The sequence below is a fragment of the Bacillus suaedaesalsae genome (assembly GCF_016890225.1).
In the GTDB taxonomy this organism is placed as follows: domain Bacteria; phylum Bacillota; class Bacilli; order Bacillales; family SA4; genus Bacillus_BS; species Bacillus_BS suaedaesalsae.
Map to the genome: position 1 here is coordinate 1 of NZ_JAFELM010000018.1, position 57,671 is coordinate 57,671.

Consider the following 57,671-nt stretch of genomic DNA (forward strand, 5'->3'; position numbering starts at 1 on the left):
CTGCCCCCGCAACCAAATGGTCCCGTGGTGTAGCGGTTAACATGCCTGCCTGTCACGCAGGAGATCGCGGGTTCGATTCCCGTCGGGACCGCCATATTTTTTATACTTAAGGTTTTGAGAAAGCTAGAAATTCAAGTTAGTATATGAATCAACAAGACTGACGAAGGATTTTGAAGCTAATCGAAAGCCAAACAAATGGCTCGGTAGCTCAGTCGGTAGAGCAAAGGACTGAAAATCCTTGTGTCGGCGGTTCGATTCCGTCCCGAGCCACCATTTAGATTTTGAATGTGGCTTAGCTAAGTAGGAATGCTACGCAATAGCATACCAATGAAAGTCATCCTGAATTATCTCTCTGAGATTGGGACGACAAGTTTAGAACATTACTTTATTAGTAGCAGTGTTTTATATTTGCCGGCTTAGCTCAGTTGGTAGAGCAACTGACTTGTAATCAGTAGGTCGAGGGTTCAAATCCTTTAGCCGGCACCAGCATCTTTTTCGTAAGAAGAGTTATGTATTATATAATGGAGGGGTAGCGAAGTGGCTAAACGCGGCGGACTGTAAATCCGCTCCCTCAGGGTTCGGCGGTTCGAATCCGTCCCCCTCCACCATTATATTTTTTTATAGGGGTATAGTTTAAAGGTAGAACGAAGGTCTCCAAAACCTTTGGTGTGGGTTCGATTCCTGCTACCCCTGCCAATCTTATTTTTTATGGCGGTCGTGGCGAAGTGGTTAACGCATCGGATTGTGGTTCCGACATTCGGGGGTTCGATTCCCCTCGGTCGCCCCATTTTTTTATCAACTTTACCTTAGTGGTTGCATATAATAGCATTACCCATTGATTGATTGCGGAAGTAGTTCAGTGGTAGAACACCACCTTGCCAAGGTGGGGGTCGCGGGTTCGAATCCCGTCTTCCGCTCCAATGGCGGCATAGCCAAGTGGTAAGGCAGAGGTCTGCAAAACCTTTACCACCGGTTCGAATCCGGTTGCCGCCTCCATTAATTTGCCGGTGTGGCGGAATTGGCAGACGCGCACGACTCAAAATCGTGTTCCTCTGGAGTGTCGGTTCGACCCCGACCACCGGTACTGAAAGACAGGTTATCCTGTTTTTATTTTTAAAATACCTTCGACAAATATCTATCTTTTTTTCATGCGGGTGTAGTTTAGTGGTAAAACCTCAGCCTTCCAAGCTGATGTTGTGAGTTCGATTCTCATCACCCGCTCCATACATAACCTTATTTGCAACGCAGTGTTTCGTTTACTAATAAACGTGGCATTGCGTTTTTTAATTTATTTGTTACTTATACTGATCTAATAAGATAATGATAAACAATAATAAAAGGAAGTGCTATACAGGTGAAATCTAGTATATTTAGTTTTCTAGCGGAGTATTCTAGTACTTTAGAAGAATTAGCATTAAGAATAGAAGATCTATTATGGGATTCATCCTTCATTAGTTGAAGAAGCTACCGTTTCAATAGAAGTCCCAAACAAACTGGTTAAAAGTACTGCCTTAAGACGTTTCCCAAGGAAGGTAGAAGATGGTACACGTAAGTCTAATTTTGGGTATACGTATACCTTTCAGACAAAGAGTGAGTTAGAGGCACTGTTGTTGCGTATCGTTGATGAACTAGAAACGAGAAAGTTTAGTATAAAATAAATTATTGTAGTGATTTAATTAGTATAAATATCATTATTGCGACCCCGACCACCGGTATCGTATCGAGTAGTAACAAATGAAAAACACTCACAAATGTTGATATATTTACTTTGTGAGTGTTTTTGTTTTGCGAGAAGAGGCCTTGAAAGGTTGAGGAGCCTGATTGTCCTATGTGGATTTACACGTTTAAATAAAGTCTATTAAACTAATAACAATTTTAATAAAGTTACTCATTTCTTGTAACGAATTGCGTCGATTTCGGATATATAATGTGAAAGGAGGATAAGCCTTGGGAGATCTCCACGAAATTTATATCAAGTATGAGAAGGATGTCTTTAAGTTTTTAATGTGTTTATGTCATGATGCAGATTTGGCAGAGGAGTTAACACAAGAGACGTTCTATCAAGCTGTGAATTCGATTGATCGGTATAATGGCGAGTGCAAAATGTCAGTTTGGTTGTGCCAGATTGCAAAGCATTCCTATTATAAGTATATCGAGAAACATAAACGGAGGAACGAGCTAAGTCAGGATACTAGAACCTCTGTGTCTCCTGAGACTGAGTTCATTCATTCTGAGAATAAAATTGCACTATATCGAACAGTCCACTTGCTTGAGGAACCTTATAAAGAGGTGTTACTTCTAAGAATTCTAGGTGGCCTGAGTTTTAAAGAAATTGGAGATATCCATTTCAAAACGGAGAACTGGGCGAGGGTTACATTTTATCGGGCGAAAACAAAGTTACGAGAAAGGGGAATAACTAAAGATGAATAAAAAGTGTGACATTATACGAGATTTGCTTCCATCTTATATAGAAAAGGTTACTAGTGATGAGAGTAATAAGTTTGTAGAAGAACATATTGCGCAGTGTGAATCTTGTGAAATTTACTTGAATGATATGAAGGCTGAAATAGAGTTACCGGAAGATGTACATATTGAAGAGAGGTTAAATGAGAAGAAACCTTTTAAAAACTTATCGATTTTCTCTCAAGGGCAAAAGAAGTTTACGAAGCTAATATTATATATTGCGGTCGGATCTTTGTTGTTAGCTATCTATTTATTATCTACATCTATTCTAAAGTTTAATGAGTTTAAAGAAGATAAACGTTATATAGATGTGATTGAACTTGAAAAAGAGGCAATAATAAGTGATGCTTTCAATCATGTAGATAGTGGTGAAGCTGGATTAATTAAGGTTTTTGAAAAATACAAGAAACAACTAAACATGTTAGCAATTTTTCCTACGGCAGAGGTAGAGGATGAGCTAATTGATACGGAGAGAAATATGCCTACGACTATGTATCCTATTGACTATAATAAAGCAACAACTGTGATCGGAGCTAATGGTGTCATAAAAGATAAGTCAACTATCACTCCAAGTGGGTATGATTTAGGAACAGTCGTCATGGCAAACGATGAATGGGTTATTCAATTTGAATATAGAGGCACTTATGAGAATACAATCGAAAAATACCATCAGTTAAGGTATTATGGACCAAGAACGTGGAGCTTCTTTCAACTTCCAATCTTGTTCTTTACGATTTTTATCGTACTTGGTACAGTTTGGTTTTTCATGAATAAGCAAAACAGACAGCTTCAAGGTGTAATTTAGAGAAATGCGTTAATCTTGCAAATGAGATTAACGCATTATTTCTAATGAATAATAGGTACTGTTATTACAGGAGATGCAGGCAATGGGCAGTCTATTTTTTATGTACTCACTATTTTATGACTTGCTGTCCCACCATTCACTTGGGTAAACATTTTACTCATAGCTTGTAATAAGGCGATCATTTCTTCTTTAGAAGTCATAGAAGGTTGCAAATATGCAATTTGAATAGCTGAGGTTGTCTGTTCAGTTACAGCAGTCCTTCTTGAATCAACGAAAGGACTCCCAAACGGACCACTATTATCCAAACTAATTAACTTTTGATTTGCATCAATATTTCGGTTATTTAGTCCCTCATACTGTTCATTCTCTTGCCCAAGCTTTATCACAATGTCTCCGTTTATCTTTTCCTTATCATAAATGCCAATTGGGATCCCATATTGCAAAGAAAAGAAATTGTTTATATCAGCTGCAGAATGAATTGTAACAAGGAAATCTTTTTTGGCTATTCTTCTTACTAGTGCCTCATGAGAAGGACGGTATTTACTCGGATCCATACCGAGTTTCTTAAAAACGCTTCGCCATTCCTTTACTCCTTTATAATCACTCAGTGGACGTTCCTCTAAATCAAACGAAATCGATTCTTGATATAATTGAAATCTTCCTTTGATCATTTGAGGAGAAGAGGAAACAGTAATATCTTCATAAATTATGACACCAATTTTAAAATCAGGAACTTTACTGAGCACTGATGGATCAATCGTAACCTTCAATTGTAAATAACCTCCTTCTAGTGTGATGGCGGATTGTTATGATACTATCAATATATATTTAAGCAGACAAGTTAGCAAGAAAGGAGGAGTATTATGGATATCCAAGCTTTGCAAAAAGAGTTAATTGAATATAGTAAGGAAATCGGAATCGATAAGATCGGTTTTGCGAGTGCCTCTCCATTTGAGGAGTTAAAAGATCGATTGGTGAAACAACAGGAATTAGGCTACCAATCAGGATTTGAAGAGCCGGACATTGAGAAAAGAGTAAATCCTGGTCTAATACTTCCAAAAGCAAAATCGATTATTGCTATTGCGCTTGCATATCCTTCCAAGCTCAAGGATGCTCCTAGAAGTACGCGTACGGAGCGACGTGGTCTTTTTGCTAGAGCGTCTTGGGGGCAGGATTATCATGATGTACTTCGTGATCGTTTGAACAAGTTAGAAGCATTTTTAATCGAGCGAGTTCCAGCTGTAAAAGTAAAATCAATGGTTGATACAGGTGAATTATCAGATCGTGCAGTTGCAGAACGTGCTGGAATTGGTTGGAGCGGTAAAAACTGTTCCATCATTACGCCAGAGTTTGGTTCTTACGTTTATTTAGGTGAGATGATTACGAATATCCCGTTTGAACCGTCTACTCCAATAGAGGACCAATGTGGTTCATGTACGAAGTGTATTGATGCATGTCCAACTGGGGCAATTGTTCAAGGTGGACAGCTAGATTCGAATAAATGTATCGCCTTTTTAACACAAACAAAAGGCTTTTTAGCAGACGAGTACCGTGAGAAGATCGGAAACCGTTTATACGGCTGTGACACGTGTCAGCTCGTTTGTCCAAAAAATAAAGGAATGGATTTTCATCTTCATGAAGAAATGGAGCCGGACCCTGAACTTGTTAAACCTCTATTAAAACCATTATTAACGATTTCTAATAAAGAGTGGAAAGAAAAGTTTGGTCCCATGTCTGGTTCGTGGAGAGGAAAAAAACCAATTCAACGAAATGCTATATTGGCATTGGCTCACTACAAAGATGAATCAGCTTTACCGGAACTTCAAACTATCCTATTTAAAGACAGCCGTCCGGTAATTAGAGGAACAGCTGCATGGGCCATTGGAAAAATTGGCAAACAAGAAAGTGTACAAACATTACTCGTTGCTAAAGAGAAAGAAACAGATGGCGAAGTATTAAAAGAAATAGAAAAAGGGTTAAAGCTTCTAAATATGTAATTCGTTCATAATCCTTGAAGCGTCTCATACGTATTAAAATAGATGAATATGTATGGGAGGATGAGTATGAACATCAAGAAAATTCTAGAAAAACACGTTTCTGAACGAGTAAGTGCACACGTGGGTCAACGCATACAAAAGTCGAATCCAATTTTGGAGGAAACAAGAAAAAAGAATGCGCTAAACGATGCAAGAAATGCACAAATCATTAAAAGTAAGGCGATTACTCAGATTACAAATATAGAAGAACTTGGCGAAGAAATACATGTATATTACACAGTTCAAATGAATGACCTCGTAAAGCATGGTGAAAGAATTTATGTAGAGGAATGTGAAGAAACACGTAAAGCAACTATTCAAAACGCAAAGGTAATGAGTGATATCTTACTTTCACAAGTAGTGGATGAGGAAATTCCAGCAGAACTTCAACTGAGTCATGATGAAACGAGAGATGTTAGATTTGTTTATGATCGTAGAGCGGCCGTCCGTTACGCTGAACAATGGTGGAATGATTATAATCCAAAGTATAAAAAGTTTGAAAATGATTGTACAAATTTTATCTCTCAATGTCTGCGTGCGGGTGGGGCTCCAATGACAGGATACCCGAATAGAAGCAAGGGCTGGTGGATGCAAAATAACTCGTGGAGCTATAGCTGGTCTGTTGCTAATTCCCTTAGATTGTATCTTTCTAACTCAAAATCGGGACTTCGTACCGTTGAAAAAAGAAGTGCAAGTGAGTTAATACCAGGGGATGTTATTTGTTACGACTTTGAAGGCGATGGAAGATATAATCATAACACAATCGTTGTTGCAAAAGATGCAAATGGGATGCCGTTAGTCAATGCACATACAACGAATAGCCGAATGAGATATTGGTCTTATGAGGATTCAACTGCCTACACGCCAAACATTAAATATAAGTTTTTTCACATTGTGGATAGTTAAAAGGTCACATTTCACATGCTCATCCGAAAAATGTTATAATAGCCTCTAGTTAATGGTTAAATGAGGTGAAAAGAAATGGGATTACATGTCGTTATGTTTCAGCCGGAGATCCCTGCGAACACGGGTAATGTTGCACGAAGCTGTGCTGCAACGGATACAACGCTACATTTAATTCGTCCACTTGGTTTTTCTACAGATGATAAAATGTTAAAGCGTGCAGGTTTAGATTATTGGCAATACGTAACTGTGTTATATTATGATTCCTTGCAGGAGTTATTTGATAAATATCCAGAGGGAGAATTTTATTTCTTAACAAAGCATGGAAAGAAACCACATACGTCTTTTGATTATAGTGATTCAAGTAAGGATGTCTTTTTTGTATTTGGAAGAGAGACAAAAGGTCTTCCGATGGACGTTATTGAAGACAATATAGAGCGCTGCCTACGAATTCCGATGAACGACAATGTACGTTCACTGAACGTCTCGAATACTGCTGCGATCTTGATTTACGAAGCGTTAAGACAACAGAACTATCCAGGATTATCATAATAAACGAAAAAACGACCAAAAATGGTCGTTTTTATTTTTTGATTCCTGGTTTTGAATTGTATCCAGCACTGAAAATAGCTGTTAAAAATGCAAGGCTAACACCTAGAATTAAAATTAAACCCACTATAATAACCTCCTTTAGAGACTAGTATTCCCGAAAACATACATCTATTATAGCGAAGTTGACAAGTTAAGGGAATCGAAAGTGTGACAAAAAATAAACATTTATTTTTCATAAGGTTGTAATGAAGAATTATTAATGAACATTAAGGGAATGGTTGAGTAGTATTAGGATTAGACTGTGCATAAGGATGCTCTGCTAAAATCCGCGACGTCTTAGGCTTGCACCTCGAGTATAAATGCGGAAAAGACTGATGGGGACACATCTATGTTAGTAAGAACAGAAGGCTCATCTTCAACTTGTACCAGCTTCTTTAATTTATATCCTTAAGAATGATAATGGACGGCTCAGCATAGATTGTAATAATCTCAAGCTTCATCATCAACTTGAAGGAGGTCCTTATGGATATTTTAAGGAAAATAGAACAACATCGTGAAGAAGAAGAGAGTTTAAAATGGGAAGGTACCTTCGCTGATTATCTAGAAATTTTGAGAGGACGCCCACATGTGGCACAGTCTGCTCATTCGAGAGTTTATAATATGATCAAGGATGCAGGTATTGATGAAGTAGATGGTCGTAAAAAATATAACTTCTTTAGTAAGCAAATGTTTGGACTCGAAGAATCACTAGAGAGATTAGTGGAGGAATATTTTCACCCGTCTGCAAAGCGTTTAGATGTAAGAAAACGTATTTTATTGTTAATGGGTCCTGTTAGTGGCGGTAAATCAACACTTGTTGCAATGCTAAAACGTGGTTTAGAACAATATACAAGAACAGACCAGGGAGCTGTTTATGCTATCAAAGGCTGCCCCATGCACGAAGATCCTCTTCATATGATTCCACATCATTTACGTGATGATTTCTTTAAAGAATATGGTGTTAAAATTGAAGGTAACTTGTCTCCATTAAATTTAATGAGACTAGAACAAGAATATGGTGGACGAATTGAGGACGTAATAGTCGAAAGAATCTTCTTATCGGAAGACCGTCGAGTTGGAATTGGTACATTCAGTCCTTCTGATCCAAAATCACAAGATATTGCCGATTTAACAGGTAGTATCGACTTTTCGACAATTGCAGAGTATGGTTCTGAGTCTGATCCACGTGCGTATCGTTTTGATGGTGAGTTAAATAAAGCAAACCGTGGAATGATGGAATTTCAAGAGATGTTAAAATGTGACGAAAAATTCCTATGGCACTTATTATCTCTTACTCAAGAAGGAAATTTTAAAGCAGGTCGTTTTGCGTTGATTTCAGCAGATGAGCTAATTGTCGCTCACACGAACGAAGCGGAGTATCGTTCTTTTATTTCTAACAAGAAAAATGAAGCGCTACACTCAAGAATTATCGTCATGCCGGTTCCATATAACTTGAAGGTATCAGAAGAGGAAAGAATTTATGCCAAGATGATAAGTGAAAGTGATGTCTCAGATGTTCATATTGCCCCCCACACATTACGCGTGGCTGCAATGTTCACAATCTTAACAAGATTAAAAGAGCCGAAAAAGGGCGATGTAGATCTTGTGAAGAAAATGAGATTGTATGATGGTGAGTCTGTTGAAGGTTTTAATACTGTTGATGTGGAGGAAATGAAGAAGGAATATCCAGATGAAGGGATGAACGGAATTGACCCTCGTTATGTCATTAACCGAATATCATCTGCAATTATTCGAAAAGAAACACCTTCAATTAATGCGCTAGACGTTTTACGTTCTCTAAAGGACGGTTTAGCTCAGCACGCTTCCATCTCAGCTGAAGATCGCGAACGTTATATGAATTTTATATCTGTTGCTCGTCGTGAGTATGATGATATCGCGAAAAAAGAAGTGCAGAAGGCATTCGTGTATTCCTATGAAGAGTCTGCAAAAACACTTATGGATAACTATCTAGACAATGTTGAAGCATATTGTAATAAAAATAAGCTTCGTGATCCGTTAACAGGGGAAGAAATGAACCCAGATGATAAGTTAATGAGATCAATAGAAGAACAAATCGGAATTTCAGAGAATGCAAAGAAAGCATTTCGTGAAGAAATATTAATTCGAATATCAGCATATGCAAGAAAAGGTCAACGCTTCGACTACAACTCACACGAACGCTTACGTGAAGCGATACAAAAGAAGCTTTTTGCAGACCTAAAGGATGTCGTGAAAATTACAACTTCCTCTAAAACACCTGATGAAGTACAACTGAAGAAAATTAATGAAGTAGTAGCAAGATTGATTGAAGAGCATGGTTACAATTCTTCATCCGCAAACGAACTGTTACGATATGTTGGAAGTCTTTTGAATAGATAGAAAAAAGGAGTATGTCCTTTTGACATACTCCTTTTTGGATGTTTAATCACGGACGAGCCCGGGTAAAGAAAGACAAGAGGTGATAGTCATGAATTTAAATGAACAAAGCCGAAGAGATATGCCAGAAAACAGCTCGATGGTAAAAGACGAGCAGGATTTGATAAAACACTCAAAAATAATGGAAAATATGATTACCAATACAGAACTAGAAAAGGAAAAGCAGCACCCAGATCCAAAGCAGTATGGAGAAACCGATCCCTCAAAGTAGGGATTTTACTTCACTTTAACACTTTAAAGGGAGAAGGTTGAGGACGGGAAAAAACAGCAGCCTGGTATAAACGTTACACCTTAAACAAACGTTTGATTAATATCATGTAACACACATTACGAACTTGTGATGTTTCCTATTTCACCTTCTATTTTAGAAAGTTCATCATATAGTAAAGTTAAACTTTAAATGCACGAGAAACTTGTCTATTTTTAAAGTACAATGCATAATTGTCGCAATAATTTGTCAATTATACGTACCTTCTGCATAGTATAGAATAATCAACTTTTCTACACGTATCGCTATTATAATCAAGCAGGGAAGGAAAAGGTGAGAATAACTTTTAGGAGGGGAAACAGTGGAAATGAAAGATAGTAAAAACAACTTTGCGATTTCAAGAGAAGATTGGTCCCTCCACCGTAAAGGACATGATGATCAACAACGACATAAGGAAAAAGTACAAGAGGCGATCAAAAGCAATTTACCTGATCTAGTGACAGAAGAAAGTATTATTATGTCAAATGGTAGGGACGTTATTAAAATCCCAATTCGTTCTCTAGATGAGTATAAGATTCGCTATAACTATGATAAAAACAAACATGTTGGCCAAGGAAACGGCGATAGTAAAGTAGGAGATGTTGTTGCTAGGGATGGTTCGGGGAAACCTCAACAAGGTCCGGGAAAAGGGCAAGGAGCCGGTGACCAAGCAGGTGAAGATTACTATGAAGCTGAAGTGTCATTAATGGAACTTGAAGAGGCTCTATTCAATCAATTGGCACTTCCCAATTTAAAACGAAAAGAACAAGATGAAAACATTGTAGAGCACATTGAATTTAATGACATCCGAAAGATTGGACTCATGGGTAACATTGATAAAAAGAAAACAATGATGACAGCATTTAAACGAAATGCACTAAGTGGAGAAGCGAAGTTTCATCCGATTTATCCAGAAGATCTTAAGTTTAAAACATGGAATGAAGTAACAAGACCCGATTCAAAAGCAGTAGTTCTAGCTATGATGGACACAAGTGGTTCAATGGGAATATGGGAAAAGTATATGGCAAGAAGTTTCTTTTTCTGGATGACACGCTTCCTGCGAACAAAATATGAAACCGTTGAGATTGAATTTATTGCTCATCATACAGAAGCAAAAGTTGTATCGGAGCAGGACTTTTTCTCAAAAGGAGAAAGCGGGGGGACGATTTGTTCATCTGCTTATAAAAAATCACTGGAGTTAATTGATACAAAGTATAATCCTACTCGTTATAATATATATCCTTTTCATTTCTCAGATGGTGACAACTTAACTTCTGACAATGCACGTTGTGTAAAGCTTGTGGAGGAATTGATGAAGGTATCGAACATGTTTGGGTATGGGGAAGTAAATCAATACAACCGCCATTCAACGCTTATGTCCGCCTATAAGAATATCCAAGATGAAAAATTCCACCACTTTATCCTCAAGCAAAAATCTGATGTATTCCATGCGATGAAAAACTTCTTTAAAAAGGAAGAAGAAAGCAAGAAGTTTGCATAAAGGTCGGCTCTTGCTGACCTTTTTTTACATTCGTACTATATTCGCTTAATAAACGAATGTGTGTTATTTCAAAAATAAATATATACATGAATAATTCCGATTTACAAATACTAGAAAAAAAGGAGGTGCAACTTGTCAAATCCATTTGAAGCTGCTTGGAATACGTTAAAGGCATCTATTGATAAAACAAATGAGCCCAAGACACCATTACATATAATTGAAGTGGGTGACTGCTGGAAGTATGTTACATTAATCGAGGAATTTATCCGTTATGAAGAAATTGGATTAAATACAACAACCGATGATGAAGTGAGAGAGTTGTTAATTGATATTGTTAAAGTGTGTGAATCGCAATTACAAAAGTTAACTCAATTTATGAAGGAAGAAGGAATTCTGCTACCTGATGTAACTTCTTCCAAGCCAGAATCTGTACCAAATGAAATTCCTCTTGGTGTAAAATTAACCGATGATGAAATTACAAATGGAATCGCATTTAAATTAGTTACTGCAATGATTGCTTGTGCAAAAGGACAATCAGATGCAATTCGAACAGATATTGGCGTGATATGGTATGAATTTTATACCGAATGGGTATCATTCGGTCAAACTTTAAAAATCCTCATGAGAAAAAGAGGGTGGATTAAGGTACCACCATACTATTATCCGCCTGGTTCTCCAACTAAATAAAAAAGAGAGGAGATCCTCTCTTTTATTATTCTACTAATCCTAATCTTTTTAGACCGTTAAAAATACCCGAATGTTCAACGTCTGTTGTTTTGTGTTTAGCATACTGAAATAGTTCATGGTGTGCATTCCCCATCGCAAAGCCTTCTCCAACTGTAGAAAGCATTTCTTTATCATTCATTCCGTCTCCAAATGCAATTGTGCTTTCTTTCGGTATCCCTAACTTTTTAATTAATGCTTCAACTGCCATTCCCTTATTGACACGATCTCGTATCACATCAAGGCAGGTAGTTAAGCCACTGACATTCACGGTGGTGTAATGTATTTCTTCGAATTCTTCATAATATGTATAAGCATTTTCCTCTTTTGTAATGATTGTCAAACCTAACACGTCATTATTCAAGGAAGGATCAAAGAGGGTATTTTTACGTAAATCAAACGTGTTAATGAACGTTTTGACAATAGGTGGTTCCATTGATGTAAATGCATTCATCTTATTTGTATAAAAGACAAGAGTATGATCATTTTCTTCAGCAATTTGTAAAAACCTCTTCACATCGTAATCATTCATCGTTTCTTTCACAATGTCCTCATTTTTATATATTCCGTATGCCCCGTTATAGGCAATAAATGAAGTAATTGACAATTCCTTTGCTAACTCATCTATTTCATGCAAAGGTCTTCCCGTTGCAAGAATAACTTCAATCCCTTTTGCTTGAAGTTGGGAAATAGCACTTTTTGTAGAGCTCTCAATTGTATGGTCAGGTCTTAAAATTGTTCCGTCTATATCTAGAAACACTATTTTATATTCACTCAAATAAAACGACTCCTTTTTCGTATTTCTTTTATTATACATCTTTCATTACTGTTATTCTTTCAGTGAGATTTATCACATTTTACTAAATAAAATCGTTATTATGAACTGTGTGTGAACTGTATTGTATTATTAACGAAATAGGAGTAAATTAAAAGTGTAGAAAGTAAGTGAAGGACTTCACAAACTTTCTAGAAAAGCTAGCTAGCTTACTATCTAAAATTTTTTAAACTATATTGTGAAAACATTCATAAAGGAGATGACCATAATGAGATGGTTAAAAGGACCGATAATGAATATAGTTTGGACAGTCGCTAGAATTTGGTTAGGATATCAATGGTTACATGCAGGGTGGGGGAAAGTAACCGGTGGCTTTGATGCTGAAGGATTCTTACACGGGGCAATCGGAAAAGCAACAGGAGATCATCCAGCTGTACAAGGATGGTATGCAACATTTCTTAAAGAAGTAGCATTGCCAAATGTTGAAATTATAAATTTCTTAATACCGTGGGGAGAAGTACTAGTAGGAGTAGGACTAATTGTTGGGCTTGCCACTGTGCCAGCATTACTGGCTGGGGCATTCATGAACTTAAACTTCTTACTAGCAGGAACAGTAAGCACAAACCCAATTTTATATACTGTAACAGTAATACTATTGATGCTGGGAACAGCAACTTACTTCTACGGTCTTGACAGATTGGCAGTTCCATATTTAAACAACTTAAAAAACATGAAAGCAGCAACTATTAATGATAAACCAGAAAATCATCATAAACCGGCACATACAAACTGATTAATGTGAATGAGTACAAGGAGGCTATAAGGATGAGAATTGACATACATGGTAAACAATTAGACGTAACAGAAGCAATTAGAGAGTATGTGGAACAAAGAATCGAACGAATTGAGCACTTACTAGATCATTCAGCCAAACCGAGTGCTCAATTCAAATTATCGGTAATCAAATACAATCATATAGTCGAAACAACGATTCATATTGGGGAATATACTATTCGTGTAGAAGAAAGCTCTGATGATATGTACAAATCTATTGATATGGCCCAGGAAAAATTAAAGCGCAAAATTAGAAAACTCAAAACGAAGTTAAATCACGGAAAGCGTGTAAAAATTATACCTGAAATAGTAGAGGCAGAAATAGAAGAAGATTACCAAGTTGTAAGAGTGAAAAGGTTTGATGTAAAACCGATGAGTCAAGAAGAAGCTATTCTGCAGATGAACTTACTGGAACATACCTTCTACGTTTTCAAAAACGAAGATACGAACGAAATGGGCGTTGTGTATATAAGAAATAAAGGTGAATATGGAGTGATTGAAGCATCTTCAATCTAGCAAGGGAGAGACTCTGCTACTAGTAGGGTCTTTTTTAAATACAAATCTACTTTCTTGATTTTTAACATTCGAATCATATAAAATGCTATGGAAAGTTAAATTCGTTCTAAAAGGTGGTAATTTTAGGTGATAGAGGTAGAGCAATTTCGTAAAAAAGAACATGACATAGACCCGGTATTTATCAATCGGTGGTCGCCTCGTTCTTTCTCGAAAAAAGAAGTACCTGAAGAAGTGTTAATGCGTATATTCGAGGCAGCACGCTTTGCACCTTCTGCCAATAACCTTCAACCATGGCGTTTTATTATTGCTCAAAAGAAGGAAGATCTAGAAAGGTTTCATTCATTCATTTTGGAAGGAAATCTCATTTGGTGTGAAAAAGCACCCGTAATCGCTGTACTCATTTCTGATAAAGAGAGTGGAGCACACGTATTTGATGCTGGAACTGCATGGGGATATTTAGCATTACAAGCTACAAAAGAGGGGTTAATTTCACATGCAATGGGTGGAATAGATAAGGAGAAAGCTCGTAAAGTATTAAATATTCCAAACAATTTTGATGTTCAAATTGCCATTGCAATTGGATATCAAGGAGATAAGGTTGCATTGCCCGAAAATTTACGTGCGCGAGAATATCCTTCAAGCCGACGCCCATTAAAGGAAACGATCTTTGAAGGCGAATATAGATAAAGAAGAAGGCAGGAGTTACTAACAACTCCTGCCTTTATTCATGATTTTTACTTACTTTGTTTTGTCCAAAAAACCACCAGTTCCAATCTCCGAGTAATTTCATCAGTGAAGGCACTAACACCATACGAACGATAGTTGCATCAATGAAAATAGCTAATGCAATACCAACTCCCATTTGTTTCACGGGCATAACACCTGTAAAGGCAAAGGCGCCTGTGATAACAATCATGATGGCAGCTGCGGATGTAATGATTTTACTTGTTGAGATTAATCCGTGAAGTGTAGCTGCATTGTTATCTCTTGTTACCATGTATTCCTCATGTATTCGAGAGATAAGAAAGACTTCATAATCCATGCTAAGGCCGAATACTAAGCTAAACACAAACACAGGTAATACCAAGGCGATAGCCACAGGCTCTAACCCGAAATGGCCCTCCTGAAAAATCCACACGATAATTCCAAAAGTTGCTGACAAGCTAAGCATATTCATAATAATTGCTTTTAGTGGAATGAGAAGAGACCTGAACGCAATCATTAATATAAAAAAGGTAGAAAGTAGAACTAATGCTAATCCATAAGGAGCCTTTTTAAAAATTTCATCAAATAATTCCTGCTCAAATTTTGCAAATCCACCAAAGTTTGCTTCTACTTCCAGCTCCTTTTCAGACCATTCTCGTACCCAATCCTGTGCCTCATGCCTCTTTATATCTTTATTTAAATACACTTCAGTAAGCATTTTATTTTCATTAATATAATACTGAAGCACAGGTGCAATCTCAGGTGACGGGTTGGTGCTAACAAGCTGATAAAACATTGCTGGGTCCGTGATGCCTGTTAATGAGAAAGGTGAATCAATTGTCGCGACAAGACTGTCTTTATTAATTGTATCAATTGTGGTTTTTAGTAATGTTAGATTCTCTTCATTAATGACATCTCCGTTTGTTTCTAATACTAGCATTACTTTGTTTTCATCTTCCTTTTCCGGGTCTACAAATTCATCTTGAAAACGTTCAAATGCAACTCTGGATTCGTAGCTGGTAGGAAGGGAATCTGTACCTGGAATGACAAGGTTCATGTCTTTAACAGGTATTAGTCCTGTTATTAAGATTGTGAGAGCGACAATTAACATGATTACAGGTCGTTTCATCACAAACTTCGCAAAACCGCTCCATATTCCATGTTCATTTCCTTTTTCCTTTAGTATGGTAACTTTGTTAATGTTATGTCCAAGTACACTGAGTATGGCAGGTAAAAAGGTAACTGCACAAAATGCGGATACCAAGACAACTGTCATACCACCGATTGCAACATTTTGAAAAATATCAATCTGAATAAACATTAACCCTAACAATCCAATAAACACACATAATCCTGAAAATACAACCGATCTTCCAGCAGTTGCAATAGTCGTCATTATTGCGTCTTGAGTTGACTTTTCCTTGATTTCCTCTTTAAATCGGTTAATAAACAATAATGCAAAGTCAATGCTTAAAGCGAGCCCAATCATCGGCACAATATTAAGAATAAAAATTGATAAATCAAAAGAATAATGGAAAAAGTAGACAATCCCCATCGTAATAATGATCGAAACTACACCAATCAGTAATGGAATACTGGCTGCTACGAGACTTCCAAAAGACAATAGTAAAACTAGTAAGGCAATTGGAAGTCCAATCATCTCTGCTTTTGCTAAATCCTTTTGACTTGCTTCGTTTAAGTCTTTTACGATTACTGGTTCTCCTGTAATATTTACATTCATTCCATTTTCGTTCTTTAACTTTTCACGAATGTTAGAAACCGTATCACCCATCTTATCGGAAGGTTTGTCAAAAGAAAGCACACCGTATGCAATAGTTTCCTTCATCATTCCCTTACGGTCAAAAGGGCTTATTACTTCAACTAAATCTTCTACTTCATACAAATTATCAATTGAATTTTCAATATAAGATTTCCAACTTGTATCATCGACGTTCTTTTTTCTCTCGAAGATGAGTAGAATAGTTGAAGGGGAGTGTCCAAATTCCTTTTCTAAAATTTCTTCTGTCTTTATGTATTCGCCATCATAAATAAAGCCATTCCCGCTTAAAACAGAAGGAAGTTTAAAAGCAAAATAGCTAAAAAGTAAGATAGTTATGATCCAGCTAATGATAATGAATTTTCTATACGTAAAGATGAATGTACTAAATTTGTTCATATTACCTCCAGGAAGATGATTTATTGTAAGTAACTAAATCATTATTTCAGACTGTTTTGGTATGGATGAATTTCGTTATGTATGCTGCTTTCAATGATTATGCTTTAAGGTACCATCTTGACGAAGGTCACTTGTTGTACTTGTGTAAGGTAAGAATTCGTAAAAAAATCATAAGCTGTGCATATCGGCTGGATAATGCAAGCTTTCTGCAGGAAACTGTTTATCTGCATTGGTGAGCTACCTGTTTTAAAAGTCAAATGAAACAGTCACTTTGATTATATTGTCTAAATTACCATTCATAACCATAGTTTCTCAACTATTTAACTGTATATCCTAATTTATTTTTGAGAATTCAGCAAAAGTGAGGTAGATATTGGAAAGATAGGGTATACTAGTAAGGGAAGGGAAGTCCCTTTGGGTCTTTTAGTGTAGGCTCATCGGTAGATATATGAGATCGACACAGAAAGGATGACCGTTTATGACAAATGTAATTTACCAAGCAAGAGCAGGAGATGGCTTCAGAAAAAGAGGTTTAAAGAGAGATACGTATTTTCGAAGTGCAGAGGATGCAATCTCTGAAGTATTAGCTCTTAAAGAGAAAATGGATTCTAAGTATAATAATGAAATCGCTTGGGATTATGCTGGCGAAATCACTGGAAATACAGCCAAAATGAAAATACTAAAGGGATATTTAGGTGGAGATAAAAAGACAGATCCATTCTTTCTTCAAATTGTCTCAATTGAAGAAAATGATACGGCTAATGTAGATAAGCCAATTCACCCTAAAAAGATATCAACTAAAGATAAAAAAGTTATGAATAAAGCGATTAAATTATTTAAGTAAATATAATTATAAAGTAAAAACTCGGGTAGTTACAAATTACCCGAGTTTTTCTGTTTAGTCTTCTGTTGAATGAACTTCAGTTACAATCACAATTGAGATTGTGGCAACAATGATTAATGAAAATATCATTGTGAACATATTGATCATCTCCTACCAAGTTTTAAATCCTTTTGATCCTGGTGGTGCGTTATGGATAATATCTGATAATGGGATGTAGTAAGCGACGATTATAAGGACAAATGCTACACCAATCCATAACCACCAATTTTCTAGGAACTTCGGTGTATTTTCGATATCACTTTCTGCCATTGGAAATTCTACAAATTCTTCTTCTGTCGTTGCTTTTGGTAATATGAATAGAGCTTGTATAACAAAGAAGATTAGTAGCATCGCAGATAAGAATAAAATTGTTCCACCGATTGCCATTGTGACATGGTTTGATAGAATTCCGTTAAACCATTCTAAAGCTGATGGGTGATCCATATATCCAGAATAAGCTGTTCTTCTTGGTGCTCCTAGTAACCCTAAGATGTGCTGAGATGTTGACATTAATAACATACCGATTGACCAAGTTATGACTTGTGCAAAACCTAAGCGTTGCATAGATTTCGTTAATTTTCTACCTGTTAGATAAGGAATTAACCAAAATGTTAACCCAAAGAATGTCATTGCAACTGGTGTACCAACTGTGATGTGGAAGTGTCCTACAACCCAAAGCGTGTTATGGATTACTTCGTTTAATTGGAAGCTTGCATTGATAATTCCTCCTGCTCCTCCAGGAATGAAGAAGAACATGGCGATAAAAATTGATGTGAAGCGAATATCATGCCAAGGTAACTTTCTAAACCATCCAAATAAACCCTTTGCTCCATTTTGACGACCTGTGATTTCAAACGTTGCAAACATTGAGAATGCTGTCATCAAAGATGGAATAATAACCATGAATGTTAAGACTGTTTGTAAGAACTTCCAGAATGCCGGGATACCTGGTTCAACTAACTGATGGTGAAATCCTACTGGAATCGAGAATAAGATAAAGAGTATGAATGATAATCTAGCTAATGAATCACTAAAAACTTTTCCTCCGATAATCTTTGGAACTACTACGTACCACGCCATGTATGCTGGTAGTAACCAGAAGTATACAAGCGGGTGACCGAAATACCAGAATAGGGAACGAGATAATTCTACGTTAATTGTATCTACTAATCCGAATGCCCAAGGAATGAATTGGAATAATACAGTTGCGACAACACCTAGACATGCAATAATCCATAAAATGATAGTTGAAACTGTCATGAATGCGAATAGTGGGCTTAACTTACCTTTGTTTTGCTTTTTCCAAGCTACATAATGTCCGATTAATGCAAAACTGCTAATCCAAGTACCGACCACGAATAATGCAAGACCTACATAATACCAGGGACTAGCCATTAACGGAGCGTAGAATGTGTAAAGAACAGATGCTTCACCAAGTACGATCATGACTGTTGCAAGTGTTGTACCAAGTGTCATTACAATGAATCCAATCCATGAAAACAGCAGTGTTTTCTTTCCGAAAGAGCCCAAGCTTTTACTCATTCCAGTTTGCAGGAAACCGAATATGAAATACGTCGTAAAGACTAATGCTAGTAACACACCGTGTGCTGTTAAGATTTGATAGTAATCAAGCCATGCTGGTAATTGTAATTTGTCATTTCTGATAAATACTTGCAAAAGACCCATTAGTGTTCCAATTAGGAAAGCAAAGTAAGCAATTAGAATGTTTGAAAGAGCGAGTACCCGATCGTTTTTGTTGAGTAGAGTATGCATTATTCTGTCACCTCAATTTCTGTCTTCATAAAATGATGACCAGTTCCACAATATTCGTTACAAATAACTAAATAGTTGCCTGGCTTATCAAATGTGTATTCCTTCGTACTAACGTGTCCTGGTACGACCATCATGTTGACGTTAGTAGAAACAATCGAAAAGCTGTGAACAACATCTGTACTAGTTACTTTAAAGGTTACCTTTTTCCCAGCCGGTACTTGAACGTTTTGGGGTTCATAACCGAAAGCTTGAGCAACCATTACAACTTCGTAAGTATCTTCATCAATTTGTTTTACCCCTGGTTCGTTAAAGGGAGGAGTTTGATCAACCATCTCTGGATCAATTTGGTCCATACCGCCAGTTGGTTGATGATGGCCGTGCCCTGAACCGAATGCTGTAAATCCTACAATACTTAAAAATAATACGAGTGAAACAATACCAAATGTCAGCCAAATCTTCTCATATTTATGAAAATGCATAGTATCACCTTTTCCTTAGTTTATCGTGATAAATGGAGAGCGAATGCTGCAAACCATGAAATGAAAATGAAAATTCCTATTCCAAAAACACTAATTAACGTTCCTTTTAAATTGTGTTCCTGCTCTTTTGGTGAAGTATGTTTTTTACTCACTCTAAAACGCCTCCTCTAATTCCTATAACTAAATTCTATAAGACTGTAGGGAGTGGCGTTGTGATATAAATCACAACTAGCTGAGGATAATAATGACAAAAAAGTGACAACAACGTAAAAGATATGACTTTACCACTTTAAAGGGGTGGGGGACAGGCCCCCACTCCTTTAAAGTGGTAAAGAAAAAAGCAGGGTGCAAATGTTATTTGCTTCCTGCTTTTTTTTGGATTGTTTAGATGATACCTAGATCGTAAACTTCTGGACGATTTCTTTAAGTTTTGTAGATAGTTCTACTGTTTCGTTGGAACGGTAAGTGATTTCCTCTAGGGAGGCACTAGTTTGCTCGGCAGAAGCTGCGACTTCTTCTGAGTAGGCTGCAATATTTTCAATTGATTTCACAAGCTGTTGAATTTTTGCGACCGTTTGTTCAGAAGTTTCTGCTTCCTCTGAAGTTACACTTCCGATTTTAGATAAGTCATTAACAGTTTTAGATACATCATTTAAGATATGTTCAAGTGCAACGCCTGTTTCTTTTACAGCTATTTCGCCTTGCTCCACACTAGTAATACTTTCGTGAATACATGTAACAGCTTCTTCAATACCTTTTGTAATGTGATGAACAAGCTGCTCAACTGTCGCAACTTCTTTATTCGATTGCTCGGCAAGCTTTCTTACCTCGTCGGCAACGACAGCAAATCCCTTTCCGTGCTCACCAGCTCTTGCTGCTTCAATCGATGCATTTAAAGCAAGTAAATTTGTTTGACCTGCAATGCCGTTAATTGCTTCTGTAATCGTACGAATTTGAGAAGTGTACGTATTTAATTTATTAATTACTTGTTCTGTGCTTAAGGTAACGTCTTTTATTCCATCCATTTTACCTGAAATCTCAATAACCTTTTCTTTTCCTAATTTAGCAGATTGTAGAGTGTTTTCTGAATCATGGACACTCGATACAGCAATATCTTTTGTCGAAAGAATAGACTTTGCAAGTTCATGTAATGTAGTAACTGCATTAACAGCATCCTCTGTGCCACTGGCAGTATCAATCGCTACTTCACTCATACTACTTGTAACCTGCTGAATTGCTGAATTCATCTCTTGCAAAGATAATGAATTCGTCTCTGCATTTTGTGCTAGCTTTTCAGAGCTTGATTTTAGCACCGTAACAATTTCATGTAAGTTTTCTGTCATGGTATTAATTGTTTCAGCTAGTTCTCCTACTTCATCCTTGCTTGATATATTTAGTTTTTCTAACGCAAGATTTCCTGCGGCAATTTGTTTGGAATGCTCAATAATAATAGAAATTGGTTTCGTTTTTCTTCTTAATAAATAGATGGTAAAAAGTGAAGCAATGATCATAGGAATAATACCAATTAATAAACCACCGCTTACCACATCCCATGTTCTTTCCGTAACAATGGATGTATCGAAGTCAATAACACTAATGGCGATAACTTCTTTTGAAGAATCATGATCTTTGAAAATTGGTGCATAACCGGACAAACGAGTAATTCCACCAGCTTCATATGGCTCTGAGTATGTCGGATGCTTCATTTCAAGCATCATGGAGATTGCTTCCTCATCCATGTAAAACATATCGCCGATAACGAAGCCATCTTCCTTCATGTTATCATCTATTGCTAATAACGTTCCGTTCATATCAAGAATATACTGCGCTTCAAAAATTCCTTTATGTTCCGTCGTCCAATTTAAAGAAGAACCGACTTTTTCTGATAAAGAGAAGTCACCGCTTGTTAATTTCTCAACTTCAGAAGGATCAAGAAGGCCAGTGGTTATATTTGCACAACCATATGCCTCAATACCAGCTGCATCATAAAGTTTGTCATAAGCTGTTTTATAGGTTGCAACAGAAGTAATCAATAATGATGCGAATATAACACCAATAATAATCCTACCTAATTGCCATGTTAAAGTTTTCTTCATAGTAGTAACCCCTTTAGGAGAATATTTTCTTTATTCATTAAAGATATACGGTTCGTCCAAATAGGGGTGTGATAAATATCACACCCCTCGGTTAAAAAAGTCGAAATTTGGAATTTCCTTGGATGGTATTACATTGTATGAAACGGAACAACTGCTGAAAAATAAACGAAGACAAGTGTCTAAGTGCTCAACTGACACTTGCCATGTTTTGCAAGTTGTGGAGGTGACCAGAATGAATCATCAGTTAGATTATGACCGTGATGGTGCTACAGATGATGTAATGAACCATCAACAAATCGCCAAAAAATTAGAAGAATCCCTTGAAATCGAAAATGATTTAATGCGTAATTATCTTCAGGTAGCTGAGAAGATCCACGATAATGAAACGCTAAAAGACAGATTGCAAAACTTTGCTGAAGGAAATGCGAAAAGAACACAACAATTAAAAGATGAACTTAAGACATTAAAGCATTAAGAAACTTTTGTTACTTGGAGAATCATATGATTTCCAGGACTTTGGATTTGGTAGTAATAGTAAAGACTAGATTCTTCAAGCTGCTTTTGCACAAGATCTGGAAGGTGATCAACGGTAATTGTTATCTGATCACCTCTCCTTAATTGTTCTAACGCATTTAAAATTTTTAAGATTATCATAGGTGCATCCAATTCTAATAAATTCAAGTGATTTTCTTTTTTCTTTCGATAAAACATAACCTTCCAATGATTCGCTGCAACCTGCATTGAATCATACTCAAAACCTTTACTCTTCATTATCGAATAAAGAGGGACCGGGTTAAAAGATGAATGTAAGGATAAAACTTCATTTTCCTTCAGTGATTGTACAGCCTTCATGATATCTTTAAAATCAATTTGATCCATTCTGACATCAAGTTCTACTGTATGTTGAGACATACTTAAAACCTCCAATAAATCCTAACCCCATCTTACATCGATTTCATCATTTATGATGTGATAACTGTCACACATTTGAAATGAAGTATACCCGATTTACTCACAAAAAAAGTGATTTACATTCGTAAATCACTTAGTCGATATTACAAAATTCAATCGGACAGTCTTCGCAATCAATTTCATCCTTCAGGAATTGTAAATCATGAATCATGATTTTCCCTTCAATCATAGAAACTTTTCCAGCTTTCTTTAAATCACTGAGCATACGGTTCACCACTTCACGAGTCATTCCGCAGAAGTTAGCTAATTCTTGGTTTGTTAAAACAAGGTTAATTAAAATACCATCTGGCTTTAAGACGCCATAGCTGTTAGTCATACGAATTAAAGTAGAATAAAGCGCTCCTTTTTTACCATGCAACACAAGATCACGAAACTTCGTCTGTGTTTTCTGATAATGAACCCCCATCCATTTCATAAATTCAATGGCAAGCTTATGGTTGTGTAAAAGCTTATCTTCTAAGTCAGCTTTCCTAATAACGGCTGCTACCCCATCTTCAAGAACTTTTGCATTTACCATATATTTGGAAGGTGAGCAAAACAGTGTAATTTCACCAACTAAATCATCTGGTCCACAAATTCTAAAGGTTAATTCACGTCCGTCTGGAGTTACCTTACCAATTTGCACTTTACCTGAACGAATTAAATATAGCTCACTTTGGGAATCACCTTCTTGAAACAAGTAGTTGCCCTTACTTATCTTCTTTTCATGATGAACAGTTGTTAATAGTTCGCGTAAGTCTGTAGAGAAATCTACTCCGTTATTTTCCAATGATATAACCGCCTTCATTTATATTCACGTTGATTACTGATTAATTGGAGTTAATATTATCATGTTATGTTTCTTACGAATAGAATTTTTTCTTTAAATGTTCTAGTGAAATACTCCCAAAAGAAAGGGATATAGGGAAATTTAGCAAATATATAAGGTGTTAAATAATATTATATAGGTGGTACTTATTATGGAGTTTTCCTATAACGGAAATGTATTATTTTATGAGAAATACGGAGAAGGTCATCCAATCGTAATTCTTCATTCAATGGGGACAGATCATCGATCAATGAAAGCTTGGATTGAACCAATTTTTGAAGGTACTTATGGGTTTGAGAGGATTTATATCGACGTTCCTGCACATGGAAAAAGCATTATTACTGCTGACATACAGTCTACGCAACAAATGGTGAATGGGTTACTTCAGTTTATTGAAAATGAAATCGGAAGTAATTCATTTTCTTTAATTGGTCATTCTTTTGGAGGATATTTAGCTCAAGGGATTATGAATCAAAAAGTAGATCAAGTAAGAGGCATTTGTTTACTCGCACCTGCTCTGCATCTAAAAGAACGAAGCATTCCTGATAAAGTGGTTGTAGAACGAGATCAGGATTTGTTAAGCTCTATAGAGCCATCAATCCGTGATGCGTTTGAAACGTTATTCGTTTATCAAAATAAGGGAAATTATAAACTATTCTTAAATGAAGTTCAGCCAGGAAGAGTGTTAGCAGACCGAGATTTCCTTCAATCAAACTGGCGTGAGAAGGGCTACTTTTTGCATCAAGACCCTTTTGAGAATCGTACACGTCTTAAGCAACCAGCACTAATTATTTTGGGAAAACAAGATAATATCTGTGGATACAAAGATCATTTGATGTTTTTAGAAGTATTTGATCATGTCACTTTCAGCATATTAGATCAAGCTGGTCATTTAATGACTATTGAACAAAGGAAATTAGTCCAGGAACTTGTAAGTGATTGGATTATTAATAAATTGTAGTTTTCGATTTAAAACACATTTGTTCATTTGAATAGATGTGTTTTTTTTGCAACACAAAGTACGTAACTAGAAGAACATTTTCCAGTGAAAAGCAGACACCTATAGACCGCCAATAAGGAAGAGCCAACTTTTACAATATATAATTTCAAGTCAAATAAGGAAACATAATACTAAAATGTATGAAGAGCACCGTTTTCGTTGGTTTAGAAGCAGTTTGGAGGTTGATTTTATGGGTATAGAAGTTGTAATACTTCTTGTCTTAATCATATTGAATGCATTTTTTGCAGCATCGGAAATTGCGTTAATCTCACTTAATGACAATAAAATACGAGTAATGGCTGAAAGTGGAGAAAAAAAAGCTAAAATGTTGCAGCAGCTTTTGTCAAAGCCGAGCCGATTTCTTGCAACCATCCAAATTGGGATTACGTTAGCGGGTTTTTTGGCATCTGCATTTGCAGCTGGAAGCTTTGCAGACCCCTTAGCAGAGGCTTTGTATAATTGGGGTGTACCGCTATCTAGACAATTACTTGGAACTATATCGGTTATTGCTATTACGCTTATTCTTTCTTATTTTACACTCGTATTAGGAGAGCTTGTTCCAAAAAGATTAGCCCTACAAAAAGCAGAGGAAATTTCCATGATTGCAGTTATGCCATTAACGATTTTATCAAAAATAACAGCCCCGTTTGTAGCATTACTTACTTTCTCAATGAATGTAATTGTTAGACTTTTTGGAGTAGATCCAGATGCTGAGGATACAAATATTACAGAAGAAGAAATTAGAATGATGGTCGATGTTGGGAAAGAGAGAGGAACAATTCAAGAAACCGAAAAAGTAATGATTAATAATATTTTCGAGCTCGATAATAAAACAGTTTCGGACATCATGACACATAGAACAAATATTGTAGGAATCCCCATTCAATATACATTAGAAGAAACCGTGAAGATTGTAAACGAAGAAAAGTACACACGTTTTCCAATTTATGATGAACATATTGATAAGATTGTAGGGATTCTCCATTCAAAGGATTTAATTCAATTTTTAGAAGACTGTGAAACCAATAATTTCTCCTTATCAAATCTTATCCGCGATCCTTATTTCGTTTTAGAGTCAAAGCCTATTGATGATTTATTTAGGGACATGCAGATAAATAATATTCATATGGCTATTGCGATTGATGAGTATGGAGGAACAGACGGGATTGTGACGATAGAGGACATTATTGAAGAAATAGTGGGCAATATTTTTGATGAGTACGATGATCCTGAACTAGATGAAGATGAAGTAATTGAACTTGGTCCCAATTTATATATTTTTTACGGCACAACAAACCTATACGTTGTTGAGGATTTATTAAGGATTACACTGCCAACTGAAGAATATGATACGATTAGTGGCTTCGTCATTGGTCAGCTCGGTTACATTCCGAATGGTGATGAACATCCAGTTGTTGAACACGAGAATATCATATTTACTGTAGAAGAAATGATGGACAAGCGAATTATGAAGGTTCGAGTAGAGGTTCAAGAAAATCTAGAAACGGAAGAATCTGAATAGGGGGTATTCTAATGAAATTAGATCCAAAGCAAGTAGTTGAATTACACGGTTTTAATAACTTAACGAAATCATTAAGTTTTAATATGTATGATATATGCTATACCCAAACAGAGAAGGAAAGAGAAGCATATCTTCAGTACATCGATGACCAATACAATGCTGAAAAGCTTACGAACATTTTATCGAATGTTACAGAAATTATAGGTGCAAACATCTTAAATGTTGCCAAACAAGATTATGTCCCACAAGGAGCTAGTGTAACTATATTAGTATCTGAAGGCCCTGTAGACGAATCACCCGATGAGGCATTTGAAGAGTCACCTGGACCGATACCCGGGTCTGTTGTAGCCCAATTGGACAAAAGTCACATTACGGTTCATACGTATCCTGAGTCACATCCTGACGAGGGTATTAGTACGTTTAGAGCAGACATAGATGTTTCAACTTGTGGTGAAATTTCTCCCCTTAAAGCATTGAATTACTTAATTCATTCATTTGAAACAGATGTTATGACAATAGACTATAAGGTAAGAGGCTTCACAAGAGATGTTACCGGACACAAACTTTTTATCGATCACGACATAAATTCAATCCAAAATTATATACCAGATGAAGTACAGAGTTTTTACGAGATGATTGACGTAAATGTGTATCAAGAAAATATTTTTCACACGAAATGTAAACTTAAAAAATTTGACCTTGATAATTACTTGTTTGGGTATTCAAAGGAAAAGCTAACGCAAGAAGAACAAGAAATTATTACGAAGAAGCTAAAGCTAGAAATGGATGAAATTTTTTATGGAAAAAATATGACGAACGGTTGGTAGTGGAAGTCCGCCCCAAGAATTATTGGGCGGATTTTTTGTATAGGATTGCTGTAACAAACTATACGTGAGGTTGTAACAGTCGTAATCATTTCTTAACTCCTTTGAAAGTTAATGCTTTTCTCATTAAGGGTATTTAGTGAGTAATACATTTAAAGGAGGGTTAGAAATGAAAATTCTAATTATATTATCAATTTTTGTTATTGGTCTTATTTCTTGGAGATTATGGAGTAAATATACATGGAAAACGGTGATGATTGGTGCTGATGAACGCTCTGAGGAACAAGTGAGAGAAAAGCATGATTATTATCGACTAAATGGAGTTAGATGTAAAATTGTGACTGAAATTAAAACGAATGTATCAGGTGGGAATGGTCAAATGATGGGGGACCATGCTGGACCTAGCACTGGACTTACAAAATTGATAGTGCATCGTAAAGATGTTGAAAAAGCAAACACTTTAAAGTAATCCATTGCAATTACCTTTCATCCCAAGTTTTACAATAGAGTGTAAAAGGATAAAAAACCTCCTCAAGCAGAAATTAAGTAATGCTTCACAGTTTATTTGAGGAGGGTAACCAATGAATTCGATTTATAAAAGTATTATTAGTGGTCTACTTGTTGTAGGTTGTTTAACAGCTTGTAATAACGGAGAAGAATCATCAGCGGATCGATATGATACGCGGAACGATTTTTTAAATAGTGAGGACGTTAATTATCAATCAGGTAATAGTAGAACGAACGCGGATGGGAAACTTGCTAGAAGTACAGTAACGTACAATGCCTCTGGCCACCAAACGAAAAAGATTTCGTATGACCATAAGAAAAATATGAAAAACCAAGGTCAACAAAAATACGCTCGCTATAAGCAACCGACCAATAACACTGGTGTCACGAACCAAAACACACCAGCACCAGCACCAGCACCAAATGCTACAGTTGGAACTAACAATAACCAACAAGGTGGTTATATTCAACAAGTAGTGGACCTTACGAACCGTGAAAGATCCAATAACGGACTTCCACCTATTGCAGCTGATGTAGAATTGCAAAAAGCAGCTCAAATGAAATCAGATGATATGGCAACAAATAACTATTTCTCACATACATCACCAACATACGGGTCTCCATTCGATATGTTACGAAACTTAGGAATTGAGTATAAGGTGGCAGCAGAAAACATTGCCCAAGGTCAACGTTCACCCCAAGAAGTTGTAACAGCTTGGATGAACAGTGAAGGCCACCGTAAAAACATCCTAAACAAAGACATCACACACATCGGAGTCGGTCACGCCGCTTCCGGCAACTACTGGACACAATTGTTTATTAAAAAATAATGAGCAATAAAATAAAGATTTTTCGACAAGTGCCTGGCACTTGTCATTTTTTTTGCAAGCAGGTTATCTTACTTCTATACAGAATATATTAGAAAAAGTGTTTGTAGGGGAGTGTTTGGTGTGAGTCTAGGTATTCTTGATAGAGCAGTGGGATTGTTGGAGGAGCATGATGTTGATGCGTGGTTGATTTTGACTAGGGAAGGTTCTGATCCGGTTGTGCAGTTGTTGTTTGGGGTTCGATCCGTTTCGTTTGCTGCAATTATATTGCAACGGAACGGGAAGCATGTTGTGGTTACGTCGAAAAGTGATGTTGGGAATTATGAAGCAACTTGCCTATTCTCAGAAGTAATTTGTTATGAAAAAAGCTTAGCAGAAGACTTTTTGCCCTTTTGGAAAAAAGGCTCATATAAAAAGGTAGCACTTAATATTTCTGAATCCGATCCTTTTAGTGATGGGTTATCGCAAGGTCTTTATGAATGGCTCATTCAAACAATTGGTGGTGAGAACATAAAGAAAGTTGAGGTTTCAAGTGAGTCTATTATTCAAAAGTTGAAACCAGTCCTTACAACTTCACCTAGTATAATGAAGGCAGATATTGATGTGCAAATTCAGAAAGAAAAAATCAATCAAGCTGCAACATATTTAAGTGAACAAGTTATAGATTCTTGGCTTATTGTTTCCAGAAAAGGTGAAGACCCTTCATTACCTTTATTAGTTGGAGCAACCCTTCAACATATGAGTGCATTTATTTTTACTAAAGAAAACAATAATGTTGCGTTGTGCAGTGTTCAAGATGCACCATTTATTGAAAAACTTGGGCTTTTTAATACTGTGCATTCCTACTCAAATGATTTTGACTATAAGTTGCAAGAGATTATTTCAGAGATTGATCCATCCACTATTGCAATAAATAGTTCCATAAGAGAAAACGTAGCTGACGGTATAACAGCAGGTCTTTTTAGAAAAGTCCAATATGCACTAAGAGGATCATTTAACGGTACATATGTGAAATCAGAGCCATTCCTCACAAGGCTACGTGCAATTAAATCGAAATCTGAAATAAAACGAATAGGGCGTGCCATAGTCGTAACGGAAGAAATTTATGAAGAAGTATACAAACAGCTAAGAGTTGGAATGACCGAAAAGGAAGCTGGACAATTATTTGTAGACGAAATGAAAAAGCGCGGTGTGATAAATGGAATTGACAGAACATTATCAATGCCGATCGTTATGAAGGAAAACATTGCTCATCGTGCACCAAGTAATGCCGTTATTCAAGAAGGTGACCTTGTCATTTTTGATTTCAGTGTTGATGTTGATGGCTATGTATCTGATATTGCTAGAACGGTTTATTTCCTAAGAGAAGGTGAAGAAGCACCACCTAAGGAAATTCAAGATGCTTTTAATGCGGTGCATGAGGCCATTACTAGAGCTGCAAGTTTGATAAAACCTGGTGTGAAAGGATTTGAAGTAGATGGCGCAGCTCGAAGCTATTATGTAGCAAATGGATATCCTGAAATTTCACATGCAACAGGACATCAAATTGGTCGTGATGTACATGATGGTGGAGCACTGCTTGCAGCAAAGTGGGAGCGTTACGGTGATAGTCCGTATCAGCCGCTTGAAGAAGGAATGGTTTTTACAATCGAGCCGACTCTATTTTTAGATAACGGAATTCACTTCATCGTAGAAGAAAATGTAGTCATCACTGAAAGCGGCTTCGAATACTTAAGTAAACGTCAAAATGAACTAATTTTAATTAAGTAAGAATCGGGTGAAAGTTCCCGATTCTTTTTTTCTACACTGCCTCGGTTACATTTGAATCAGCTACATCCGGGTCATTATTATTCGATGAACTTACTCCGTTATTTGTTTGAATGTAATAACCTGTGTTAAAACCGCCAGAACCTGCAACGGTTTTACCAGAAGATGTAGGAGAGGCATTAAAAGCATCGCCTGATACGATAACTCCCTCATTACTATTAAAAATAACTGGTCCTACAATGAAACATGGCATTATATACACTCCTTTTGGCCATCTTCTTTTATTGTATGTTAAGAACTCCAATGTTGATTAGACACTATGCGATCTTTATGTGTTATCGCAATAAAGTAAATGACAATAGTAAAGGAAGGAATAATCTGGTATAATTAGACGAAATATTCATAATATTTATTAAAAAACTTGATTTTGAAAACGCTTTCTAATTAGGGGGTTCTACATGGAAACTATTGTAAGAAAACAGTTTCAGCTTTGGCCAAAACAGAAAAAATGGCGTATCGTGGTCTCGGTTATTTTAGCATTTATATTTATTTTACTTCTTGCAAGTACTTTTTTATTTTGGTTCATCCAAAGAAGTGAGCCTCAAATTGAAGGAACTCTTACAATTGATGGGTTAAAAGGAGAAGTAGTAGTTTATCGAGACTCATCTGGTGTTCCACACATTGAAGCTCAAAATCAAGATGACCTTTTTTTAGCGCAAGGTTTTGTTACAGCGCAAGACCGTATCTTTCAAATGGATTTAAGTAGAAGACAAGCTTCGGGGATGTTAAGTGAAGTTGTCGGAAAACAGGCATTAGATCGAGATAAATTTTTCCGCACACTTGGTTTACGACGTGCGGCAGAGAAATCATACGAAGTTTATTCACCTGAGGCAAAACAGGCTTTAGCTTCATACGCAAAGGGTGTCAATTTATTTATTGAACAAGCAAAAAAGGATAAGAAACTACCAATTGAGTTCACGATATTAGGCTATGAGCCTTCTTCTTGGAGTGAGATTGATTCATTAACGATTGGAAAATATATGGCATTTGATTTAGGCGGACATTGGGAGGGGCAGGCCTTCAGACATTATTTACTGGAAAATTTCCCTCAAGATAAAGCATTAGAGCTGTTCCCCGGTTATCCAAAAGACGGAGCGAGAGTATTGCAGGCAATAAATGAAACAGATATTGATATTAGCAAAAGTTTCGCAAATGCCGTTATACCCAATGAATGGAACGGCAGTAACAACTGGGTCGTAAGCGGAGAAAAATCTGAATCAGGCTTTCCGCTATTAGCAGACGATCCCCATTTAGGACTAGCAACTCCTGCGATTTGGTATGAGACACATCTCAAGTCTCCTGAAATAAATGTTAGTGGTGTTATTTTTGCAGGAATCCCTGCCATTATTTTAGGTCGGAATGAACATATTTCTTGGGGAGTTACAAATGTTGGACCGGATGTGCAAGACTTATATATTGAGAAAAGAAACCCTGAAAATAGACAAGAATTTTTGAATAACGATAAATGGGAAAAGGCAGAAGTTGTGTCTGAGAAAATAAAAATTAAAGGCGAAGAAACTATTGATTATGAGGTATTGATAACAAGACACGGTCCGATCGTCTCAGAGTTTGCTCATTATGGAGAAGCGGAATCAGCTTTATCGATGAGATGGACGGCACTAGATCCTTCAACCGAATTAGAAGCAGTATTAATGTTTAGTAAGGCTGGAAATTGGGAGGAGTTCAAGGAAGCATTAACATACTTCCATACCCCAGCCCAAAACTTTGTCTTTGCTGACCAAGATGGAACAATTGCCTATCGCGCGAATGGATTGATTCCTATTCGTAAAAAAGGAGACAGTATGGTACCAGTGCCAGGCTGGACAGATGAGTATGAGTGGGAAGGGTTTATACCCTGGGAAGAGCTTCCGACTATAGTCAATCCTGAGGAAGGCTTTATTTCTACAGCAAATAACAAAGTCGTTCAGGATGACTATCCTTACCATATTACACACACCTGGGCACAGCCGTATCGAGCACAAAGAATTCGTGATGTACTAAATTCAAAAGAAAAACTAACAGTAGAAGATATGCAAAATCTACAATTTGATCATGCAAATCTTCAAGCAGAAGAATTTGTACCAATTTTCTTAAATGAACTAAAGAAAGGTAAACTAAGAGAAATGGATGAAGTGGCTATAACCGAATTGGAAAGCTGGGATTTCTTAGATTCGACTGATGCTGCAGGCCCAATGATTTTCCACTTTTGGATGGAAGAAATATCGAATCTTATGTTTTTAGAAGAAATTCCAAAAGAGATGATGAAGCTATTTGACGGTAGAGCTCAAGTAGTAGATGAATTGCTTCGAGATGCAATAAACGGAAATCCTGGAATTTGGATTACGGAAAAAGGTGGTCTTCAAAATGTCCTTGAAAAGTCCCTTCAAAATGCTGTTGATCGAGCATCAAAGCTCCAAGGAGAAAACCCTTCAAATTGGCAATGGGGACAACTGCATGCTGTACAGTTCACACATCCGTTATCATCGGTTACTCCGTTAAATTATTTATTTAATGCAGGCAAACCGTTACCGATGAGAGGAAGCCGCATTACTGTAGGAGCAGCAGGATGGGATAGTGAAACTGGAGAAGTGGAACATGGTGCATCTTGGAGATCAGTCGTAGATATGGAAAATCCTCTTCAAAGCTATAATGTTGTAGGTCCAGGTCAATCAGGTCATGTAACGAGTGACTGGTATAAAAACCAAATGAACGATTGGGTAACAGGAAAGTATCATGTTACGTCCATGAATGGCGAATATAAAGAAGAAGCATTTAAGTTAGTTTTACAACCTATGAATAAAGAATGATGAAAAGAAGGCATCCCAATTTCGGGATGCCTTCTTAGCTGAAAGCATTGGAGTGCCTCGTCAAAAACTAAGCACAGAGTCCAGACTTTCCTTATTTTTAGTGTCCTACTACATCCATCGATGAGCCTTCGCGTTACTACGAGCAATGATGTTATGTTGGGACATCATTGTGTGCCCATTAACTTGGGAACTTGCACGCTTACGTCTCGTCCAATTATGGTGAAACATTTGAGAATGTGGATCTAAATGATCTTTATAGCTCACTCGTCATCACCTCAAAGTTAGTATAGGATTACACTAAAAACAAATGATATTACAAGGAATATCATATAAAGTATGTGAAATTTAACGAGAAAAGATACAAGTGAACATATAGAACTTGATGAAAAATTTGGTTAATCAATTTTGGGTATCTCCAAAATAGGTGAAGCATTCTAAAGTTTGACGAATAGGTACAAACAAAATGTTACTAGTTACGTGTCTGTAAACTACCTCGGTACACAGCAATTAATGCAAAGATAGCATTTTAAAATAACCTTCGACAAAATTCGTCATTTTCTGTAAGATAGGAAATATATTGCCGCCTTAAGGAGTATGCTAAATGTCAATTACAGTTCGTACTTATTTTGTTGTAATATTATCAATCTTTGTCATTGTCTTGACATCTTTCTTAACATATACGATTAGTAAAGAATCAAGCACGACGTTGGAAAAACAAATTGGAGAATCGTTATCAAGTGATGCAATGCAAATTGCAGATAATCTTGATCATTTTATGTGGGCACGTTACGGTGAAATTTCTCTCCTAAAGGAATTAGAGTTGTTAAAGAATCCAAAGGATATTAAAGAAGTCGAGAAACTATTAAATGAATTACAAACAAACTTCCCATCATTCTCATGGGTTGGTTATACAGATAAGGATGGGGTTGTTCAAGCTGCGACAGACAATGTTCTCGTAGGACAAAATATTTCCGAGCGGCCTGTGTTTAAGGAAGCAAGATACCAAACATTTATCGGGGATGTTCATGAAGCAGTCCTTTTAGCAGAATTGTTACCGAACCCAACCGGAGAGCCATTAAAATTTGTTGATATAAGTTCACCAATCTTCAATGAAAATAATGAATTTATCGGTGTTCTGGCAGCACATATGAGTTGGACATGGACGAAGGAAGTAAGTCAATCTGTATTAAAGCCAACTAAGCAAAAAAAAGATAAGGTTGATGTTCTGATTGTAAGTAAAATTGATAATACAGTGTTATTAGGTCCCAATGAGTTACTTGGACAAAAGTTAGACATTAATGCAGTAAATAAAGCACAATCTGGAAAAAATGATTGGTCGATTGAAAAATGGCCAGATGGAAAACATTATTTAACTGGGTATGCACTTGCAGATGGAATGCTGAATTACCCTGGATTAAATTGGTCAGTCATTGTACGTCAGCCTGAAGCGATCGCATTTCATTCGTCAGAACAGTTAAAGACAAATGTAATTGTATTAGGGTTATTATCTACCGTGCTTTTCGCGACAATCGGGTGGTATTTAGCTGGAATCATCTCAAACCCGTTAAGAAAAATTGCAATGACAGCCGATCTTCTTAGAAAAGGGGAAAAGGTAGAGATACCGTATAATAAAGGTATTAAAGATATTGAGATACTTTCTAGGTCATTGAGGGAACTATTAGCTACTTTAACTAAAACAGAGTCAGAGTTAGATAAAATGGAACAACTTGCCCACTTAGATAAGTTAACGGGTCTACACAATCGTCTTGCTCTCGAGCTCTACTTGAAAAAGTTGAGTCCAAATGCGACATTTGCATTTTTATATATTGACTTAGATGGATTTAAATTGGTCAACGACAATCTCGGTCATCATCACGGAGATGTTCTTCTTCAAGCAGTTGCAAACCGGTTAAAAAAAGCAATTAGAGAAAATGAACATGTTTTCCGCTTAGGTGGAGATGAATTTGTCACGATTATTGAAACGACAAACCTATATGAACATTCGACTATTGTTGGAAAACGAATTATACAATCTATAAACGATCCTTTTACAATTGAAGGAAATAATGTGCAAATTGGCTGTAGCATAGGCTGCGCATTTTATCCGATGGATGATTTAGATCCAAACCAAGTTTTACGTTATGCAGACCAAGCCTTATATCGTTCTAAGGACACTGGCAAAAATAAAATATCTTTCTTCAAAAGCTAATTATTTGAATAGTTAACTTCAGACTGTAGACAAACTAGAGTAATTTCGAGTTTTCCTACAGTCTTTTTTCTTATTCTCATTTTCTTATTTTCATTTGGAAAACTAATGTGCTAGTTGTTTCACCTGAATTGAACTATTAAAGAAATAATAATGTTTTACGAAACAGTTGGCGAAAAAGAGGATTTTATGTCTACTTTAGCAAATTATTGAAGTATGACTTTTATAACGGGGGATTTGTGATGCTTGCTGAGAAATTATTATTGCACGTATTAATCATCTTAACACCTGTACTCATTCACTATGTGTTTTTCGAGGATAAAGGTCTAAAAAAATCACCTTATATTATCGGAATACTACATGGAACAGCAAGCTTTCTATGCATGATTTTTGCTAACTTCAGCTATGGCCTTTATTGGGATTTACGATATACGCCCCTAGTCCTTGCTTCTCTTTATGGTGGTCCAATTTCAGGATTTATTGTATTAATATTTATCTTTGCAACAAGAACGTTACTGGGTGGAGATACGATTCTGTTTGGGTATATTAGCGCATCTCTAGCGGCAATTGTTCCGTTATTATTTTCAAAAGGCTTTTTATCTATAAAGGCGAAAAAACGTGTTGCAAGTGCAGTGTTAATAGGTTTTTGGCCGGCTGTCATTCAATTAGGAATTTTGCTAGCTTATCTCACGACAGTTGAGATACAGATAATAGATCGTCAAGAAATGATTTTGTACATATCCCTTTTTGGTATCATTCAATTAGTAGGAATTGGTTTTGCTGCTACTTTATATGAGGCAATGTTAGAAAAACAGCAAATGAAAGAAGAAATCACGAGGAATGAACGAATAAGTACACTAGGAGAGCTTGCAGCATCTATTGCTCATGAAGTAAGGAATCCACTGACTGTTGTAAAAGGCTTTTTACAATTAATGAAAGAAAATAACAAAGATCAGGGGCGAAATTATTTTCCACTCGTATTAGGGGAAATTGATCGGGCAGAATCAATCATTAGTGATTATTTGAATTTCGCGAAGCCTCAATTAGAAAGAATAGAGAAATTTTGCTTATCAGATATAATTCGGGAAAATGTAGCGTTGATAGCGCCATTTGCAAATAAGCAAGGAGTGGAGCTGTACGGAGTTATTGAAGATGAGATTTGGATTGAAACCGATAAAAATAAATTCAAGCAAGCACTTATAAATTTTATTAAAAATGCAATCGAAGCATCGAGTGACAAGGGGAAGGTTTCGATTACTTTGTCAAAGGAACATACTTCATTAAAACTTATTGTGAAGGATAATGGAAAAGGAATGACAAAGGAGCAATTAGACAGAATTGGAACTTTGTATTATACAACGAAAGAAAAAGGGACAGGCTTAGGAACAACAGTGTCAATTCGAATTATTGAAGCCATGAATGGAAGTGTTCATTATAAAAGTAATGTAGGAGCAGGAACAGAAGTGATGATCACACTACCTTCATGTATAGAAAACAGCTAAACAAACGTTTGATTAGCAAGAGAGGTGCCATTAATGTTAGTCGGAATATTAGTTACTGGGTTAATTCTAGGGATTATGGTACGTGTATTTTTAAAGTTTGTCATCGGTGGTTATGGATTTGCAAATGATATCGAAAATCAACCTGTGATATTAAAAGCATGTAGATATTGTAACAACAAAGTGCCGAAGGGGTATACGAAAAATACTTGTCCAACGTGTTATAAGCAATTAGAATAGTTTTAATGAACATGTCATAAAATTCAGATAAAAGGAGGGGTATAATGGGCAAGTATATAAGGGAGTTTTTCTCAATCCATGATATATGGATTTTGGGTTCACTTATTTTTTTAGCACTTCTTTCAGTCACGCCACAATTGGGAAGATGGGAGATTTGGCTGTCATTTGTAGTTGGTATCATTCTTTATATTATTAGTGAATATATGACGCATCGCTTTTTCTTCCACATGAAAGCTCCAAAAAATAAGAGCTTTCTAAAATTCATGAAGCGAATTCACTATGATCACCACGAGGAGCCGAATGACTTGAAGTTATTATTTTTACCAATATGGTATAGTCTGCCTCAGTTAGTGATTGTAGTTCTAGCTGTCACCCTACTAACTGGTGATGTTTTTATCGCACTAGCTGTATTCGCGGGAACAGCTTCCACTATTCTTTATTATGAATGGACACATTATGTGGCACATCGACCATATCAGCCGAAAACAAGATGGGGAAAATATATGAAGAAACTTCATATATTACATCATTTTAAAAATGAAAAGTATTGGTACGGTGTAACGAACCCCTCAATGGATTATTTATTTGGTACAATGAAGGATGGAAAAGATGTAAGTAAAAGTGAAACAGCTAAAAAGCTTACAATGTAAATACTATTATTATAGAAACGTCCATTGGGGCGTTTTTTACTTAACACGAGGTGATTGGTTAATGAATAAAAGAGTTGGGTTTATTGGCTGCGGTAAAATGGCACAAGCCATGATTGCAGGTATGATCAAGTCTGAAATTCTTTTACAGAATGAGATGATAGCAAGCGCTAAAACATCCAATACAATAACAGAGGTTCAAAAGAAATACGGAATTCAAATAACGGAGAGCAACATAGAGGTTGCTCAATTCTCTACTTATCTATTTTTAGCAGTAAAGCCGACCTTGTATAGTGAAATTATAAAAGAGATTAAGGATTTTGTAGTGGATGATACAATTATCATTACGATTGCAGCAGGTATTGATCTTGCATTTATTGAAGAACAATTTGGAAAGAAAGTAAAGGTTGTGCGCTCAATGCCAAATACTCCTTCCCTCGTTGGTGAAGGGATGAGTGCAATTTGTCACAATGAGCATGTAACCGAAGAAGAGTTAAAGGACGTAATAACGTTATTCGATAGCTTTGGAAAATGCGAGCTCGTATCAGAGTCAATTATGGATTCAATCCCAGCAATAAGCGGGTCTTCACCTGCTTATGTATACATGTTAATTGAAGCATTGGCAGATGGTGGTGTGCGTCAAGGAATCGACAGAGAGCAGGCATATCACTTAGCAGCTCAAGCTGTACTAGGTGCAGCAAAAATGGTATTAGAAACAGGGGTTCATCCAGGCGAGCTGAAGGATCAAGTTTGTACACCAGGTGGTGCTACAATTGAAGCTGTAGCTGCACTAGAGGAAAATGGTTTTAGACATTCCATTCTTGCAGCAATGGAAGCATGTACTGAAAAGGCAGTTTCGTTGAAAAAATAAAGGCTAGCATATCAGCTAATGATAATTCTTTAATGATCAAACCCCTGTCATGTAACTTAACAGGGGTTTATCCTACTATTTATTAGCTACCAGATTCTTCTGTGCTTTCCTCTGTACCTTCTTCAGTTTGATTCTCTTCTGTTTCCGTATCTTCTTCATTAGTTGTGTCTTCGCTGCATGCTGTGGCAATTCCAATAATCATGAAGGCTGCCAAAATGCTTAGAAACCCTTTTTTCATTTTCTTTAATTTTTAGTTCAAAAAAAGAGCATGGAATAATTCATGCCCTTTCTACATTCCTTAACAAAAATGGAGCTGAAAGAATAACCCCTGCAATATAAAGAAGTAATGCAAAATACGCAGGGAGTAAGTGAATGAAGCTTGTGTAACCAATCACGAAATGGGTAGCAAGCCCAGATATAAAGGCAGGAATGGCTCCTAAGGTTAGTGTCCACCAGACGAAACGGTCTCCTTCTCGAAAGCCCCATAAAGATAATGTTAATACTAACAATCCGACGCTTAATAATGCACTTCCAAAACCGGCTCTGTCATGTGCGATAAGGGGGATAAGGCGATTGTTGAAGTCATTCAGCATTTCAGGTGATAAACAAATATATAATAAGTCAGTTGGAACAAAAACTGAAGTTGTACCAATAATTGAGATGACAATGCCGCCAATAGTTAACGAGAACCCTAAAATAATAAATAATAGCTGACCAATTAATCCTTTTTTCCATTGTGAGTGGTTATATAAATTTTCGCCTTTAGGAGAATGAGTGGCATCCTTTGTTGTTACATATCCCATGACAAAGAATGGTAGCAAGATGATCCAAAATATTGCATGCAACCAATCGAAGTAGCCATATCCGATAAATAGTAAAATTCCTAGAAAACCAACTATTCCAGCAATGTTAATTGCCTTTCTTGCCCAGTGAAGTCCAAACTTAACACCGTTCTTAGCAAGCTGCATATAGATAAATCCACCGGAAATCATTGTTCCAGAAAGTGTCATCCGATCATGTGCCATGAAATTTAGAATTAAAGGATTATAGTTTAAGATATCACTTCGTAAAAGTCCAAGAAATGCTTCATCATAAGGTAAAATGATCCACGTCATGCTAAAGACTAAGGCAATGAAACCGCCAATCATAATGGATAAACCAAACAACCAATACCAAATCCAGCCTTTTAGGATTTCGGTAGTCTCAGGTAACAGCAGTTCATTAATCCGTTTTGGAAGTCCAGGTCCAGTAAACATATACTCATAGCTTAAGAGAGTAAGAGTAGCACCTTCTTGATATAAGGAAAGTGCGTCTTTTGGTTCTTTAATGCCACCAACAGTGATAATTGGATATTCTTGATCTTGGTTCCGTATGGCCTTTACAGCAGCAAGAAGTGCAATTTGATGATCCTCTGTAGGAAGTGGTGTAACTTCCTCCTCCAATACAACGCCATCAGCTTTAAGTGACAATAACAATTCACATACTTGTTCATTACACACTTCTTTAGCGGGTAAAGTGAGGACTATGGGGATTCCACCCGAAATTTCTGATAATCTCTTCAAATTTTCATTATGTTGTATGGATGTAAATGGAATGATTAACACATCTGCATATGGATTGAGCTTCTCAGCAAGGAGTGAAAGTTCATCTACAGAGCCGTCTAATCTAATGAAGAATGGCAGCTTTTTCTTTTTTAAGGATTGTATTTTCTGAACTGCTTCATCTACTTGTATAAATTGTGGAGAAGAAACGATTATCTGTTCAGATTGAAGCTGGATAGAAGGGATTTCCTTTTTGTCTAAAGACACTGGCCCAATTTCAATAAACCCGAAACCTAAATTTTGAAATGCTTGCAGCCCGGATAAGTGCGGATCAACTTTGCCACTTAATCCAATGGCTGATGAAAATGGAACACTAAATAGCGTCTTTGACAGGGTCGAAGATGGCTCCATATGCCCAAGGAAATCAATGAGTTTCTCTCCACCAGGAACAGAAGAAAGGGCATTCATACTACGGTGGATAAACTCCCGACTAAAAGAAGGATCTAAACGATGTAATATTGGTTTGAACAATGTATGATAGGACCAATCTGGCATATCTATCATCCTTTTTTTCTTTTATTGTATCATTCTAGTTGCGGGAGATGGTAATCCCTTCAAAATCATAAAATTTCCTACAAAAATTGCAAATCAAATATCCCTTCAAACTCTCAATTATTCGTACAAGTACAAAAAAACCGAGCAGTCACAGACTACTCGATTTTCACACTAACTATGCAGATAAAGCAGAATCCGTATTTGATTTCTTTCTCTGCTTCTTCGACTTCTTAAAATATAAAAGCTCATATACTACTGGAATAACCACAAGAGTTAGTAATGTCGCAACGCTTAGTCCACCGATTACAACGATTGCTAAACTTGCAGATACTAGGTTACCAGATTCTGCTTCTTTAAATAGTAGTGGAAGCATTGCACAGATGGTTGCAACTGCTGTCATTAAAATCGGACGCATACGAGTTGTGGCTGCTTCTACTAAAGCGTCGCGAATGATCATGGATAGTTCGTTCTGCTTCACGCGATCAAGTAACACAATTGCGTTTGTCACAACAATTCCAATGAGCATTAGTGCACCGAGCATTGCTGTTATATCAACTGTAATACCGCTAATTAATAATCCTAGGATGGCTCCGATTGCAGCAAGTGGTAATGAGCATAAAATCGCAATCGGTGCACGAACCGTTTTGAATGTAATAACCATGATTAAGAATACAATACCAATGGATGCGAGCATTGTCATAAACAGCGCATTGAAATCACTTGCTTGGTCTACGCTAGCTCCACCTACGATTACTTCTACATATTTTGGAAGATCCATAGCATTTTTCCCACCTGGCATTTCTCCAAAAATCTCTTTGTTTATCTCGCCAGCAATGATAGATAGTTCACTAGGATCTACTATTGCTGTAACGCGTATATACTGTTCACCATCTTTATGGAAGACACTTGTAGGTTTTTCTTCCTTTTCAAGCTTTGCTACGTTGGATACTAGAACTATACCTTTTTCAGTCATGATCGGAATATCATTAATTTCTGTTTCTGACTTTGGATTCATCAATGGTTCAACAATAACTTTTGCTGGTTGTTCCTCAATCGTTATTGCGCCAATTGGAGTTGGATTTAGCATAACTGCCATTTGCTGCGCAACTGTCTCAGCTTTAGACTCAGAAGGATCTACTACAATATTATAAACTGATTTCTTTTCTTCTTGATTTGTTGAAACCGATTCGATTCCTTTGATATTTTTGATTTCATTCTTTACGTTGTCTGCAACATTAGCTAACTGTTCTAGATCTTCTCCAAGTACGTCAATTGTAATGGAAGTTTGGTAGCCGCCCATTAATGTACCAGCAGATGCATTAAGTTCACCTTCTCCATACTCACCTTTTTTGGCTTCCATTGTTTTGATAAAAGCATCAACATCAGTATCTTCTTCTAATATTGTCATAACATATGATTGAGTTGAGGAAGTAACATTTCCATATTTTGTAGAATCCTCTGTATTACCAAGCTGTGTATACGTATATTTGATTCCATTTTGCTCTAAGATGGCTTTTTCTAACTTTAATGTTCCTTCTCTAACTTCAGAAAGCGGTGTTTCATTTGGATACGTTAACGTCACATCAACAAAATCCGCATTCCCGTTGTCAATCGCACCTTTTGGCAATGCTACATACATTCCAATTGAGCCTGCAAACATAAAGAGCGCAACAAGTATCACGATCCATTTATGATTTAAGGACCAAGTTAAGAAGTTACTAAAACGAACAGATGGCTTATGCTCTTTCAACTTTGCATTCTTTAATAGCCCTGCACTCATTAAAGGAACGACTGTTAAAGCAACAAGTAAGGATGCTAATAAAGAATAAGTAATGGTTAAAGCAAACGGCAGGAGGAATTCTTGTAAACTACCATTTAATAATCCCATTGGTAAGAATACAGCGACAGTCGTTAGTGTAGAGGATGTGATCGCACTTCCTACTTCTTTCGTTGCTTCAATAACAAGAGATACTGTTAGCTTTTCTTTTTGTGATTTGCGGAAAATATTTTCTATTACGACGATACTGTCATCAACTAATCGTCCTACGGCTACTGCAACTCCACCTAACGTTAAAATGTTTAATGTTACACCTGACTTTGACAATAAGAACAGGGTAAATCCTAAGGATAACGGTATAGAAACAATCGTAATTAATGTTGATTTTAAATTTCTTAAAAATACCATAATAACAATCGTTGCAAATAATGCCCCTAGTAATACTTCCTTCATCATGCTTTGAACGGAAGTTTCTACCATATCGGCAGTAGACAAAATAATATTTGTTTCAACGTTATCGAATTCTTTATTTACAGCTTTTACTTGAGCTTGCACTTCATGACTGATTGCAACAGCATTTGAGTTACCGTCTTTTGTGACGATTAATAACAAACCGTCTTTTCCATTCACGCGAGTCATATTTCCTTCTGGCTTCTTAACTTCTAATGAGCTGATGTCTGCAAGAGTAATTGATGGTGCTACTTGAATGTTTTTAAGTTGGTCTATGTTACTAACATCTCCAATAACCTTAAGGTTACTGTTTTTTCCATCGATTGTTGTTTCACCAATCGAAGTTGTTAAATTTTGTCCTTGAAGTACATTCATTACATTTTGAAGGGGTATTTGTTTTTCGTTCATTTTTTCTTCATTTAACGTTACTGAAACATAAGAAGGAACTGATCCGAATGTTTGGATGTCTGCTACCCCTTTAATGTCTTTGAAATAAGGAACAACCTCTTCTTCAGCAAATTTTAAATTTGAAGGTGTTACTCCATCATCAAATGAAACGGCTACATAGGATAGTGGAATCATTGATGTGTTTAATTGAACGATATTCGGCTTCATGACTGTGGGTGGAAGAGTGAGTGTGTTAATTGCATCACTAACTGATTGCTTTGCTTCCTTAATATCTGTTTTGGGCTCTAGATGAATGTCAATCTTCGTAAATCCATCTCCAGTTGTAGATAAGATATTACGTTTTCCATCTAGACTACTTAATGATTTTTCAATTGGAGTTGTTACTTGCTTCTCCATTGAATCAGAATCCATACCTTGACCAACCACAACCACTGTAATAAAAGGTTGATCAGCCTCAGGTAAAAATTCCATAGGTAGCTTCATATAACTAACGATTCCCATTACTAATACAAATAGGGAAAGGATGGTTACGGCAGCTTTGTTTTTAAACGACCATTTTGTGAACCATGACATTTTTACTATCTCTCCTTAATTAAATGATTTGACGTACTCTTTGACGAACATAAATCGAAAAACCCTTCAAAAATTGTAATTATTACCTAAAATTGTTAAATTAGTAGTGCGCAAACCTTATAATAAGAAAAAATTACCATTTAAAATAGAGACTTAAGTCCTATTTCTTTTGTATCATTTAAAGTCTTATTTTTCAGAATAGATATTTAAAACAAAGGAAGTACGCTACAATGTACATATAAAGGGCAAATAGGGGGAACAGCATGACGACAGAATTTCAGAGAAACTTAGAAAAATACGCAAACCTTATTGTGAAATTTGGTGTTAATGTACAGAAGGGACAAGGATTGTTAATTCGTTCTACCATTGAAGCGGGAAACTTTGTACGTGAGATGACGAAGGTTGCCTATGAAGCAGGCGCAAGTGAAGTTGTCGTTGAGTGGGAAGATGAACAAATTACTTATCTAAGATACAAAAACGGAGCAGAAGAAGTATTTACGAATTTTCCAAAATGGAAAGTAGATTCAGTTCTTCACTACTATGAAAACAACTATGCACTAGTTTATGTAGATGCAACAGATCCCGACCTATTAAAAGACATTGATCCAGATAGAATTTCAACATGGGCAAAAACGAGAGGCACAGCACTCAGGCCGACTTCTAAATACATAGATTCGCATAAGATTAGCTGGAACATTGCTGCAGTACCAACAAAAAAATGGGCAGATAAAGTATTTCCAAATCTGATAGAAGAAGAAAGAGAAACGGCACTATGGGACTTAATATTCAAAGCATGTCGAATCGATGGATTTGAGGATCCAATTGCGGAGTGGAATACTCATGTTGATAATCTACAAGCACGCGTGGATTATTTAAATGAGAAAAACTATAAAAAGCTTCATTATAAAAACAAAAATACAAACCTTACTATTGAGTTACCAGAAGGTCATATTTGGATGGGAGGAAGTAGTAAAAACGAAAAGGGTGTCATGTTTACGGCGAACCTTCCCACTGAAGAAGTATGGACAGTGCCTTACAAGTACGGTGTAAATGGTACTGTTAGTAATTCGAAGCCGTTTGTGTATAATGGCAATGAAATCGATGATTTTACTCTCGAGTTTAAAGACGGAAAGATTGTTAATGTAAGGGCAGGTAAGGGTGAGGAGCTACTAAAAGGTTTAGTACACACAGAAGAAAATTCTATGTACTTAGGAGAAGTTGCACTAGTAGACAATACCTCCATTATTTCACAAATGAATGTATTATTCTTCAATACACTTTTTGATGAAAATGCTTCCTGTCATCTAGCTATTGGTAATGCCTATTCGAGCAACTTTAAAGACGGAGAAGCAATGGATAAAGAGGAACTCGAAAAGCACGGTATTAATCAAAGTATCGTTCACGAAGATTTCATGATTGGTACAGATGACTTATCTATTAAAGCAGAAAATGCTGACGGTAAATTAGAAACGATTATGCAAGATGGTAGATGGACCATATAAAATGAAAAAAGGCGCTGATCTCTTCAATAGAAGTCAGCGCCTTTTTTGCTCAGTGTGGCAAGAATGCCAGTTGATAAAAGAATAAGACAGCGAAAATATAAACAAGTGGGTGAACTTCACGCCATTTTCCTTTTGCAACTTTTAAAATTGGATAGCTAATGAATCCAAGTGCAATACCTGTAGCGATACTTGATGTTAATGGCATGCTTAAAATGATTAAAAATGCTGGGAATGCTTCATCCAGCTCATTCCATTTAATGTGGGTGATGCTTCCTATCATTAAGCTACCAACAATAATTAATGCTGGTGCAGTGATAGCCGAAATTCCTGAAACAGCTCCAACAAGAGGGCCGAAAAAGGCAGCAAGAATAAATAAAATCGAAACAGTTAATGTCGTCAATCCCGTTCTTCCTCCAGCTGCAACACCTGATGAGGATTCAATGTATGCACTTGTTGGACTTGTTCCGAAAACAGCACCAACTGAAGTTGCAACAGAATCAGCTAGTAGAGCTTGTCTAGCGCGAGGTAGTTTTTTTCCTTTCATTAGGCCAGCTTGTTGCGCTACTCCCACCATTGTTCCAGTTGTATCAAAAATGGTTACAAGTAAAAAAGAGAACACTACGGCATATAGCCCGTATTGAATGACATCACCGGTAGCAGTTAATGGGTTCATTACAATAATGTCAGGTATCGCAGGTTTTGCCATTAAACCATCTTTAAATTTTAAAAGATCGCTAAAATAAGCAATAATCCCTGTAATAATCATTCCAATAAACAAAGCTCCATTAACATTAAGAGCCATTAGTATAATCGTAATCGCTAATCCAATAAGAGCAAGTAATGCTTGAGGTGAGTGTAAATCACCCAGTGTAACAAGGTTTGATGGATGAGCCGTAATAATTCCTGTTAAACGTAGTCCAATAAACGCAATAAACAGGCCAATACCGGCAGTAATTCCGTGTTTAAGATTATCAGGAATTGCTTCTATCAATTTTTCACGGAATGGAGTTAACGAAAGAATAACAAATAAAAGTCCGGCAATTAATACAGCTGAAAACGCAATTTCATATGTGATGTTTGGATTAGTTCCAACTACTGAATAAGCAAAATATGCATTCAATCCCATTCCAGGTGCAATGGCAATTGGATAATTTGCAAATAGAGCCATCCAGAGTGTACCGACAACTGTTGCAATAATTGTTGCGATAAATACTTGATCAAAAGGCACACCTGCATCTGACAAAATAATAGGATTTACGATGACGATATACACCATCGTTAAGAACGTTGTAATTCCAGCCATTACTTCAGTTTTGACTGTAGTTTGATTTTCTCTAAGTTTAAACATAACACCCTCCTATAAAACACGAACATTTATAAACACAATTACTATATTATTCGTTTTTATTCAGTTTATCAAGAGTTGTTTCATATAAAATTAATTTAATTTGAAAATTTGTATTAAATCTTAGACAAATTTAATATTATAGAATATAATGGTAGTAACAATAAAATAGCAACGGAACGAAGGGGAGTAGCTTAACTTTAAAGTCGTCATGACGTGATAGTATCTATCACCGGCTTTATCGGACAACGGACGTTGTTGGCAAGACCTTTATCATGCAAAATGGTAAAGGTCTCTCTCTTTTTTTAAGAGCCTTTACCTTATGGTAAAGGCTTTTCTTATTGTATGCCAATCAGAATCAGTTAAACAAGGAGGGATAATAGAAGCTCTTCGTGATAATATTCTAGGTTTAAAGTAAAAGGAGGGAAAATAGATGGAACTATTTTCAGCAGAGTTTTTCTCGGCATTACTAGCAATCGTGATGATTGATCTTGTATTAGCAGGTGATAATGCAATTGTTATAGGTCTTGCAGCACGTAATTTACCGAAATCAATGCAAAAGAAAGTAATACTTTGGGGGACAGTTGGAGCAATTGCCGTTCGTACTCTTGCAACACTAGTAGTAGTTTGGTTATTAAAAATTCCAGGACTATTAGTAGTGGGTGGTATTTTATTATTATGGGTTGCCTATAAATTGCTAATTGATGACAAAGGACATGATGTTGAAGCAGGATCAAACTTTTGGGCTGCTATTCGCACAATTATTATTGCAGATGCACTTATGGGATTAGATAATGTTTTAGCCGTTGCAGGGGCCGCTCACGGTAGCTTCTTACTAGTAGTTCTAGGTTTAATTATTTCCATTCCAATTGTGGTTTGGGGAAGTACCATTATCTTAAAGTTTGTAGAAAGATTTCCGATTATTATTACAATCGGGGCAGCTGTACTTGCATGGACTGCCTCAAAGATGATTGTAAAAGAACCGTTTTTAGCTGACTTTTTCGCAAATCCATTCATAAAATATGGGTTTGAATTACTTGTAGTAGCACTCATTGTTGGTATTGGTACGTACATGAAATCGAAAGCGAAAGAACCTGAAAAACAAGCTGCATAAAATGGTGTGATAAAACACGAGACTTGAAAAAGAGGCTGGGACATAACTAAATAAATGATCCTTAAAGGCGAATAATATCTAAATTATTCTACCTATTAAATAGTATACTTTTTTCGTATACTATATTATTTATTAATCAGTTCAGCTGGAGGAACAAGTTCGTTCCATTGCGCTGCAGACACTCGCCGGATACCGCGGGGAGGAAGCTGATGGTTATTTTCACTATCGTGAAAAAACCTACCTCCTCGCTACGCCTGCGGGTTCTCAGCCTTTCCTCTACTTCCCGCAGGAGTCGAGTGTCTTCCGCTCCATTCCACTAGTTTTTTTAAAATAGTATGCAAAATCAAACAAATTTATTGAAAGCAACAAATAAAGACCCGAACTATTAGGTGAAAGATACTGCCTAATAGTTCGGGTTTATCATTGGCTGAAATACTTATGTCTCAGCCTCTTTCAGATTGTAGACAAAAGGCCACTCGAAAGGGATTTTCGAGTGGCCTTTTGATATTATGTATTATTTAATTGTTTCCAGACCTCTCCGCGGACTGTTTTTATACCATTTCTGGACTTTTCCATGCAAAAGTAAGCATCGCTTGCATGGACAATTTTTTTAGACCTCTTAAAATTGTCCAACGCATACCATGCTTCTCTTTTGCATCTGCGAATACTCTTTTAATTGTTTTTTTCTCCGTGCATATAGTTTATCCAGTGGAAAAGGTGGCTTATCATGGTCTACACGATCTTTATTAATTTCTTGTTGTAGTCGCTCTTGGTAAGCTCGAGTTTCTTTTCGTACAACTTTCTTTTCAAACTTCCGCTTATTAGCACTAGCTTTTTACGTGTGTTGAATCACTAAAGACATGTTCAGCACAATTTAATTTCTTATGAGCTGCTTCTTTTAAAATTCGATAAAAGATTTGCTCAAATAAGTCTTTATTTTTGAAACGTCTTTCATAATTCTTAACGAAGGTGGAGAAGTGAGTGATCTTATCATGAAACACATAACCTAGAAACCACCGATATGCCATATTTGTTTTTATTTATCAATGGTCTTACCATTGATCGAATACCGAATATGTATTGTATAAATGCCATTTTAATTAAGATAATAGGGTCAATAATGGGGCGACCAACTTCAGAGTACATATCTTTAACAAGAGGATAGATGAAAGAAAAATCAATTGCCACTTCAAGTTTTCGTACAAGATGATTGGCTGGAACAAGTTCGTCTAAAGCAATCATTTCAATTTGGTCTCTTTGTATAAAGTTATGTTTCGTTAGCATATTGTCATCTCAAATGTTATTATCCTTATACTTTAAATGTAGAACATGTTAAAAACAGTCCTAATTTTAGTAACAGATTGTAGCGGAATGGCACTCGACTCCTGCGGGAGCAGTGGGACAGCTGAGACCCCACAGGCGGTAACGCCGAGGAGGCTTACCGCCCACCCCGCGGAAAGCGAGTGCCATGGAGCGGAAATCACTTAGTTTTACAGAAAGAATAATAAACAAGAAAAAAAGACTGTAGACAACTCGAAATATTCGAGTTTGTCTACAGTCTGAAACCTCTATCTTGTAAGATAGAGGTTTTTGAATTATCTTGAATGAACTTCATAAATTCCGAATTTTAGGTAGTCACCTTCATCAGCAGCTAAAAGCTTTGGATGGTCATAGCCTGCGCCGCTCCAGTGGATTTCACGTAATACTTTACGTGCATCTACTGCAGCTTCTTGAATCATTTGTTTGAATTGATCTGGCCTAACATGGAATGAACAGCTAGCAGTGATAAAGAAGCCGCCATCTTTGACAAGCTTCAAGCCATTTAAGTTAATATCCTTATATCCACCTAGTGCTTTTCGTACAGCATGTGCAGACTTTGCGAATGCTGGAGGATCAACGATGACTACATCCCACTCTTTTCCTTCTTGAACTGCTTCACGTAAATAATCAAAGGCATTGGCCACTACATATTCCACATTGTTAAAGCCATTTAGTTCAGCATTACGTTTTGCTGTATCAATAGCATGATCAGAAATATCAACTGCGGTAACATGCTTTGCACCGTACGTGCAGCCATTCAACATAAATGAGCCTGTATGTGTAAAGCAATCTAATAATGTCGTGTTAGAATCAATTAATGGTTGAATAGCTGCACGATTTTCACGTTGGTCGAAAAAGAAGCCTGTTTTTTGACCATCTTGAATATCTACAATATATTTCACACCATTTTCTTCAATTACAACATCTGTAGGGGCCTCTCCATACCAAAACCCTTTTTCCTGCTCTAGACCTTCAAGTTCACGTACATATACGTCATTACGTAAGTAGATTGCCTTTGGGTTAAATACTTCTAATAGTCCTTTCAAAATCCACTCTTTACGAACTTCCATACCAAGTGACATAATTTGAACAACTAACACATCTTCATATTTATCGACTACAAGACCTGGTAGAAAATCAGCTTCTCCATAAATTGCTCGACAGGAGTTCACGCTAGGAATCATGCGTTTACGCAGTTCCCAAGCTTTACGAATTTTATCTATGAAAAATGCCTCATTAATCTCGTCTTGTGTGTAGCTTAAAATTCTTACAATCATTTGAGAACGTGGATTTATGTACCCTCTTGCTAAGAAGTGCATTTGATGATTGTATACATCAACGAAATCTCCAGGTTCGAAGTCTCCTTCAATGTGTGCTACTTCACTTTTGTATATCCAAGGATGTCCTTGTTCTAACCTTTTTTTACGATTTCTTTCTAATATTACTTTAGCCATGTTTCATCACTCCGTTCATTTCATTCGACTTCCATCATACCGAAAAGAAAAGCGAAACGCTAGTTTTACTAAAGACTTTGTTAGACAATGATTTTATTTACTGTTAAAGGTGCTGCTTTTCAGCGGTGTTTCTTGGGAAATGGGTCCTGCCAGCTGCTCCCAGTCAAGAACCTTCCTTAGTCCAGGAACAACATAGATTTTTAACATAGCCTAACCAAAAAGAGAAAAAGACTCCCGGTAAGGAGAGTCCGTCAATCATTCTACTGAAGCATAGTATTAGTTAATGTGGAATAGCTATTTAACATTTGGTTTGTATCTTGTGTTGCAAGCTGAGGAACTTGATAATATCCCTTTTTATTTTGGTAAAGAGAGAGCTCATAAGCCATCTCAATCATGTTTGGAACACTATCTGCTAGAACACGTCGTACCACTGGATTCGTTGTCTCAAGTGATGCATTTGTGTGAGCACCGGCGTTAGCTTTTATTCCATTTAATAAAATACTGGAAATACATTCATCTGTTAGGTCATTAGGTGTCATCGCCGGCTTCTTCGGTTGACCTGGTTTTAATCCGTACGTAATGTCGTTTTGCTCTAACATTTTATATTGTGAAGTTGGGTGTGAAGGGTCTTTTCCAGTTGAATATGCTTCAACGAGAATGTTGTATTGATCTGTAATAAATTGATGCTGACGATTTACAGTAGCTTTTAATTCAGGATCTTGAATTTGAGGACTAAAGGCAACCATGCTGTCTATTAAGCTTATCGTTCCGCCAATTACTTCCTTTACGGCAAGTAATTCATGAGCACCGTGATTAAGTGAAGTAGACATGTTCGTTGATTTCTTCATCGTATTTGCTGCAGTCTGTCCTTGTTGATTGCCCATCATTGTCATTTGCTGACCGTTCATCATTTGTTGTTGCTGCATCATTACAAATCCCTCCACACATTCAAGAATTAGTGCAACCATAATTGCACATCTTCTATTTTGAGTTGAAAAAGGCTCTTTAATTCTTTAAAAAACATAAGGGAAAAACATGCAAATAATGCGTAAACTAACATGTATCAACTGTGACAGTAGAAAAACAAATTTACTACAACTATACTTATCTAAAGAAGAAGCTATAGAAAAGGGGGGAGAGTATGGATAAAGAAAATGATGAGTTGCTAGAACACGAACGTGAGGACTTTGATTATGATGAATTTTTTCATGGCGATGATGAAGACTATGAACGAGATAAAGAGCAGAAAAAGAAGAAAAGAACATTCATTACTCGAATAGTTGGCGGAATTTTAGTGTTAGTTCTGCTCATTAACGGTCTTGCCATTTGGCCGCAAATCATCAATTTACCTGCAATTGATTTTCTAGCAGCATCTGCAAGCTTATCGCAGAATGAAGATATAAAAGGCTACAAAAAAGCTGTTGTTGTAATTGAACATAATCAAGTAAAAGGAACAGGATTTAATGTGAATTCACGTGGCCTCATCGTAACAAATGAGCATGTAGTCAAAAACGCAAAACAAGTAATGGTCCATTTTAAAGCAGGTGAATCGTATACTGGAAAAGTGTTGTATACGGATGAACAGCTTGATATCGCGATTGTTGATATTGATGGACAAAAGTTACCTTACTTAAAAGTTACTTATGAGAACACATGGAAGGGAGAAGATCCAGTTGTTTTTATTGGAAATCCCCTTTCTTTTACACAAATAGCGAACAAAGGAGAAATTGTAGGAAGCGTATTGTTAGAGGATCATCATCGACCAGTCATGATGATTGAAGCTCCAATCTACAAAGGAAATAGTGGTAGTCCAGTCCTAAATAGTGAAGGTGAAGTAATCGGTGTGATCTTCGCAACGTTACGGAATCCTACCATTGAAACAGATGAGATAATCGGTGTTGCAACGCCAGCTACATATTTAGAACAAATCATTAAAGAGTGGGAAAAATAAAAAACATGAGAGGGTTAACGTACTCTCATGTTTTTGATGAATTTAAAATGTACTCTAACTCAATTTTTTTTCAAAATTAGAAAGATGTGCGGGAAGAGAAGCTTCTATTTGAAATTTTTCTTTTGTAATTGGATGTTGAAAAGAGATACGTGCGGCATGTAAGCCCTGAGCTTTTAAAGAGTGTGTTGTACCACCGTACAGTTGGTCTCCGACTAACGGGTGGCCAATATGGCTTAAGTGTACACGAATTTGATGAGTCCTGCCTGTATCTAATTGTAATTGAAGTTTTGTAATCTTAGATTGATTAAAGACTTTTATCACTTCATAATGAGTAATTGCTTTTTGTCCAGTATTCGATACTCTACGTCTTGTAGGGTGATGACGGTCGCGACCAATTGACTCATGAATCGTTCCTTTCTTTTGTCTCACCATACCTTCTGCAAACGCAATATATGTTCTTTTAATGTCTCTTCTTTCTAACATTCCATCTAATAAGCTACTTGCAAGGTGGTGTTTTGCGAACAATATTGCTCCACTTGTATCATGATCAAGCCGATGAACATGGCGAACTTTAGCCATGAGCCCATGTAGCTGCCAGTAGTACGCAATGCCATTAGCTAACGTCCCTGTCTGATTTGCCTCTGTTGGATGTGTATCAATTCCAATTGGTTTATTAACGATCAGGAGATGATCATCTTCATACAAAACATCAATGTCCATTTCTTGAGGAATGACTCCATATTCCTCGGGTTGAAAACATTTTACAAAAAGACGGTCCTTTTTTTTCACTTGAGTAGCCCAATCAACGGCATCACCATTTAATGTGATTCCTTTTTCCATACGAAGTACATGTAACAGCTTTTTCGGTATAAAAAGCTCTTCCTTTGCAATTTGCTCGATTGTTTTACCATCATATTGAGAAGGAGCAATGATTTGGAGAAATTCACCTTTTTTCTCAGTTTGAATCATGCTGCAACTCCTTTTTCCTTTTTTCTAAAAGTAATGACTCTCAGTGTAAACATAACAAGTAAAAATGTAATATAACTTAATGAAACGAATAGACCGATTTTCGCATATCCAAGCATTTGTAAAATCATGTTTATAACCGTAGATATATATAATATTCCAAGGTATCGCTTAATCTCTTCATCCTTAAAAAGTTTGGTTAAATAGGCACCAATTTGTCCACCGATAATTGCGCCTATAATTAAAGTAAAGGCGAATGAATAATCAATCGGAGTAGAAACAGAATATGTAATAAACCCAGCTAAAACGATAAAGAAGACAGCAAATAAACTTGTGCCTACGGCTTTTTTCGGCTGAATTCCAAGCAGTGCAATCGATAAAGGTACAATGATAAAGCCACCACCGACCCCGAGGGTAGTAGATATAAATCCACCGATAAAGCCAATCAAGAGTGGAATAATCCAAGATTTCCTTTGAACAACTTTAGATTCGGACTTCTTCTCTCCCTTCAACATAATAAATGAGAAATAACCAGCTAGTAAAATATATAGTACAGGAATAACAACATCTTCAACTTTCCATCTTTCTAGTTGCATCACAAATGGATGGGCAACTTGTGTTGCGCTTAATCCGGCAACTGCAATTAATAGGCCGGTTTTCGTATCTATATTTTTCATTCTAATATGGGCAACAATTCCTGAAAGACTCGTACCGATTGTATAAAGTAAGCTAGTAGCAACGGCAACTATTGGTGAGAAACCGATTAATAATAGAATTGGAGTTAAAACAAAGCCGCCTCCAATACCAAAATAACCAGACATAACCCCCACACATGCCCCAAGTAAAATAAACAGAAAAATATCCAAAATTAGTTCCTCCTAGCAATTCAAGAAAGCATTCTTTTATTATGCAGAATGCAAGTAGTAATAACAACTAATATAGAAATTTTAACCAAAGTTATTACAGTTGTAAGGCAGCATTAACAATCTAGTAACAGTTTCGTTACGACCCTCATTTTCTATTTTGCCTATGCTAGAATAATGAACGAGCCGAAAAAGGGGGAAGACAAATGATTAAAAAAGTTGGTATTGCTTTATTATTTTATATTTTATTATCTATAGGATTAGACGTCTTGAATATCGGTCCCCAAGTGTTTTCACTAAATCAAGATCAAGTGGTTGCAACTGTTAATGAAGAAAAAATATATAAATCTGATTTACAAACAGCAATGAAAAGTGCTACTCCAAAGCTTTCAAAAGATGATTCAAAACAAATTGATCATTCTCTAATCCAACAACAAATTGAACAAAAGGCACTAGAAAAATTAATTCATAAGGAACTTCTCCTGCAGGAAGCTAAAAAAGAAAACTTCCAATTATCAAAAGAGGAAAAACAAAAAGCTCTGGAGCAAATAGAAGAACATTTTACGAATGAAAGTGAACTAGAGAATGTACTAGATAAATATAATTTGTCTGAACACGAGCTGAAAGAAATGGTTGAAGAAGAGCTCTTAGTAGCAACTTTCCTAGAGAAGAAGTTAAAGGGACTAGCGGAAGACAATCGACAAGAAGAATTGAAATTGTTTCTAGAGCAGTTGAAAAAGAAAAATAAAATAAATATACAAATGTAGGAGGTAGCATCATGAAGAAAACATACTCTATTACAGCAATGTTGTTCGTAATACTCACTATACTTAGTGGGTGTGGAGACAAATATAAGTATGAAGAAGAAATTGTGTTAGTGGATCAACCGAAAGAAGAATATAAAAATTAATGGAAGTCGTAAGGTTAAAGAACCTTGCGATTTTTTTATTTAATATTAAGCTCTCACTTCTTATGACATTTATAAGTTTCCATTTACATTATCAAAAATTATAATAGGAATGAAGCGAAAATTAACTCGAAAAATGGAGAATACGATGGACCAAATACAGCTGCTTGAATTAAAGGTAAAAGAGCTTTCAAGTCTACTAGATGCTTTTAAAGAATTAAATACGAATATTGAACTTAATGAAGTGTTTAACAATATCCTTATGCAAACAGTTAAGGTGTTGCAAGCAGAAGCGGGTACGCTTTGGGTTGCTGATTATGAATTAGAAGAAATTACTGCTAGTGCTGCTATAGGCACTACGAAAGAGACCATTTTAAATATAAAGTTGAAAATTAATGAAGGTATTGTGGGAAAGGTCATTTCTTCAGGTGAACCGTACTTTATTGAAAATGTCTCTGAAGACCCTTCGTGGGCAAAGCGAGTGGATGAGACGAGTGGGTTTATTACTAAATCGATGATTACGGTTCCTCTCGTTGCAAATCAAAAAGTATTAGGTGCTCTGCAACTATTAAATAAAAAGGGAGATGTCTTCTTTACTGATGTAGATGTCAATCTTGCGTTAGCCCTAGCTAATCAGTCAGCATTAGCACTTCAAAATAGTCAAATATATAATGAATTGTACACGATGTTTATGAGTGTGATTACAACACTTGCAAAAGTACTAGATGCACGTGACCCTTATACAGCTGGTCATTCCGAACGTGTAGCTCGATATGCAGAATTAACTGCGAGGCGCTTAGGGTTTCAATCAAAGGAGTGTAGTGACTTATATACAGCAGCATTGATGCACGATATCGGAAAAATTGGTGTTTCTGATGATATTTTGAGAAAACCTACTAGATTAACTCAAGAAGAGTATTCCTTAATGAAGCAGCATACTGTTATTGGGGCAGATATATTATCAAACCTAGAGCCGAAATCCACTATGAAAAATGCAGTGGAAATTGCTAGATATCATCATGAGCGTATAGATGGAAGTGGGTATCCAGACGGCTTAGAAGGTGATGAAATCCCAATCTATGCACGTATTGTAGGCGTGGTAGATGCTTTTGATGCAATGACGACAATACGTTCTTATAGTAATGGGAAAAGCTTTGAAGAGGCTGCTGAAGAATTAATTAGGTGTAAACATACGTTGTTTGATGACCACGTTGTGGATGCTTTTACTTCGTTACTAAAAGAAGCAAACTACAAAACAGAAAACTTAGGTAAAGTGCGATGAGTCAATTTGATTATTTACTAATTGGTCACCTAATCGGAGATTTTTTATTGCAAACTTCATGGATGGCGCAATATAAAGCAACTAGATGGATTCCTCTATTATCACATGTAACGGTATATACAGCAGTTGTTAGCTTAATGGGATATTTTTCTGGAGGTTTATCATTTACAGGAATTGCGATCATTTTTATCGGTCATATTATTTTAGACAGGCGGACCTTTGTTGAATTTTGGGTAAGTCGAATTCAAATGGCAAAAGGGCAATCAAAGGATTGGCTGATGATTGTTGCTGATCAAATTTTTCATATTATTTTGTTGTTCGTTGCAATTTACTTATCATAGGAGGAAAACCATTGATTTTATTAACAAAAAAGTATGAATTTAATAAAGTGTATCCTCTAGATAAGAAGGTAGTATGGAATTTATTAAGTGATACAGATCGGTTAAATCGTTTTATTGGATTGTTTCCAGTTAACTTTAGTAATGTTACAAAAGATGAGAAAAACATTTTTTATCGAGACGCACTTGCGAAGGTCGCAGGGATGGTACCTCTAAAATGGAAAGAATATCCGTTTGAATGGGTGAAAGATGAATACTATGACGTAAAGCGTGATTACTATGATGGACCCTTAAAGCAATTTATAGGTGGTGTAGAATTAAAAGAAGTAGACGGTGGTACGAATGTCCGTTTATATGCAGAGTTTACACCTCGGAATGTATTGGGAATCTTGGCAATTCCATTCACAGGCGTTAAGTCCATGCATAATACGATGAAATATGTTGATGAGTATTTAAGCCATAATCATGACGAATCAAAATCAGGAATGATTCCGACAAACTATAAAAAGCCTTCAGTAAATATATCAAAATTAACAAGACTCGAAAAACTATTAAAAAGATATCCAATGGACGATAAAATACTCCATTTCCTTCATGAGTATTTACTAACTGAAAGTAACCAAGATGTAGCTGAAATGAGGCCATATCAACTGGCCAAAAAGTGGAAAGTGGATGAAAAGAGAGTACTAAAATTGTTCTTATATGCAACAAAGGTCGGGATCTTAAATTTGAGTTGGAATTTAATTTGTCCTAATTGTAGAGTGTCAAAAAATGAATATACTTCACTGTCTCAATTACAAGAACAATTTCATTGTGATTTATGTGG

At 36.4% G+C, this 57,671-nt stretch carries 54 protein-coding genes, 10 tRNA genes and 1 pseudogene (1 of these 65 running past the window's edge); 44 read left to right on the forward strand and 21 right to left on the reverse strand.

Features of this window, described 5'->3' with window-relative positions; genetic code table 11:
• The first annotated feature begins 18 nt into the window (after positions 1-18).
• From JR050_RS04770 to JR050_RS04825, 12 genes are all read left to right on the forward strand, one after another.
• Positions 19-94 (forward strand) — tRNA-Asp (locus JR050_RS04770).
• Between the two features lie 103 nt (positions 95-197).
• Positions 198-273 (forward strand) — tRNA-Phe (locus JR050_RS04775).
• A gap of 137 nt (positions 274-410) precedes the next feature.
• A tRNA-Thr gene (locus JR050_RS04780) sits at positions 411-486 on the forward strand.
• A 37-nt stretch (positions 487-523) separates the two neighbouring features.
• Positions 524-608 (forward strand) — tRNA-Tyr (locus tag JR050_RS04785).
• 14 nt (positions 609-622) lie between these two features.
• Positions 623-696: transfer RNA gene (locus tag JR050_RS04790), tRNA-Trp, on the forward strand.
• 15 nt (positions 697-711) lie between these two features.
• Positions 712-787 (forward strand) — tRNA-His (locus tag JR050_RS04795).
• A 58-nt stretch (positions 788-845) separates the two neighbouring features.
• Positions 846-920: transfer RNA gene (locus JR050_RS04800), tRNA-Gly, on the forward strand.
• A gap of 2 nt (positions 921-922) precedes the next feature.
• Positions 923-996 (forward strand) — tRNA-Cys (locus JR050_RS04805).
• Between the two features lie 7 nt (positions 997-1,003).
• Positions 1,004-1,084: transfer RNA gene (locus JR050_RS04810), tRNA-Leu, on the forward strand.
• 66 nt (positions 1,085-1,150) lie between these two features.
• Positions 1,151-1,224, forward strand: a tRNA-Gly gene (locus JR050_RS04815).
• 723 nt (positions 1,225-1,947) lie between these two features.
• Complete coding sequence (locus JR050_RS04820; RefSeq protein ID WP_204202382.1) at positions 1,948-2,430, forward strand: RNA polymerase sigma factor; 483 nt, start codon at positions 1,948-1,950, stop codon at positions 2,428-2,430.
• Complete coding sequence (locus JR050_RS04825; RefSeq protein WP_204202383.1) at positions 2,423-3,268, forward strand: zf-HC2 domain-containing protein; 846 nt, start codon at positions 2,423-2,425, stop codon at positions 3,266-3,268. Before JR050_RS04820 ends, JR050_RS04825 begins: the two co-directional genes overlap by 8 nt.
• 98 nt (positions 3,269-3,366) lie before the next feature.
• Here JR050_RS04825 and JR050_RS04830 read toward each other — a convergent pair whose 3' ends face one another.
• Entirely contained in the window at positions 3,367-4,038 is a 672-nt protein-coding gene (locus JR050_RS04830) for a B3/B4 domain-containing protein (protein WP_204202384.1), read from the reverse strand.
• 93 nt (positions 4,039-4,131) lie between these two features.
• On the opposite strand from JR050_RS04830, the gene queG reads away from it, so the two are divergent.
• From queG to JR050_RS04865, 7 genes are all read left to right on the forward strand, one after another.
• Positions 4,132-5,265: a tRNA epoxyqueuosine(34) reductase QueG gene (queG, locus tag JR050_RS04835; RefSeq protein ID WP_204202385.1), complete on the forward strand. Its 1,134-nt coding sequence runs from the start codon at positions 4,132-4,134 to the stop codon at positions 5,263-5,265.
• A 72-nt stretch (positions 5,266-5,337) separates the two neighbouring features.
• Positions 5,338-6,210 (forward strand): amidase domain-containing protein, encoded by an 873-nt coding sequence (locus JR050_RS04840; protein WP_346726711.1) that lies wholly within the window; start codon positions 5,338-5,340, stop codon positions 6,208-6,210.
• Between the two features lie 75 nt (positions 6,211-6,285).
• A complete protein-coding gene (gene trmL, locus JR050_RS04845) occupies positions 6,286-6,759 on the forward strand; it encodes a tRNA (uridine(34)/cytosine(34)/5-carboxymethylaminomethyluridine(34)-2'-O)-methyltransferase TrmL (protein ID WP_204202387.1) in 474 nt (157 codons plus the stop codon).
• A 522-nt stretch (positions 6,760-7,281) separates the two neighbouring features.
• Positions 7,282-9,177, forward strand: coding sequence for a PrkA family serine protein kinase (locus tag JR050_RS04850; protein WP_204202388.1), 1,896 nt, complete (start codon positions 7,282-7,284; stop codon positions 9,175-9,177).
• A gap of 88 nt (positions 9,178-9,265) precedes the next feature.
• Positions 9,266-9,445, forward strand: coding sequence for a hypothetical protein (locus tag JR050_RS04855; RefSeq protein WP_204202389.1), 180 nt, complete (start codon positions 9,266-9,268; stop codon positions 9,443-9,445).
• 364 nt (positions 9,446-9,809) lie between these two features.
• Positions 9,810-10,982, forward strand: coding sequence for a sporulation protein YhbH (gene yhbH / locus JR050_RS04860; protein WP_204202474.1), 1,173 nt, complete (start codon positions 9,810-9,812; stop codon positions 10,980-10,982).
• Between the two features lie 132 nt (positions 10,983-11,114).
• Positions 11,115-11,669 carry a DUF3231 family protein gene (locus tag JR050_RS04865; RefSeq protein ID WP_204202390.1) on the forward strand — a complete coding sequence of 185 codons (555 nt, stop codon included), beginning with the start codon at positions 11,115-11,117 and terminating at the stop codon, positions 11,667-11,669.
• Between the two features lie 25 nt (positions 11,670-11,694).
• Here the strand turns inward: JR050_RS04865 and JR050_RS04870 are convergent, their stop codons facing one another.
• A complete protein-coding gene (locus tag JR050_RS04870; RefSeq protein WP_204202391.1) occupies positions 11,695-12,483 on the reverse strand; it encodes an HAD family hydrolase in 789 nt (262 codons plus the stop codon).
• A gap of 265 nt (positions 12,484-12,748) precedes the next feature.
• On the opposite strand from JR050_RS04870, the gene JR050_RS04875 reads away from it, so the two are divergent.
• From JR050_RS04875 to JR050_RS04885, 3 genes are all read left to right on the forward strand, one after another.
• A complete protein-coding gene (locus tag JR050_RS04875; RefSeq protein ID WP_204202392.1) occupies positions 12,749-13,273 on the forward strand; it encodes a DoxX family protein in 525 nt (174 codons plus the stop codon).
• Between the two features lie 32 nt (positions 13,274-13,305).
• The gene (gene hpf, locus JR050_RS04880; RefSeq protein ID WP_204202393.1) at positions 13,306-13,830 is read left to right on the forward strand and encodes a ribosome hibernation-promoting factor, HPF/YfiA family; all 525 of its coding nucleotides are present in this window, start codon (positions 13,306-13,308) and stop codon (positions 13,828-13,830) included.
• A gap of 126 nt (positions 13,831-13,956) precedes the next feature.
• On the forward strand, positions 13,957-14,517 hold the full coding sequence (locus tag JR050_RS04885) for a nitroreductase family protein (RefSeq protein WP_204202394.1): 561 nt from the start codon (positions 13,957-13,959) through the stop codon (positions 14,515-14,517).
• Between the two features lie 34 nt (positions 14,518-14,551).
• Here the strand turns inward: JR050_RS04885 and JR050_RS04890 are convergent, their stop codons facing one another.
• A complete protein-coding gene (locus JR050_RS04890) occupies positions 14,552-16,711 on the reverse strand; it encodes an MMPL family transporter (protein WP_204202395.1) in 2,160 nt (719 codons plus the stop codon).
• A gap of 478 nt (positions 16,712-17,189) precedes the next feature.
• On the opposite strand from JR050_RS04890, the gene JR050_RS04895 reads away from it, so the two are divergent.
• Positions 17,190-17,555 (forward strand): hypothetical protein, encoded by a 366-nt coding sequence (locus tag JR050_RS04895; protein ID WP_204202396.1) that lies wholly within the window; start codon positions 17,190-17,192, stop codon positions 17,553-17,555.
• Between the two features lie 150 nt (positions 17,556-17,705).
• Here the strand turns inward: JR050_RS04895 and JR050_RS04900 are convergent, their stop codons facing one another.
• The 4 genes from JR050_RS04900 to JR050_RS04915 form a co-directional block, all read right to left on the reverse strand.
• The gene (locus JR050_RS04900; RefSeq protein WP_204202397.1) at positions 17,706-19,367 is read right to left on the reverse strand and encodes a b(o/a)3-type cytochrome-c oxidase subunit 1; all 1,662 of its coding nucleotides are present in this window, start codon (positions 19,365-19,367) and stop codon (positions 17,706-17,708) included.
• Complete coding sequence (locus JR050_RS04905) at positions 19,367-19,846, reverse strand: cytochrome c oxidase subunit II (protein WP_204202398.1); 480 nt, start codon at positions 19,844-19,846, stop codon at positions 19,367-19,369. The genes JR050_RS04900 and JR050_RS04905 overlap by 1 nt, the downstream gene beginning before the upstream one ends.
• A 20-nt stretch (positions 19,847-19,866) precedes the next feature.
• Entirely contained in the window at positions 19,867-19,998 is a 132-nt protein-coding gene (locus tag JR050_RS04910; RefSeq protein WP_204202399.1) for a cytochrome C oxidase subunit II, read from the reverse strand.
• 243 nt (positions 19,999-20,241) lie between these two features.
• Positions 20,242-21,942: a methyl-accepting chemotaxis protein gene (locus tag JR050_RS04915; RefSeq protein WP_204202400.1), complete on the reverse strand. Its 1,701-nt coding sequence runs from the start codon at positions 21,940-21,942 to the stop codon at positions 20,242-20,244.
• A 232-nt stretch (positions 21,943-22,174) separates the two neighbouring features.
• On the opposite strand from JR050_RS04915, the gene JR050_RS04920 reads away from it, so the two are divergent.
• Positions 22,175-22,417, forward strand: a complete 243-nt coding sequence (locus tag JR050_RS04920; RefSeq protein ID WP_239454103.1) for a hypothetical protein — start codon at positions 22,175-22,177, stop codon at positions 22,415-22,417.
• Here JR050_RS04920 and JR050_RS04925 read toward each other — a convergent pair.
• Entirely contained in the window at positions 22,414-22,854 is a 441-nt protein-coding gene (locus tag JR050_RS04925; protein WP_204202401.1) for a DUF2249 domain-containing protein, read from the reverse strand. The genes JR050_RS04920 and JR050_RS04925 overlap by 4 nt on opposite strands.
• Positions 22,855-22,987: 133 nt before the next feature.
• Positions 22,988-23,683, reverse strand: coding sequence for a Crp/Fnr family transcriptional regulator (locus JR050_RS04930; RefSeq protein ID WP_239454104.1), 696 nt, complete (start codon positions 23,681-23,683; stop codon positions 22,988-22,990).
• Positions 23,684-23,873: 190 nt separating this feature from the next.
• On the opposite strand from JR050_RS04930, the gene JR050_RS04935 reads away from it, so the two are divergent.
• The 6 genes from JR050_RS04935 (at position 23,874) to JR050_RS20675 (ending at position 30,172) form a co-directional block, all read left to right on the forward strand.
• Entirely contained in the window at positions 23,874-24,683 is an 810-nt protein-coding gene (locus JR050_RS04935; protein ID WP_204202403.1) for an alpha/beta fold hydrolase, read from the forward strand.
• 229 nt (positions 24,684-24,912) lie between these two features.
• The gene (locus tag JR050_RS04940) at positions 24,913-26,244 is read left to right on the forward strand and encodes a hemolysin family protein (protein WP_204202404.1); all 1,332 of its coding nucleotides are present in this window, start codon (positions 24,913-24,915) and stop codon (positions 26,242-26,244) included.
• A gap of 11 nt (positions 26,245-26,255) precedes the next feature.
• Positions 26,256-27,071: an adenosylmethionine decarboxylase gene (gene speD, locus JR050_RS04945; protein WP_204202405.1), complete on the forward strand. Its 816-nt coding sequence runs from the start codon at positions 26,256-26,258 to the stop codon at positions 27,069-27,071.
• Positions 27,072-27,237: 166 nt separating this feature from the next.
• Positions 27,238-27,537 (forward strand): hypothetical protein, encoded by a 300-nt coding sequence (locus tag JR050_RS04950; protein WP_204202406.1) that lies wholly within the window; start codon positions 27,238-27,240, stop codon positions 27,535-27,537.
• A gap of 112 nt (positions 27,538-27,649) precedes the next feature.
• Positions 27,650-28,405 carry a CAP domain-containing protein gene (locus tag JR050_RS04955; protein WP_204202407.1) on the forward strand — a complete coding sequence of 252 codons (756 nt, stop codon included), beginning with the start codon at positions 27,650-27,652 and terminating at the stop codon, positions 28,403-28,405.
• A gap of 120 nt (positions 28,406-28,525) precedes the next feature.
• Complete coding sequence (locus JR050_RS20675) at positions 28,526-30,172, forward strand: M24 family metallopeptidase (RefSeq protein WP_346726710.1); 1,647 nt, start codon at positions 28,526-28,528, stop codon at positions 30,170-30,172.
• Between the two features lie 31 nt (positions 30,173-30,203).
• Here the strand turns inward: JR050_RS20675 and JR050_RS04965 are convergent, their stop codons facing one another.
• Positions 30,204-30,422, reverse strand: coding sequence for a spore germination protein (locus tag JR050_RS04965; protein ID WP_204202408.1), 219 nt, complete (start codon positions 30,420-30,422; stop codon positions 30,204-30,206).
• A gap of 205 nt (positions 30,423-30,627) precedes the next feature.
• On the opposite strand from JR050_RS04965, the gene JR050_RS04970 reads away from it, so the two are divergent.
• Positions 30,628-33,036 (forward strand): penicillin acylase family protein, encoded by a 2,409-nt coding sequence (locus tag JR050_RS04970; protein ID WP_204202409.1) that lies wholly within the window; start codon positions 30,628-30,630, stop codon positions 33,034-33,036.
• A 108-nt stretch (positions 33,037-33,144) separates the two neighbouring features.
• Here the strand turns inward: JR050_RS04970 and JR050_RS04975 are convergent, their stop codons facing one another.
• Positions 33,145-33,300 carry a YpzG family protein gene (locus JR050_RS04975; RefSeq protein ID WP_204202410.1) on the reverse strand — a complete coding sequence of 52 codons (156 nt, stop codon included), beginning with the start codon at positions 33,298-33,300 and terminating at the stop codon, positions 33,145-33,147.
• Positions 33,301-33,637: 337 nt separating this feature from the next.
• On the opposite strand from JR050_RS04975, the gene JR050_RS04980 reads away from it, so the two are divergent.
• The 5 genes from JR050_RS04980 to proC all read left to right on the forward strand — a co-directional run bounded on the left by JR050_RS04980 (position 33,638) and on the right by proC (position 38,499).
• Complete coding sequence (locus JR050_RS04980) at positions 33,638-35,245, forward strand: sensor domain-containing diguanylate cyclase (protein WP_204202411.1); 1,608 nt, start codon at positions 33,638-33,640, stop codon at positions 35,243-35,245.
• A gap of 239 nt (positions 35,246-35,484) precedes the next feature.
• Positions 35,485-36,744, forward strand: coding sequence for a sensor histidine kinase (locus JR050_RS04985; protein ID WP_204202412.1), 1,260 nt, complete (start codon positions 35,485-35,487; stop codon positions 36,742-36,744).
• A 33-nt stretch (positions 36,745-36,777) separates the two neighbouring features.
• On the forward strand, positions 36,778-36,981 hold the full coding sequence (locus JR050_RS04990) for a hypothetical protein (RefSeq protein WP_204202413.1): 204 nt from the start codon (positions 36,778-36,780) through the stop codon (positions 36,979-36,981).
• 44 nt (positions 36,982-37,025) lie between these two features.
• Entirely contained in the window at positions 37,026-37,631 is a 606-nt protein-coding gene (locus tag JR050_RS04995; RefSeq protein ID WP_204202414.1) for a sterol desaturase family protein, read from the forward strand.
• 61 nt (positions 37,632-37,692) lie between these two features.
• Positions 37,693-38,499, forward strand: a complete 807-nt coding sequence (gene proC / locus JR050_RS05000; protein WP_204202415.1) for a pyrroline-5-carboxylate reductase — start codon at positions 37,693-37,695, stop codon at positions 38,497-38,499.
• Between the two features lie 82 nt (positions 38,500-38,581).
• On the opposite strand, the gene JR050_RS20490 is transcribed toward proC, so the two are convergent.
• The 3 genes from JR050_RS20490 to JR050_RS05010 form a co-directional block, all read right to left on the reverse strand.
• Positions 38,582-38,713, reverse strand: coding sequence for a hypothetical protein (locus tag JR050_RS20490; protein WP_283244049.1), 132 nt, complete (start codon positions 38,711-38,713; stop codon positions 38,582-38,584).
• A gap of 64 nt (positions 38,714-38,777) precedes the next feature.
• A complete protein-coding gene (locus tag JR050_RS05005) occupies positions 38,778-40,595 on the reverse strand; it encodes a beta/alpha barrel domain-containing protein (protein ID WP_204202416.1) in 1,818 nt (605 codons plus the stop codon).
• 175 nt (positions 40,596-40,770) lie between these two features.
• Positions 40,771-43,803, reverse strand: a complete 3,033-nt coding sequence (locus JR050_RS05010) for an efflux RND transporter permease subunit (RefSeq protein ID WP_204202417.1) — start codon at positions 43,801-43,803, stop codon at positions 40,771-40,773.
• Positions 43,804-44,066: 263 nt separating this feature from the next.
• Between JR050_RS05010 and JR050_RS05015 the strand changes: the two genes are divergently transcribed.
• Positions 44,067-45,305 (forward strand): aminopeptidase, encoded by a 1,239-nt coding sequence (locus JR050_RS05015; RefSeq protein WP_204202418.1) that lies wholly within the window; start codon positions 44,067-44,069, stop codon positions 45,303-45,305.
• 49 nt (positions 45,306-45,354) lie between these two features.
• On the opposite strand, the gene JR050_RS05020 is transcribed toward JR050_RS05015, so the two are convergent.
• Positions 45,355-46,653, reverse strand: coding sequence for an NCS2 family permease (locus tag JR050_RS05020; RefSeq protein ID WP_204202419.1), 1,299 nt, complete (start codon positions 46,651-46,653; stop codon positions 45,355-45,357).
• 430 nt (positions 46,654-47,083) lie between these two features.
• On the opposite strand from JR050_RS05020, the gene JR050_RS05025 reads away from it, so the two are divergent.
• Positions 47,084-47,764 carry a TerC family protein gene (locus JR050_RS05025; protein WP_204202420.1) on the forward strand — a complete coding sequence of 227 codons (681 nt, stop codon included), beginning with the start codon at positions 47,084-47,086 and terminating at the stop codon, positions 47,762-47,764.
• Between the two features lie 551 nt (positions 47,765-48,315).
• Here JR050_RS05025 and JR050_RS20770 read toward each other — a convergent pair.
• The 4 genes and pseudogenes from JR050_RS20770 to JR050_RS05045 all read right to left on the reverse strand — a co-directional run bounded on the left by JR050_RS20770 (position 48,316) and on the right by JR050_RS05045 (position 51,467).
• Positions 48,316-48,402 (reverse strand): hypothetical protein, encoded by an 87-nt coding sequence (locus tag JR050_RS20770; protein ID WP_430392857.1) that lies wholly within the window; start codon positions 48,400-48,402, stop codon positions 48,316-48,318.
• A gap of 29 nt (positions 48,403-48,431) precedes the next feature.
• A pseudogene (locus JR050_RS05035) lies at positions 48,432-49,048 on the reverse strand (transposase); the annotation flags it as partial.
• 311 nt (positions 49,049-49,359) lie between these two features.
• Positions 49,360-50,538, reverse strand: a complete 1,179-nt coding sequence (locus JR050_RS05040) for a class I SAM-dependent rRNA methyltransferase (RefSeq protein WP_204202421.1) — start codon at positions 50,536-50,538, stop codon at positions 49,360-49,362.
• 260 nt (positions 50,539-50,798) lie between these two features.
• On the reverse strand, positions 50,799-51,467 hold the full coding sequence (locus JR050_RS05045) for a spore coat protein (RefSeq protein WP_239454105.1): 669 nt from the start codon (positions 51,465-51,467) through the stop codon (positions 50,799-50,801).
• A gap of 212 nt (positions 51,468-51,679) precedes the next feature.
• On the opposite strand from JR050_RS05045, the gene JR050_RS05050 reads away from it, so the two are divergent.
• Positions 51,680-52,489 carry a S1 family peptidase gene (locus JR050_RS05050; protein ID WP_204202422.1) on the forward strand — a complete coding sequence of 270 codons (810 nt, stop codon included), beginning with the start codon at positions 51,680-51,682 and terminating at the stop codon, positions 52,487-52,489.
• A 54-nt stretch (positions 52,490-52,543) separates the two neighbouring features.
• Here JR050_RS05050 and JR050_RS05055 read toward each other — a convergent pair whose 3' ends face one another.
• Complete coding sequence (locus tag JR050_RS05055; RefSeq protein ID WP_204202479.1) at positions 52,544-53,455, reverse strand: RluA family pseudouridine synthase; 912 nt, start codon at positions 53,453-53,455, stop codon at positions 52,544-52,546.
• Positions 53,455-54,321: a sulfite exporter TauE/SafE family protein gene (locus tag JR050_RS05060; RefSeq protein WP_204202423.1), complete on the reverse strand. Its 867-nt coding sequence runs from the start codon at positions 54,319-54,321 to the stop codon at positions 53,455-53,457. The genes JR050_RS05055 and JR050_RS05060 overlap by 1 nt, the downstream gene beginning before the upstream one ends.
• 203 nt (positions 54,322-54,524) lie before the next feature.
• Between JR050_RS05060 and JR050_RS05065 the strand changes: the two genes are divergently transcribed.
• From JR050_RS05065 to JR050_RS05080, 5 genes are all read left to right on the forward strand, one after another.
• Positions 54,525-55,085 (forward strand): SurA N-terminal domain-containing protein, encoded by a 561-nt coding sequence (locus JR050_RS05065; RefSeq protein ID WP_204202424.1) that lies wholly within the window; start codon positions 54,525-54,527, stop codon positions 55,083-55,085.
• 11 nt (positions 55,086-55,096) lie between these two features.
• Positions 55,097-55,228 (forward strand): hypothetical protein, encoded by a 132-nt coding sequence (locus JR050_RS20495; protein WP_283244050.1) that lies wholly within the window; start codon positions 55,097-55,099, stop codon positions 55,226-55,228.
• 145 nt (positions 55,229-55,373) lie between these two features.
• Complete coding sequence (locus JR050_RS05070; RefSeq protein ID WP_204202425.1) at positions 55,374-56,507, forward strand: GAF and HD-GYP domain-containing protein; 1,134 nt, start codon at positions 55,374-55,376, stop codon at positions 56,505-56,507.
• Positions 56,504-56,848, forward strand: coding sequence for a DUF3307 domain-containing protein (locus JR050_RS05075; protein WP_204202426.1), 345 nt, complete (start codon positions 56,504-56,506; stop codon positions 56,846-56,848). Before JR050_RS05070 ends, JR050_RS05075 begins: the two co-directional genes overlap by 4 nt.
• Before the next feature lie 11 nt (positions 56,849-56,859).
• Positions 56,860-57,671, forward strand: the start of a protein-coding gene (locus tag JR050_RS05080) for an adenylate/guanylate cyclase domain-containing protein (RefSeq protein WP_239454107.1). The gene runs 1,000 nt beyond the window's last position; the window shows 812 of its 1,812 coding nt (coding positions 1-812); its start codon is at positions 56,860-56,862; its stop codon lies off the right edge, out of view.

Excerpts from the sequence above, each read along its gene's own strand:
- JR050_RS04935 (WP_204202403.1), top strand. The coding sequence starts at position 23,874 with ATGGAGTTTTCCTATAACGGAAATGTATTATTTTATGAGAAATACGGA.
- JR050_RS04890 (WP_204202395.1), bottom strand. The coding sequence starts at position 16,711 with ATGAACAAATTTAGTACATTCATCTTTACGTATAGAAAATTCATTATC.
- JR050_RS05045 (WP_239454105.1), bottom strand. The coding sequence starts at position 51,467 with ATGATGCAGCAACAACAAATGATGAACGGTCAGCAAATGACAATGATG.
- JR050_RS05065 (WP_204202424.1), top strand. The coding sequence starts at position 54,525 with ATGATTAAAAAAGTTGGTATTGCTTTATTATTTTATATTTTATTATCT.
- JR050_RS05010 (WP_204202417.1), bottom strand. The coding sequence starts at position 43,803 with ATGTCATGGTTCACAAAATGGTCGTTTAAAAACAAAGCTGCCGTAACC.
- JR050_RS04905 (WP_204202398.1), bottom strand. The coding sequence starts at position 19,846 with ATGCATTTTCATAAATATGAGAAGATTTGGCTGACATTTGGTATTGTT.
- JR050_RS04900 (WP_204202397.1), bottom strand. The coding sequence starts at position 19,367 with ATGCATACTCTACTCAACAAAAACGATCGGGTACTCGCTCTTTCAAAC.
- JR050_RS04920 (WP_239454103.1), top strand. The coding sequence starts at position 22,175 with ATGAATCATCAGTTAGATTATGACCGTGATGGTGCTACAGATGATGTA.
- speD (WP_204202405.1), top strand. The coding sequence starts at position 26,256 with ATGAAATTAGATCCAAAGCAAGTAGTTGAATTACACGGTTTTAATAAC.
- JR050_RS05015 (WP_204202418.1), top strand. The coding sequence starts at position 44,067 with ATGACGACAGAATTTCAGAGAAACTTAGAAAAATACGCAAACCTTATT.
- JR050_RS04915 (WP_204202400.1), bottom strand. The coding sequence starts at position 21,942 with ATGAAGAAAACTTTAACATGGCAATTAGGTAGGATTATTATTGGTGTT.
- proC (WP_204202415.1), top strand. The coding sequence starts at position 37,693 with ATGAATAAAAGAGTTGGGTTTATTGGCTGCGGTAAAATGGCACAAGCC.
- trmL (WP_204202387.1), top strand. The coding sequence starts at position 6,286 with ATGGGATTACATGTCGTTATGTTTCAGCCGGAGATCCCTGCGAACACG.
- JR050_RS04955 (WP_204202407.1), top strand. The coding sequence starts at position 27,650 with ATGAATTCGATTTATAAAAGTATTATTAGTGGTCTACTTGTTGTAGGT.
- JR050_RS04940 (WP_204202404.1), top strand. The coding sequence starts at position 24,913 with ATGGGTATAGAAGTTGTAATACTTCTTGTCTTAATCATATTGAATGCA.
- JR050_RS04965 (WP_204202408.1), bottom strand. The coding sequence starts at position 30,422 with ATGCCATGTTTCATTGTAGGACCAGTTATTTTTAATAGTAATGAGGGA.
- JR050_RS04825 (WP_204202383.1), top strand. The coding sequence starts at position 2,423 with ATGAATAAAAAGTGTGACATTATACGAGATTTGCTTCCATCTTATATA.
- JR050_RS04990 (WP_204202413.1), top strand. The coding sequence starts at position 36,778 with ATGTTAGTCGGAATATTAGTTACTGGGTTAATTCTAGGGATTATGGTA.
- JR050_RS05050 (WP_204202422.1), top strand. The coding sequence starts at position 51,680 with ATGGATAAAGAAAATGATGAGTTGCTAGAACACGAACGTGAGGACTTT.
- JR050_RS04850 (WP_204202388.1), top strand. The coding sequence starts at position 7,282 with ATGGATATTTTAAGGAAAATAGAACAACATCGTGAAGAAGAAGAGAGT.
- JR050_RS04950 (WP_204202406.1), top strand. The coding sequence starts at position 27,238 with ATGAAAATTCTAATTATATTATCAATTTTTGTTATTGGTCTTATTTCT.
- JR050_RS20770 (WP_430392857.1), bottom strand. The coding sequence starts at position 48,402 with ATGCGTTGGACAATTTTAAGAGGTCTAAAAAAATTGTCCATGCAAGCG.
- JR050_RS04875 (WP_204202392.1), top strand. The coding sequence starts at position 12,749 with ATGAGATGGTTAAAAGGACCGATAATGAATATAGTTTGGACAGTCGCT.
- JR050_RS20495 (WP_283244050.1), top strand. The coding sequence starts at position 55,097 with ATGAAGAAAACATACTCTATTACAGCAATGTTGTTCGTAATACTCACT.
- JR050_RS04995 (WP_204202414.1), top strand. The coding sequence starts at position 37,026 with ATGGGCAAGTATATAAGGGAGTTTTTCTCAATCCATGATATATGGATT.
- JR050_RS05005 (WP_204202416.1), bottom strand. The coding sequence starts at position 40,595 with ATGCCAGATTGGTCCTATCATACATTGTTCAAACCAATATTACATCGT.
- JR050_RS05075 (WP_204202426.1), top strand. The coding sequence starts at position 56,504 with ATGAGTCAATTTGATTATTTACTAATTGGTCACCTAATCGGAGATTTT.
- JR050_RS05070 (WP_204202425.1), top strand. The coding sequence starts at position 55,374 with ATGGACCAAATACAGCTGCTTGAATTAAAGGTAAAAGAGCTTTCAAGT.
- JR050_RS05040 (WP_204202421.1), bottom strand. The coding sequence starts at position 50,538 with ATGGCTAAAGTAATATTAGAAAGAAATCGTAAAAAAAGGTTAGAACAA.
- queG (WP_204202385.1), top strand. The coding sequence starts at position 4,132 with ATGGATATCCAAGCTTTGCAAAAAGAGTTAATTGAATATAGTAAGGAA.
- hpf (WP_204202393.1), top strand. The coding sequence starts at position 13,306 with ATGAGAATTGACATACATGGTAAACAATTAGACGTAACAGAAGCAATT.
- JR050_RS04970 (WP_204202409.1), top strand. The coding sequence starts at position 30,628 with ATGGAAACTATTGTAAGAAAACAGTTTCAGCTTTGGCCAAAACAGAAA.
- JR050_RS04895 (WP_204202396.1), top strand. The coding sequence starts at position 17,190 with ATGACAAATGTAATTTACCAAGCAAGAGCAGGAGATGGCTTCAGAAAA.
- JR050_RS05025 (WP_204202420.1), top strand. The coding sequence starts at position 47,084 with ATGGAACTATTTTCAGCAGAGTTTTTCTCGGCATTACTAGCAATCGTG.
- JR050_RS05020 (WP_204202419.1), bottom strand. The coding sequence starts at position 46,653 with ATGTTTAAACTTAGAGAAAATCAAACTACAGTCAAAACTGAAGTAATG.
- JR050_RS04925 (WP_204202401.1), bottom strand. The coding sequence starts at position 22,854 with ATGTCTCAACATACAGTAGAACTTGATGTCAGAATGGATCAAATTGAT.
- JR050_RS04985 (WP_204202412.1), top strand. The coding sequence starts at position 35,485 with ATGCTTGCTGAGAAATTATTATTGCACGTATTAATCATCTTAACACCT.
- JR050_RS04980 (WP_204202411.1), top strand. The coding sequence starts at position 33,638 with ATGTCAATTACAGTTCGTACTTATTTTGTTGTAATATTATCAATCTTT.
- yhbH (WP_204202474.1), top strand. The coding sequence starts at position 9,810 with ATGAAAGATAGTAAAAACAACTTTGCGATTTCAAGAGAAGATTGGTCC.
- JR050_RS04855 (WP_204202389.1), top strand. The coding sequence starts at position 9,266 with ATGAATTTAAATGAACAAAGCCGAAGAGATATGCCAGAAAACAGCTCG.